This is a genomic window from Rubrobacter calidifluminis, from assembly GCF_028617075.1.
In the GTDB taxonomy this organism is placed as follows: domain Bacteria; phylum Actinomycetota; class Rubrobacteria; order Rubrobacterales; family Rubrobacteraceae; genus Rubrobacter_E; species Rubrobacter_E calidifluminis.
Genome location: NZ_JAQKGV010000014.1, coordinates 56,061 through 99,411 on the forward strand (window position 1 = coordinate 56,061; position 43,351 = coordinate 99,411).

At 65.1% G+C, this 43,351-nt stretch carries 49 protein-coding genes (1 of these 49 running past the window's edge); 19 read left to right on the forward strand and 30 right to left on the reverse strand.

Annotation, left to right across the window (positions count from 1 at the left end; all coding sequences use genetic code 11):
• The 5 genes from pgsA to PJB24_RS11975 form a co-directional block, all read right to left on the reverse strand.
• Window positions 1-301, reverse strand: the 5' portion of a protein-coding gene (pgsA, locus tag PJB24_RS11955; RefSeq protein ID WP_273846196.1) for a CDP-diacylglycerol--glycerol-3-phosphate 3-phosphatidyltransferase. The gene continues 266 nt to the left of window position 1, outside the view; only the first 301 of its 567 coding nucleotides appear in the window; the start codon lies at window positions 299-301; the stop codon falls past the left edge of the window.
• A gap of 79 nt (window positions 302-380) precedes the next feature.
• Complete coding sequence (locus PJB24_RS11960; RefSeq protein WP_273846198.1) at window positions 381-1,763, reverse strand: NAD(P)/FAD-dependent oxidoreductase; 1,383 nt, start codon at window positions 1,761-1,763, stop codon at window positions 381-383.
• Between the two features lie 89 nt (window positions 1,764-1,852).
• Window positions 1,853-2,257, reverse strand: coding sequence for a secondary thiamine-phosphate synthase enzyme YjbQ (locus tag PJB24_RS11965; protein ID WP_273846200.1), 405 nt, complete (start codon window positions 2,255-2,257; stop codon window positions 1,853-1,855).
• A 17-nt stretch (window positions 2,258-2,274) separates the two neighbouring features.
• Window positions 2,275-2,937: a DNA-3-methyladenine glycosylase family protein gene (locus PJB24_RS11970; protein WP_273846202.1), complete on the reverse strand. Its 663-nt coding sequence runs from the start codon at window positions 2,935-2,937 to the stop codon at window positions 2,275-2,277.
• 8 nt (window positions 2,938-2,945) lie between these two features.
• Window positions 2,946-3,248, reverse strand: coding sequence for a metal-sulfur cluster assembly factor (locus PJB24_RS11975; RefSeq protein WP_273846204.1), 303 nt, complete (start codon window positions 3,246-3,248; stop codon window positions 2,946-2,948).
• A gap of 125 nt (window positions 3,249-3,373) precedes the next feature.
• On the opposite strand from PJB24_RS11975, the gene PJB24_RS11980 reads away from it, so the two are divergent.
• Window positions 3,374-4,210 carry an esterase/lipase family protein gene (locus tag PJB24_RS11980; protein WP_273846206.1) on the forward strand — a complete coding sequence of 279 codons (837 nt, stop codon included), beginning with the start codon at window positions 3,374-3,376 and terminating at the stop codon, window positions 4,208-4,210.
• A 48-nt stretch (window positions 4,211-4,258) separates the two neighbouring features.
• Here the strand turns inward: PJB24_RS11980 and PJB24_RS11985 are convergent, their stop codons facing one another.
• A complete protein-coding gene (locus PJB24_RS11985; RefSeq protein WP_273846209.1) occupies window positions 4,259-5,575 on the reverse strand; it encodes an inositol-3-phosphate synthase in 1,317 nt (438 codons plus the stop codon).
• A gap of 266 nt (window positions 5,576-5,841) precedes the next feature.
• Between PJB24_RS11985 and PJB24_RS11990 the strand changes: the two genes are divergently transcribed.
• On the forward strand, window positions 5,842-7,125 hold the full coding sequence (locus tag PJB24_RS11990) for an NTP transferase domain-containing protein (protein ID WP_273846211.1): 1,284 nt from the start codon (window positions 5,842-5,844) through the stop codon (window positions 7,123-7,125).
• Window positions 7,126-7,209: 84 nt separating this feature from the next.
• Here PJB24_RS11990 and PJB24_RS11995 read toward each other — a convergent pair whose 3' ends face one another.
• Together PJB24_RS11995 and PJB24_RS12000 are read right to left on the reverse strand one after the other, a co-directional pair.
• Window positions 7,210-8,127 (reverse strand): NUDIX domain-containing protein, encoded by a 918-nt coding sequence (locus tag PJB24_RS11995; RefSeq protein WP_273846214.1) that lies wholly within the window; start codon window positions 8,125-8,127, stop codon window positions 7,210-7,212.
• Between the two features lie 105 nt (window positions 8,128-8,232).
• Window positions 8,233-8,589 (reverse strand): mechanosensitive ion channel domain-containing protein, encoded by a 357-nt coding sequence (locus PJB24_RS12000; RefSeq protein ID WP_273846215.1) that lies wholly within the window; start codon window positions 8,587-8,589, stop codon window positions 8,233-8,235.
• 667 nt (window positions 8,590-9,256) lie between these two features.
• Between PJB24_RS12000 and ppgK the strand changes: the two genes are divergently transcribed.
• Window positions 9,257-10,072 (forward strand): polyphosphate--glucose phosphotransferase, encoded by an 816-nt coding sequence (gene ppgK, locus PJB24_RS12005; protein ID WP_273846218.1) that lies wholly within the window; start codon window positions 9,257-9,259, stop codon window positions 10,070-10,072.
• On the opposite strand, the gene folE is transcribed toward ppgK, so the two are convergent.
• From folE to PJB24_RS12025, 4 genes are all read right to left on the reverse strand, one after another.
• On the reverse strand, window positions 9,990-10,589 hold the full coding sequence (folE, locus tag PJB24_RS12010; RefSeq protein ID WP_273846219.1) for a GTP cyclohydrolase I FolE: 600 nt from the start codon (window positions 10,587-10,589) through the stop codon (window positions 9,990-9,992). The two genes, ppgK and folE, sit on opposite strands and share 83 nt — an antisense overlap.
• 4 nt (window positions 10,590-10,593) lie before the next feature.
• Window positions 10,594-11,283 (reverse strand): HAD family hydrolase, encoded by a 690-nt coding sequence (locus tag PJB24_RS12015; RefSeq protein WP_273846285.1) that lies wholly within the window; start codon window positions 11,281-11,283, stop codon window positions 10,594-10,596.
• 183 nt (window positions 11,284-11,466) lie between these two features.
• Window positions 11,467-11,613 (reverse strand): hypothetical protein, encoded by a 147-nt coding sequence (locus PJB24_RS12020; protein ID WP_273846222.1) that lies wholly within the window; start codon window positions 11,611-11,613, stop codon window positions 11,467-11,469.
• A gap of 28 nt (window positions 11,614-11,641) precedes the next feature.
• The gene (locus PJB24_RS12025; protein WP_273846225.1) at window positions 11,642-12,739 is read right to left on the reverse strand and encodes an aminopeptidase; all 1,098 of its coding nucleotides are present in this window, start codon (window positions 12,737-12,739) and stop codon (window positions 11,642-11,644) included.
• An 80-nt stretch (window positions 12,740-12,819) separates the two neighbouring features.
• Between PJB24_RS12025 and PJB24_RS12030 the strand changes: the two genes are divergently transcribed.
• Window positions 12,820-14,553, forward strand: coding sequence for a serine hydrolase (locus PJB24_RS12030; protein WP_273846227.1), 1,734 nt, complete (start codon window positions 12,820-12,822; stop codon window positions 14,551-14,553).
• Between the two features lie 13 nt (window positions 14,554-14,566).
• On the opposite strand, the gene PJB24_RS12035 is transcribed toward PJB24_RS12030, so the two are convergent.
• Both PJB24_RS12035 and PJB24_RS12040 read right to left on the reverse strand, forming a co-directional pair.
• Window positions 14,567-15,352 (reverse strand): sugar phosphate isomerase/epimerase family protein, encoded by a 786-nt coding sequence (locus PJB24_RS12035; protein ID WP_273846229.1) that lies wholly within the window; start codon window positions 15,350-15,352, stop codon window positions 14,567-14,569.
• Window positions 15,352-16,161 carry a DUF72 domain-containing protein gene (locus PJB24_RS12040; RefSeq protein WP_273846231.1) on the reverse strand — a complete coding sequence of 270 codons (810 nt, stop codon included), beginning with the start codon at window positions 16,159-16,161 and terminating at the stop codon, window positions 15,352-15,354. The genes PJB24_RS12035 and PJB24_RS12040 overlap by 1 nt, the downstream gene beginning before the upstream one ends.
• Before the next feature lie 100 nt (window positions 16,162-16,261).
• Between PJB24_RS12040 and PJB24_RS12045 the strand changes: the two genes are divergently transcribed.
• From PJB24_RS12045 to PJB24_RS12065, 5 genes are all read left to right on the forward strand, one after another.
• Window positions 16,262-17,176: a histone deacetylase family protein gene (locus PJB24_RS12045; protein ID WP_273846233.1), complete on the forward strand. Its 915-nt coding sequence runs from the start codon at window positions 16,262-16,264 to the stop codon at window positions 17,174-17,176.
• A 1-nt stretch (window position 17,177) separates the two neighbouring features.
• Complete coding sequence (locus PJB24_RS12050; protein WP_273846235.1) at window positions 17,178-17,933, forward strand: SDR family NAD(P)-dependent oxidoreductase; 756 nt, start codon at window positions 17,178-17,180, stop codon at window positions 17,931-17,933.
• Window positions 17,934-18,068: 135 nt separating this feature from the next.
• Entirely contained in the window at window positions 18,069-18,416 is a 348-nt protein-coding gene (locus PJB24_RS12055) for a hypothetical protein (RefSeq protein WP_273846236.1), read from the forward strand.
• A gap of 2 nt (window positions 18,417-18,418) precedes the next feature.
• Complete coding sequence (locus tag PJB24_RS12060) at window positions 18,419-18,709, forward strand: hypothetical protein (protein WP_273846240.1); 291 nt, start codon at window positions 18,419-18,421, stop codon at window positions 18,707-18,709.
• Between the two features lie 194 nt (window positions 18,710-18,903).
• Window positions 18,904-19,908, forward strand: coding sequence for a CPBP family intramembrane glutamic endopeptidase (locus PJB24_RS12065; protein WP_273846244.1), 1,005 nt, complete (start codon window positions 18,904-18,906; stop codon window positions 19,906-19,908).
• A 326-nt stretch (window positions 19,909-20,234) separates the two neighbouring features.
• Here PJB24_RS12065 and PJB24_RS12070 read toward each other — a convergent pair whose 3' ends face one another.
• Both PJB24_RS12070 and PJB24_RS12075 read right to left on the reverse strand, forming a co-directional pair.
• Complete coding sequence (locus tag PJB24_RS12070) at window positions 20,235-20,534, reverse strand: helix-turn-helix domain-containing protein (RefSeq protein ID WP_273846246.1); 300 nt, start codon at window positions 20,532-20,534, stop codon at window positions 20,235-20,237.
• A 15-nt stretch (window positions 20,535-20,549) separates the two neighbouring features.
• On the reverse strand, window positions 20,550-21,563 hold the full coding sequence (locus PJB24_RS12075) for a deoxyribonuclease IV (protein WP_337959020.1): 1,014 nt from the start codon (window positions 21,561-21,563) through the stop codon (window positions 20,550-20,552).
• Between PJB24_RS12075 and PJB24_RS12080 the strand changes: the two genes are divergently transcribed.
• Entirely contained in the window at window positions 21,511-21,978 is a 468-nt protein-coding gene (locus PJB24_RS12080) for a hypothetical protein (protein ID WP_273846251.1), read from the forward strand. The genes PJB24_RS12075 and PJB24_RS12080 overlap by 53 nt on opposite strands.
• 116 nt (window positions 21,979-22,094) lie before the next feature.
• A complete protein-coding gene (locus PJB24_RS12085) occupies window positions 22,095-22,676 on the forward strand; it encodes a rhomboid family intramembrane serine protease (protein ID WP_273846253.1) in 582 nt (193 codons plus the stop codon).
• On the opposite strand, the gene yidD is transcribed toward PJB24_RS12085, so the two are convergent.
• Entirely contained in the window at window positions 22,669-22,887 is a 219-nt protein-coding gene (gene yidD, locus PJB24_RS12090) for a membrane protein insertion efficiency factor YidD (protein ID WP_273846256.1), read from the reverse strand. The genes PJB24_RS12085 and yidD overlap by 8 nt on opposite strands.
• Before the next feature lie 118 nt (window positions 22,888-23,005).
• On the opposite strand from yidD, the gene PJB24_RS12095 reads away from it, so the two are divergent.
• Window positions 23,006-24,925 (forward strand): LTA synthase family protein, encoded by a 1,920-nt coding sequence (locus tag PJB24_RS12095; protein WP_273846258.1) that lies wholly within the window; start codon window positions 23,006-23,008, stop codon window positions 24,923-24,925.
• Here the strand turns inward: PJB24_RS12095 and lgt are convergent.
• The 4 genes from lgt to PJB24_RS12115 form a co-directional block, all read right to left on the reverse strand.
• Window positions 24,922-25,779 (reverse strand): prolipoprotein diacylglyceryl transferase, encoded by an 858-nt coding sequence (lgt, locus tag PJB24_RS12100; RefSeq protein WP_273846260.1) that lies wholly within the window; start codon window positions 25,777-25,779, stop codon window positions 24,922-24,924. The two genes, PJB24_RS12095 and lgt, sit on opposite strands and share 4 nt — an antisense overlap.
• A 3-nt stretch (window positions 25,780-25,782) precedes the next feature.
• Window positions 25,783-27,801 carry a penicillin-binding protein 2 gene (gene mrdA / locus PJB24_RS12105; protein WP_273846263.1) on the reverse strand — a complete coding sequence of 673 codons (2,019 nt, stop codon included), beginning with the start codon at window positions 27,799-27,801 and terminating at the stop codon, window positions 25,783-25,785.
• A 150-nt stretch (window positions 27,802-27,951) separates the two neighbouring features.
• Window positions 27,952-28,491: a hypothetical protein gene (locus PJB24_RS12110; RefSeq protein ID WP_273846264.1), complete on the reverse strand. Its 540-nt coding sequence runs from the start codon at window positions 28,489-28,491 to the stop codon at window positions 27,952-27,954.
• Complete coding sequence (locus PJB24_RS12115; RefSeq protein ID WP_273846265.1) at window positions 28,488-29,018, reverse strand: CPBP family intramembrane glutamic endopeptidase; 531 nt, start codon at window positions 29,016-29,018, stop codon at window positions 28,488-28,490. Before PJB24_RS12115 ends, PJB24_RS12110 begins: the two co-directional genes overlap by 4 nt.
• A 166-nt stretch (window positions 29,019-29,184) precedes the next feature.
• Between PJB24_RS12115 and PJB24_RS12120 the strand changes: the two genes are divergently transcribed.
• Window positions 29,185-30,540 (forward strand): phosphomannomutase/phosphoglucomutase, encoded by a 1,356-nt coding sequence (locus tag PJB24_RS12120; RefSeq protein WP_273846266.1) that lies wholly within the window; start codon window positions 29,185-29,187, stop codon window positions 30,538-30,540.
• Between the two features lie 49 nt (window positions 30,541-30,589).
• On the opposite strand, the gene PJB24_RS12125 is transcribed toward PJB24_RS12120, so the two are convergent.
• The 4 genes from PJB24_RS12125 to PJB24_RS12140 all read right to left on the reverse strand — a co-directional run bounded on the left by PJB24_RS12125 (window position 30,590) and on the right by PJB24_RS12140 (window position 33,934).
• Complete coding sequence (locus tag PJB24_RS12125; RefSeq protein WP_273846286.1) at window positions 30,590-31,306, reverse strand: BON domain-containing protein; 717 nt, start codon at window positions 31,304-31,306, stop codon at window positions 30,590-30,592.
• A gap of 70 nt (window positions 31,307-31,376) precedes the next feature.
• Complete coding sequence (locus PJB24_RS12130) at window positions 31,377-32,168, reverse strand: DR2241 family protein (RefSeq protein ID WP_273846267.1); 792 nt, start codon at window positions 32,166-32,168, stop codon at window positions 31,377-31,379.
• A 7-nt stretch (window positions 32,169-32,175) separates the two neighbouring features.
• Window positions 32,176-32,943 carry a CbiX/SirB N-terminal domain-containing protein gene (locus PJB24_RS12135; RefSeq protein ID WP_273846268.1) on the reverse strand — a complete coding sequence of 256 codons (768 nt, stop codon included), beginning with the start codon at window positions 32,941-32,943 and terminating at the stop codon, window positions 32,176-32,178.
• 106 nt (window positions 32,944-33,049) lie between these two features.
• Window positions 33,050-33,934, reverse strand: coding sequence for a triphosphoribosyl-dephospho-CoA synthase (locus PJB24_RS12140; protein ID WP_273846270.1), 885 nt, complete (start codon window positions 33,932-33,934; stop codon window positions 33,050-33,052).
• A gap of 86 nt (window positions 33,935-34,020) precedes the next feature.
• Between PJB24_RS12140 and PJB24_RS12145 the strand changes: the two genes are divergently transcribed.
• Window positions 34,021-35,193 carry a carboxylate-amine ligase gene (locus PJB24_RS12145; RefSeq protein WP_273846271.1) on the forward strand — a complete coding sequence of 391 codons (1,173 nt, stop codon included), beginning with the start codon at window positions 34,021-34,023 and terminating at the stop codon, window positions 35,191-35,193.
• On the opposite strand, the gene PJB24_RS12150 is transcribed toward PJB24_RS12145, so the two are convergent.
• On the reverse strand, window positions 35,165-35,311 hold the full coding sequence (locus PJB24_RS12150) for a hypothetical protein (RefSeq protein ID WP_273846272.1): 147 nt from the start codon (window positions 35,309-35,311) through the stop codon (window positions 35,165-35,167). The genes PJB24_RS12145 and PJB24_RS12150 overlap by 29 nt on opposite strands.
• 21 nt (window positions 35,312-35,332) lie before the next feature.
• Window positions 35,333-36,139, reverse strand: a complete 807-nt coding sequence (locus tag PJB24_RS12155) for a hypothetical protein (RefSeq protein WP_273846273.1) — start codon at window positions 36,137-36,139, stop codon at window positions 35,333-35,335.
• 244 nt (window positions 36,140-36,383) lie between these two features.
• On the opposite strand from PJB24_RS12155, the gene PJB24_RS12160 reads away from it, so the two are divergent.
• The 4 genes from PJB24_RS12160 (at window position 36,384) to PJB24_RS12175 (ending at window position 39,322) form a co-directional block, all read left to right on the forward strand.
• Window positions 36,384-37,715 carry a glutamine synthetase family protein gene (locus tag PJB24_RS12160; protein WP_273846274.1) on the forward strand — a complete coding sequence of 444 codons (1,332 nt, stop codon included), beginning with the start codon at window positions 36,384-36,386 and terminating at the stop codon, window positions 37,713-37,715.
• Window positions 37,716-37,905: 190 nt separating this feature from the next.
• On the forward strand, window positions 37,906-38,550 hold the full coding sequence (locus tag PJB24_RS12165) for an MBL fold metallo-hydrolase (RefSeq protein WP_273846275.1): 645 nt from the start codon (window positions 37,906-37,908) through the stop codon (window positions 38,548-38,550).
• On the forward strand, window positions 38,547-39,062 hold the full coding sequence (locus PJB24_RS12170; RefSeq protein ID WP_273846276.1) for a MogA/MoaB family molybdenum cofactor biosynthesis protein: 516 nt from the start codon (window positions 38,547-38,549) through the stop codon (window positions 39,060-39,062). Before PJB24_RS12165 ends, PJB24_RS12170 begins: the two co-directional genes overlap by 4 nt.
• A complete protein-coding gene (locus tag PJB24_RS12175; RefSeq protein ID WP_273846277.1) occupies window positions 39,062-39,322 on the forward strand; it encodes a hypothetical protein in 261 nt (86 codons plus the stop codon). Before PJB24_RS12170 ends, PJB24_RS12175 begins: the two co-directional genes overlap by 1 nt.
• On the opposite strand, the gene argH is transcribed toward PJB24_RS12175, so the two are convergent.
• A complete protein-coding gene (gene argH, locus PJB24_RS12180; RefSeq protein ID WP_273846278.1) occupies window positions 39,319-40,716 on the reverse strand; it encodes an argininosuccinate lyase in 1,398 nt (465 codons plus the stop codon). The genes PJB24_RS12175 and argH overlap by 4 nt on opposite strands.
• 1,062 nt (window positions 40,717-41,778) lie before the next feature.
• Here argH and PJB24_RS12185 point away from each other — a divergent pair.
• Window positions 41,779-42,609: an HD-GYP domain-containing protein gene (locus PJB24_RS12185; RefSeq protein WP_273846279.1), complete on the forward strand. Its 831-nt coding sequence runs from the start codon at window positions 41,779-41,781 to the stop codon at window positions 42,607-42,609.
• A gap of 26 nt (window positions 42,610-42,635) precedes the next feature.
• Here PJB24_RS12185 and PJB24_RS12190 read toward each other — a convergent pair whose 3' ends face one another.
• Together PJB24_RS12190 and PJB24_RS12195 are read right to left on the reverse strand one after the other, a co-directional pair.
• Entirely contained in the window at window positions 42,636-43,049 is a 414-nt protein-coding gene (locus PJB24_RS12190; protein ID WP_273846280.1) for an iron-sulfur cluster assembly scaffold protein, read from the reverse strand.
• Between the two features lie 15 nt (window positions 43,050-43,064).
• Window positions 43,065-43,351 (reverse strand): sulfurtransferase (locus PJB24_RS12195; RefSeq protein WP_273846281.1); only part of this gene is annotated, 287 nt, incomplete at its 5' end.

The following is a 43,351-nucleotide window of genomic DNA, read 5'->3' on the forward strand; positions in this document are numbered from 1 at the left end:
CCGCAAACTCCCGGATGACCATCACCGCGGCCATCCAGGACTCCATGAGGCTCTTGTCGACCAGCACGAAGAACACGGAGGAGATGAGGGCCTTGTCTGCTATGGAGTCCATGAGCTTGCCGAAGCCGGTGACCTTGTTGCTCCGGCGCGCCGCGATGCCATCGAAGTAGTCGGTCAGGAGGGCTCCGACGTACAAGATCAGCGCGATGGTCCGCGCGAAGGGGAACGGCAGGTACAGAGCCACCATGACGGGCACCACCGCCACCAGTCGTGCCAGAGTGAGCTGGTTCGCAAAGGTCATCCTCTCGCTCCCTCGAAGAACCCTCCTGAAAGCTGGTGCAAACTTAGCACCTCACGGCCCGGCTCTCAAGGAGTCCTCCCTACTCCGCGGCCTGATAGTCCCGAATCTGGGCGACCGTGGGATGCGCGAAGTACTCGAGCGCCCAGTCGAAGGCCTGCCTGACCCGGCCCTGCGGGCTGTCGAGACGCACCAGGTAGGCTCCGCGCCAGAACAGCGAGGCCAGCCGGCCGCTGAACTTGACCCCGAAGACGTCATTGACGGCGAAGTGGCTCCCGAGGTCTATGAGCTGTCCCTGCGAACGATACTTGAACGGCTTGAGCTCCCGGCCGTCGATCGCGGCGAGGATGTTCTTGGCCAGGTGCTTGCCCTCCTTGACCGCCGCCTGGGCGTTCGGCGGCACGAAACCGTCGTCAGGGTTGGGGATGGTCGCGTTGTCTCCGAGCGCCCAGACGTTCCTGAACCCCTCGACCCGCAGATACTCGTCGACCTTTATACCCTTGGTTCTCTGCACCAGCGGTAGCCCGAGCCTCTCGACCAGCGAGTTCGGCCGGGCACCGGCGGTCCAGATCACGTTCTGGGTGTGTATCTCTCGCCCGTCCTTCAGACGCACACAGTCTTCGGTGACCTCCTCGGCCATGGCGTTGGTCATGACCTCTATGTTGCGGGCGGCGAGCTGGCCCCGCGCGACCCGCCGCAGCCCGGCGTCGAGCTCGGGGAGGATGTTCGGCAGCGCGTCGAGGAGCATTATCCTGAACCGGTTGGGGTTGACGTTCGGGTACTCCTGGGCGAGCACCTCGTGGATGAGGACGTGCAGCTGTGCTGCCGTCTCGACACCGGTCGCCCCAGCCCCGATGACGACGAAGGTGAGCGCGCTCTCCGGCAGCTCGTCCCCCTCGAGCACGGCCTGCTCGAAGCGCTCTATTACCCGGTTGCGGATGCGTACAGCGTCGCTTATCCCCTTCATCGGCAGAGCATGCTCCTCGACACCCGGGATCCCGAAGAAGTTGGGCTCGGCTCCGAGTGCGAAGACCAGATGGTCGTAGGGGAATTGGTGCCCGTCGGCGGTCACGGTCTTCTTCTCGAAGTTCACGTCTTCGATCTCCGCCCGGCGGAAGCTGGCCCCCAGGCGGATCAGAGTCCTCCGCAGGGGCTGTGCGATGTTTCTCACGCCGACGTCACTCGATACGACGCCGGGTACCATCGGCCAGAACGTGAGGTAGTTCTCGCGGGAGATAACCATCACGCCGATGTCGTCCCGCTTGCGGGTCAGCTCACAGATGCTCTTGGCGACGTTATATCCGCCGAAACCCCCACCCAGGATCAGAACCCGATTCTCGAAGTCTGCAAAGCGCGGCTTCTCCCATGGAGCGTAGCGAGGTTCGGAGCTCAACGCCCACTTCAGACCGCCCGCAGCCAGAGCCATACCACCCAGAGCAAGCCCTCCCTTCAAAAGGTTGTTCATAGGTCGAAACCCTCCAGATCTACTAGACGCCAAGACCACCGCTCGCGCGCGGTAGCCAATTCTAACTCCGGGAAGATTCAGCCGCAGTATCAGGCCTCACCCACAGCGACGCGCACGACCCTCTCTCTCGGGCCGTCGAACTCGGCGAGGAAAACACCCTGCCAGCGCCCGAGCTCGGGCTCGCCGCCACTGACGGTGAGATACTGGCTCGTCCCGAAGAGGCTGGTGAGAAAGTGCGAGTCGCTGTTGCCCTCTGCGTGCCGAAAGTTCACCTCAAGCGCCCCAAGCAACGCCCGGCAGGCCGCGGCGAGATCCTCGGGAACGTCGGGGTCGTAATCTTCGTTCAGCGTGACCGCGGCCGTGGTGTGCCCGGAGGAGACGATGCAGAACCCCTCCTCGACACCGGACTGCCGCACCGCCCGCCGCACCTCGTCGGTTATGGAGACGAGCTGGTAGCGGCGGCTCGTACGCACCGGGATCCTGGTCGTCTTCAAACCGAGAAACCTCCCACTTATCTCATCATCTCCTCACAGGAAGGAGGTAGAACTTCCATCTCGAGCGACTCCCAGAGGTAGAGGGAGGCGAGCGTCCTGTACGGTCGCCAGGGGTGGGCGATCTTCTCCAGCTGCGTGAGATCCGGCAGCCCCGTGAGCCCGTAGGCCCGCATCACGGCCCGGCGGATCCCCAGATCACCTACCGGCAGCACGTCGGGCCGGTGCAGGTGGAAGATCAGGAACATGTCCGCGCTCCAGCGCCCCAGGCCTTTCACCTCCGTAATGCGGGCACGCACCTCCTCGTCCGGAACCCGCTCGAGCTCCACGAAGTCCAGCCGGCCGTCGATCACTCGCCGCGCGAGATCCTTGAGATAGACGATCTTGCGTCCGGAGATCCCGCAGGCCGCCAGCTCCTCCGCCGAACGCTCGAGCACTTCTCCCGGCGTCGGTACCCGCCCCCCGAAGAGCGCGGTGACCCTGACGTAGATGCTCTTCGCCGCCCGGGTAGAGAGCTGCTGCCCGATTATGGAGCGCAGTAGAGAACCGAAGGCGTCCTCCGGACGCCCCCGCCGGCGGGCCTCCTCACCGAGCGGCCCGATGGCCCGCACCAGACGTGACATCACCGGATCCCGGAGCCCGCACAGGTGGGCGAAGCCCGGCGAGGCCGGCCCGCCTTCCAAAACCTCTCCTACCGGCCGAAGAAGAGCTTGGCGGCGGGGCTCATCATGTCCGGGTTCCAGAGGGGATCGAAGGTGAGCTGGGCGTTTACCGTCTCCACACCCTCTATGGAGAGCACCTCGTTCTCTACCTGCTCCTGGATCATGTCCCCAACCGGACACATCGGGCTCGTCAGAGAAAATACCACGTCCACGTGCCGCCCCTCGTCGTGGATCCCGATGTCGTAGACGAGCCCGAGCTCGACGAGATCCATCCCGAGCTCCGGGTCTATGACGTTCCTGAGCTGATCCCTCACACGCTCTTCGGTAAGCACCTTGCCTTCACCTCTCGATAGCCAGCTTCGCGGCTAATTGTAATGTCAGCAGGCCCCTTTTCCAGCATTACCGCATCCCGTATAATGTAATCATCGGACGATTACTTTCTGGATGGAGGAGGGAGATGCGGGGAACGAGGAATTTTTTGTGGGGTGCTCTTTCGGTAGCCTTCGCGGTTCTGGTCACGCTGTCCTTCGTGCAGGGCACGGTCTGGGCGGCAACTCCTTCCGCGGGGTTCCTCAAGCGGCAGGGGCCGGCACCGCCAGGAGCGAACGAACCTGGGTGTCACCCGAGCCCCCGGCACCCCGAGCCGGTGGTGCTCGTTCCGGGGACGTTCGAGAGCATGGCGCAGAACTGGGCGAAGCTCTCCCCGGAGCTTGCGGCGCGCGGTTACTGCGTATACTCGCTGAACTACGGGGTGACGGCGGCGGGGTACTCGACAGGGCCTATACAGCAGTCGGCGAGCGAGCTGCGGAGCTTCGTCAACCACGTGCTCCGTCTGACGGGGGCGCGCAAGGTGGACATCGTGGGGCACAGCCAGGGCGGGATGATGCCCCGCTACTACATCAAGTTCCTCGGCGGGGCGAAGAAGGTGGACGACCTGGTCGCGCTCACCCCATCGAACCACGGGACGAAGAACCCGGGAGCCTTTACCACCGGTCTGCTCGGTTGCGTAGCCTGCCGGCAGCAGATGTGGGGCTCGCCGTTCCTGCGCAGGCTCAACAGCGGGGACGAGACGCCGGGAGGTGTCTCCTACACGGTGATCACGACCAGATACGACGATGTGGTGGTTCCGTACACCTCGGCCTTTCTGAAGGGGCCGGCTTCGCGGGTCTCGAACATAACCATCCAGGACTACTACCCGCTCGACACCTCGGACCACCTCCTGATTCCCTACGACGAGAGAGCCTACACCTTCATCTTCGACGCGCTCTCCCACCCGGGACCGGCGAGGCCCTGACCAGGGGCAACCCCGGTCAGGGCCCGTATCAACGAACCACGCCGGGGCTCAGTCCTCGTAGTAGTCGAGGCCCGTGTGGTGGATGACCTCTTCGCCCATGATCGTGCGCAGGGTATTCTTCAGCTTCATGAGCTGGATGAAGAGGTCGTGCTCCGGGTAGAGCTCCGGCGGGACCATCGGGCTCTTGAAGTAGAACGAGAGCCACTCCTGGATGCCGCCCATCGAAGCCCGCTGCGCGAGGTCGAGGAAGAGTGCCAGGTCGAGCACGATCGGGGCCGCCAGGATCGAGTCGCGGGCGAGGAAGTTGATCTTTATCTGCATCGGGTAGCCGAGCCACCCGAAGATGTCTATGTTGTCCCAGCCCTCCTTCGCATCACCCCGCGGCGGGTAGTAGTTGATCTTGACCAGGTGGGAGAGTTTGCCGTAGAGCTCGGGGTAGACGTCGGGCTGAAGGATGTAGTCGAGGACCGAGAGCTTCGAGACTTCCTTGCTCTTGAGGTTCTCCGGAGCGTCGAGCACCTCCCCGTCGCGGTTGCCGAGGATGTTGGTCGAGAACCAGCCCTCCATCCCGAGCATCCTGGCCTTGATACCGGGAGCCACCACCGTCTTCATCCAGGTCTGTCCGGTCTTGTAGTCCTTCCCCGCTATCGGAACACCCCGCTCGGTGGCGAGCTGCACCAGAGCCGGAATGTCTACCGCGAGAGAGGGCGAACCATTGGCATAGGGCACCCCCTCCATGATCGCCGCGTAGGCGTAGATCATCGCCGGAGAGATGGCTGGGCTGGACTCATCGAGTCCCCTCTCGAAGGCCTCCACGGTGGTGTGGACGTCCTGCACCTGCAGGTAGGCCTCGGTCGAGGCACAGCTGATCATCACCACCCGTTCAAGCCCGTTCTCCCGCTTGAAGCGCCTTATGTCCTCCCTCACCTGCTCGGCAGCCTCCCTGAGAGAGGAGTAGCGCTTCCTGTGCGTCGCCTCAAGCCTCCCCACGTAACGCTCGTCGAAGACCGCCGGCCATGGTCTCACCCGCTTGAGCTCGTCCCGCACTGTGTTGAGATGCTCTTTCTCCAGCACCCCCGCGACCACGGCAGCCTCATAGGCGTCGTCAGGGAATGCATCCCACCCGCCGAAGACGAGATCCCCCAACTCCGCCAGCGGCACGAACTCCTTTATCTTCGGGTTCCGTTCCTCGGTGCGCTTGCCGAGCCTGATCGTGCCAAGCTGCGTCAGAGAGCCAACCGGATCACCAAACCCTTTCTTTATCAGCTCGACCCCCGCCATGAACGTCGTCGCCACCGCACCCATCCCGGGCATCAAAACTCCGAGCCTGCCCTCCGCAGGACTTATCTTCCTCGCTGCACCCATGGACCCTCCTTTCTGTATGCATACCCGACACCACAGAACCTGACGACCTCTGAGTATACCGCAAACAACTCTTTATAAGCTTTCGTTCTTTTTACGCCAACAAAGATTGTTCAGATGTAATGATTGAAAGATCACGTGTTGCGAGTTAACATTGGAGCAACTTTCTGAGCGGTGGATTGCCTGGCACCGGACCCGGCCCGGATATGTTTTTCCGGGCGGATCTCTTCTTGCGTGTCTGGCGGGCTTTTGGAGCCGGAGGTGTGAGGATGATGGTGCAGGAGACTGAAACCGGCGCGGCTGTACTCGCTGCGGGCTTCGGGGAGAGGATGCGGGACTGTGGCAGACCCAAGCCGCTCGTGCGGGTGGGTGGTCTGACGCTTCTGGAGAGGACCGTGCGCACGCTGAGGGCGGGTGGGCTCGAGGGGCCGGTGGTCGTCGTGGTGGGCTACCGGGCCGAGGAGGTTTCGCGGTTCTGCGAGGAGAGAGATCTCGCGGTGAGGGTGGTCGAGAACCCGGACTATCCGCGGGGCAACGGGACGTCGGTACTGGCTGCGATTGATCATCTACCGGAGAGGTTCGTGGTCTCCATGGTGGATCACGTACATAGTCCGGAGGCAGTGCGCAGGCTTCTCGTCCAGCGGGGGGAGTTCGTTGCGGCGGTGGACAGTCGGCCGCTGTTTGCGGATCCTGCCGAGGCCACCCGGGTAAGGCTGCGGGGCGGGGGCGTGGTCGACTTTGGTAAGGGGCTTACGCCCTACGACGCGCTGGATGCGGGGCTGTTTTTGTGCTCCCGCAGTGTACTGCAGAAGCTCTCCGGCGAGGAGGATGGACCGCTCTCCTGGAACGAGCTGAAACGGAGGTGGCTTGCACAGGGAGGACGGATAGAGGCAGTAGACCTCGACGGAGCGCCGTGGACTGACGTGGACACGCCGGCCGACATCGAGCGGGCGCTGGAAGCCATCCTGAGCTGGGCCGCATCCGGCAATGACGGCTTCGTCTCGCGACACTTCAATCGCAGGCTGAGTCGCCGGGTGACCCGCCGGCTGCTCGGCACCCCGGTAGCGCCGGATCACGTGAGCCTGGCCAGCTTCGCGCTGGCCGCGGCGGGGGCGTTCTCGATCTTGCGTGGCCGGATGAGGCTCGGGGGGGCGCTGGTACAGCTATCTTCGGTGGTGGACGGCTGCGACGGGGAACTCGCCCGGGCCCGGCTCGAGTCCTCCCCGAGAGGGGGCGTGCTCGACGCAGTCCTGGACCGCTGGTCGGATGCTCTCGTGATCTCCGCGCTCGCCGCACGCCGAAGGTCAGCGCAAATCCTCGGCTATCCGGCGCTCGCCGGAGCGTTGCTCGTACCGTACACCAGGGCCCGCTGGGAGGCGACCATCGGCAAAATACCGCGCAGTTTCACGGGCCTCGGCGCGACCCGCGACGTGCGGCTGGCGATCCTCGCTCTCGGCGCACTCCTCGGGCGTCCTGCTCCCGCCCTCGGTGCCGTCGCTCTCCTCTCCAACGTCGAAGTGGTACGCCGGCTGGCCGGACTACCGGGCTTCTGAGCTCCCGCGAACGGCGAGTTATCCACCGTCTGGCCATCTTATCCACAACATGTTGTGGATAAGATGGGCGGGCACGTCCACCCTTCAATCGGGCTTCCAGCCCAATCGGACGAGCAACCCGGCGGTCATCGCCGCCGTCGCCCCCCATATGTTGTGATCACCGACCGAGAAGACGGGAACCTCGTACTCGCGCCCGTCGCGCCGCCAGACTATCTCCCGGAAGGTCTCGGGAGCCATCAGTACCTCGAGCGGGACGGTGAACACCTCCTGGACCTCACCGGGCGAGGAGAGAGAGTACTCCGCACCTTTGGGCAACAGGCCGACGTAGGGGCTGACCAGGAAACCCGAGGCCGGGATGTACATCTTCTCCAGCCTCCCGAGAACCTCGACCCGGGAGGGGTCGAGCAACACCTCCTCGTGAGACTCGCGCAGCGCGGTCTCCATAAGAGAGGAATCCCTCGGCTCGAACCGGCCGCCCGGAAACGAGATCTGACCGGCATGGTTGCGCAGGCCCTCCTTTCGCAGGGTGTAGATGATCCTCTTCTCACCGCGGACCACCGGAATGAGCACGGCGGCCTCCCGCACGCGTGCCCCCGCGGGGGGCACCCTCGGTCGGCGCTTTCCCGTCTCGAGGTCACGCGGAGAGAACCTCTCGTACACCTCGCGCCAGTTGGGCAGCGGTCGGGATACAGCCTCGCGCAGACGCCTATCAAACCCGTCCTCCATAGGGCTAAATATAGCCCATGGGCCCTCCCAGCGGCGAAACCTGACCATCCGGGACCAACCATCGGGCACACGCAAAACCGTCGTCGGGTAGGGGATGCCAATGCCCTCATCGCGGTAGCGGGAATGCACCAGCTTGACGAACTCGTGCAGGATCAGGTACTGCCCGGCGACCTCCCGGGTCCGCAGGATCACGCTGAAATCTATGCCGTAGTCCCCTAAGTTGTTATATCGGACAGCAGGCTCGAACCCGGGCACGCCACCCTCTATCCCGGACATGAACTCGTTGGCCACCTATACGGCGGCGACACGCTCGACATGCGCGAGATCGCTCTCGTACCCCACCCCGAGAGGCACGACGATCGACATCTCCCGCTCCGGCCGTTAGTGGTTGGTTATCGTCGAGGCGCTCAGCGTGGAATTCGGCACGACGACCATGTTTTGGGGCAGCGCCCGGATGGTCGTGTTGCGCCAGTTTATATCCTCGACATATCCCTCCTCCCCGGAAGAGAGCTTTATGTACTCCCCAGGCCGGACCTGCCCAGAGGCGATGATCAGGACACCGGAGAGCAGGTTCGGGAGCGTCTGCAGCACCACGAGCATCCCTGTTGAGACGACGGCGACCTGCGCCACGCGCGGCAACAGGTATGACGACGGCAATCCCCGGACCCGTCGCGAGTAGAGGCTCACGGGCTCCCCTGTGATCCTGGCGGCGACCACAACCCCGGAGAAGATGAGCACGACAGGAAGAATCCCGTCGGCAAACTCCTCGGCCTGGCGGACGCGGCGGCGACGGGGCGCTCCCGGCCCGGCTGGGCCACGGAGAGAACCCTTCTGCGACGAGCACCAGGGAGGCATAGCATCCCCAGCAGGAGAGGCTGCACTTCACCGTCTTCGATCCGACGACCACAGATTCCACGGAGCTTCGCGAGCTGATGCGCGGGGGACCTGCCCGGTCCCCCGGTGGATAAGTATGTCCATCGAGGTCTGTAACCGTCCTCCGCTCTCAGAACAGGAGCGAATCCAGGGCGTCACCGCAGGAGCGGTGCCCCGCCCGGCAAAGAGGACGAGTTCGTCCCTGTGAGCCGGCGCCACTCCCCCAAACTCCCACGTCCACCTCGCGCACGCGGAACCCGGCGTGAAGATCCTGCATCGCGGTCACTCGTCCACCGACGGCATGGACGCGGGAACCGGCCAGCTCGGCGCCGGTCTCTTCGCCGGCAGTTCATTTCGCTGCAGCACAGGCCAGGGGTGTGGGAGCGGCTCATGGAGTACATTAACATCCGGCAGCGCCATCTTCGCCTGCCCGCCCGAGGCGCGCAGAGGCGGCTACGTCGGGAACGGGATCCTCTCCTGAAGCAGGCGACGCCGGTAGAATTACCGGATCGCGGTGGACGAGGAGGAGCCATTGGAGCTATTCGGTCTGGACATAGGTGGATCGGGGATAAAAGGCGCCCCGGTGGACGTCGGGACGGGCGAGCTTCTCTCGGAGAGGGTCCGGGTCGGCACGCCTCAGCCAGCCACACCCGGGGCCATCGTCGAGAGCGCGCTCGAGGTCCTGGCAGCCTGCGGTTGGGAAGGCCCCGTCGGGTGCGGGTTCCCGGCGGTGGTGAAGGACGGGGTCGTAAGGACCGCTGCCAACGTGGACGAGTCGAACGTGGGCTTCGACCTGCAGGACGCCCTCGAGCGTGAGACCAGACATCCGGTGCGTGTCATAAACGACGCCGACGCGGCGGGGCTCGCGGAGATGCGCTGGGGAGCCGGGCGGGGAGAGAAGGGCGTCGTGCTGATGCTGACGCTCGGCACCGGTATCGGGACCGCGCTATTTACCGGGGGAAGGCTGGTTCCGAACACCGAGCTCGGTCATATCGAGATCGCCGGCTACGACGCCGAGATGCGCGCCTCGGACGGGGCGCGCAAACGCGAGAAGCTCGGCTGGAAGAAGTGGTCTAGACGCCTTGAGGAGTACATAAGGCACATCGAAGACCTTCTCTGGCCCGACCTCATCATCATCGGCGGCGGGGTGAGCAAAAAATTCGAGAAATTCATGGCCCACGTCGACGTGAGGACAAGGGTCGTGCCGGCCAGGATGCACAACGCAGCCGGCATAGCCGGCGCCGCTCTGGCCGCGTCGGAGGTTCTCAGCCCTGCGGACGACGGGGGTTCCGGATCAGATCCAGCGCCTCCGCCCGGTAGGCGGCGTCCTCGAAGAGCACCCCCCTGAGCGCCGAGGTGACCGTGATGCTGCCTGGTTTCTGCACGCCTCTCGCCGTCATGCACAGGTGCTCGGCCTCGATCACCACGATCGAACCCTTCGCCGCGAGGCAGTTGTACAGGTCGTCGGCGATCTGCTCGGTCAACCGCTCCTGCAGCTGGGGGCGTCTGGCGTAACCCTCCACGAGACGCGCGATCTTGGAGATCCCGACGACCTTGCGGTCCGGTATGTAGCCGACGTGCGCACGTCCGATGAAGGGCACCAGATGGTGCTCGCACATGCTGTAGAGGCTTATGTCCCGCACCAGGATGAGACCGTCGTAGCCCTCGGTAAAACCGATCTCCAGGTGCTCCGCCGGGTTCTCGCGCAGGCCGGAGAAGAAGTGCTCGTAGGCTTCTGCCACGCGGGAAGGGGTGCCGATGAGCCCCTCCCGCCCGGGATCCTCGCCTATCGCCTCCAGAATCTCGCGCACCGCGTGCTCGATCTTCTGCCTGTCTATCCCCCGCTGTTTGAGCCGATCGACCAAGAAGCTACCCCCTGATCAGCCGCGGAAGCGGCCGGAGATCGGGAATCTTCGCCAGAGCCTCTGGGGACTCCAGGTCTCCCCGGCGGTCCACCAGCACCGCACCAATCCCCACCGCCGCGGCACCTCTTATGTCTGCGACCGGATCGTTCCCCACGTGCAGGGTCCTGTCGCGGACATCCTCCATCCCGCTCACCCTCAGAGCCTCCTCGAAGATCTCGCGCCCCGGTTTCTCCTCCCCCACGACCGCTGAGACCACGAGACCGTCGAAGAATTCCAGCCAGCCGAGATCCCGGAGCACCTCCTCCAGGAGCACGTCCCAGTTGGAGACCACATAGATCCTGCAGCCCATGCGCCTGAGCTCCCCGAGCACCTCCTCCGTCTCCGGGTAGGGGCGGAAGGAGATCCTGCGATCCGCTATCTCCGCCAGCACCTCCACCGGCGCCTCGACTCCTAGCATCCGGGCGGTCTTCTCGGCGTTGGCCTTCTTGAAGGCCTCGAGTTCTTCCCGGGTCGGGTATTTTATGTTCTCGGAGATGTGCGTCCTTATGCTCTCCTGGATCGGCCCGGCCGCCGCCTCGACCGTGATGGGACCGTCCTTGGCGTAGCGCCCGAGGTCCCTCACGTAGCCCTCCACGTCGAGGTCGACCCACAGAAGCGTCCCGTCAACGTCGAGGAAGACCGTATCGTAACGCACCCTCAAAACGCCTCCCCTAAAAATCCTCTAAAAACTGCAACCTCCCGCGCGCAGCGGCCGAAGACCAGTATACGCCCGTCCGGGCACCCCGCAGGGCCCTTCAGAGAATCTCGACGTCGTAGCCGTGACGGTCGGAAAGCTCTTGAGCAGGCGGCCGAAGTGCTCCGAGGACTCGTAGGAGAATTAGAAGCAGACCGAGAAGGGATAGCCCTCCCCGGACCCAAAGCGCACGTGCTCGCAAACCAGCCCAGGCTCGTCCAAGAGGTCGCGCACAGGCTCGACGTCCGTCTTCTCCTCGATACCTCCGATCCGCAGTGGCCTGTCTCCCATCTCCATATCCTCTCGCCTCCGGGTTTCCTCACAGATCAAACCCGACGAAGCGCCCGTCCTTCTGCAGGAGCTCCCCGTCGACGTAGAGCTCCCCGCCCTGCCGCAGATCGCAGATGAGGTCCCAGTGGACACTGGAGGAGTTTCTACCGCCGGTCTGGGCATAGGACTGGCCAAGCGCGAGGTGGACGGTGCCGCCCAGCTTCTCGTCGAAGAGTATGCTTCGCGTGGCGCGTGGGATCTCGTAGTTGGTGCCGATGCCGAGTTCCCCGAGGTAACGCGAGCCCTCGTCGGCGTCAAGCATGCTCGTGAGGTACTCCTCGCCCTTCTCGGCCGCAGCCTCCACCACCCTCCCCTCGTGGAAGGTGAGGTGCACCCCGGAGACGTCCCTCCCCCCCACAGTCGCCGGGACTCCGAAGTAGACGTGCCCCTCGGCGGAATCCTCGACGGGACCGGTGAAGATCTCACCACAGGGCAGGTTGTGCTGACCGGAGTCCTCGAGGAATCTGCGTCCTTCGACCGAGAGCGTCAGCTCGGTGCCCGGCCCGACGATGCGCACCTCTCTGCCCCGCTCCAGCCTCTCGGCGAGCCTTCGCTGTTCGGCGGAGCGCGCGCTCCAGAAGGCTGCCGGGTCCTCCCGGTCGAGCGCCAGGGCCGAGAAAACGAACTCCTCGTACTCGCGCAGGCCCATCTCGGACTCCTGCGCCAGGGCGTTCGTCGGATAGAGCGTCAGAATCCAGCGATCCCTTTCGATCACTAGGTCAGTCAGGTGCTTGTCTCGGAGCGCAAGCGCCCGCTGTTTCTCAGGATCTACTCCGGAGAGTGCCCGGGTGTTCTCCGGTGCCATGATCTGCACGAAGGCGTCGGCCTGTTCGTAGACGGAGCGCATTATTGAAGGGGTCTTCCGGTAGTGGGCATCCCCCGCGTGCTCGAAGAAGACCTCCTGCAGCCCCGGCACGGAGACCAGCGTCACTGGCACGGCGCCGGCATCCAACACCCGCGCGTAGACCTCCCGGATGAGGGGGGCCGCGGCGATTCCGCCGGTGATGAGCACCTGCTCCCCCTCGCGGGCTCCTATGGAGTACCGGACCATCACGTCAGCGAGCTTGGTGAGCCTCTCGTCGCGCACGACACCTCTCTTTCGATTGAAACCCGGACATAAAGAGAGGTTATCATCCGCCGGGGAACACAGGAGGCCGCGCGGGATCTGTGGCATCCTTTCTCTCCTGTGCGTTCCGCGAGAACCAGGAACGAAGCAGGGTCGACGATCTCGACGTCGGAGAGGTGCCGGTCATGCGCAGGAAGTTGGATCACAGGCTCTACCGGAGTGCCGCGGCGCTGTTCGTGGTGGCATTCTCGGTGGCGCTCGCGGCTAAAACTTTCACCGGAAGACCGGGGAATCACGAGGGGCGCTACCCGGAGGTGGCCACCCCGTCGACAGCACGCGTCGTGCAGGCCGTCTCCCCCGCCTCTTCGGTAACCGGCGCCGCCTACCTGGCGGTCGCCCCCGGTCTTCCGGGGCTGTCCCAGCGCGGGGTCCACGGCGTGCGGCAGAGCGTACTCGATCCCCGCTGGGCCTCGGTCCAGGTCTCCTCGGGCGAGCCGGGCGGTTACTATACCGTCTTCCTCCACCATCGGGACGGATTCTGGCAGCCTCGCAGGTCGGTGCTCGTGCAGCGAGACCCCGATCCTGAGAAGGGAAACCCGCGCGACATCGAAGCAGTTCTCGGGAACGTGCCGGATGACCTCAAGCGTCCCCTGCTGCCCGGCGGGTCACCCGCCACCCCCGCCCGGACCCCTCTCGGAGCGGCCGTCGCTTCCCTGGAACGGGGCGTGCCGGACGGCCACTGGAAAGCCATCTCGATTGTCGGGTCGGGCCCCTACCGCGTCGTCGAGCTGAGGGGAGAGAGGAGCCACACGACCCGGGTGTACCTGGAGCGCTCCGGGAAGACGTGGGAGGTGCGCGGCGTCGGCGAGCACCTGACCCGTGCCGATCTGCCGGACTTCCCGGCTGATCTCGTCGCTCCGGTTCCCTCTCCCTCCCCCCGACGAGCCGGGGTCGAGCCGGCGCGGGTGATCCTTAAAGACCACCCGGACAGGAAGAGGATCATGCCCGGCCTCGAGCAGGCGCTGGGCTACGTGAAGCGCTACCCCGGCATAGCCGGGTTCTACGCCATTGACCTCAATAGCGGGGCGGGCTACGGTGTCAGGCCCGACGAACCGTTCTTCAGCGCCTCGGTCATCAAGGTCGCGGTGATGGTCGCCGTCTTCCGCAGGATAGACGATGGCCAGCTCTCCTACTCAGAGAAGCTCGCTATCAAACCCGGGGATAAAGCGCCCGGATCGGGCGAGTTGCGCTGGGCGCCGGCGGGCAGGAGGCTCCCGGTCAGGGATTACCTGTGGCTCATGATCACGCGTTCGGACAACGTCGCAACCAACGTGCTCACCCGCGCCGTCGGGGGACGCGACTACGTCAACCTGGTGGCCCGCTCTCTGGGTGCCCGCCACACCGTCCTCTACCAGAAACTGAGCGACAACCGCGCGGCGGTCCCCGCCCTCGACAACCGCACCACCCCGCGCGATATGGCGAGGATTCTGGCCGAGATCTACGAGGGCCGGGCCGCGAGCCGCCGGAGCTGCAGCAGGATGATCTACCTGCTGCGGCACAACGATATGGAGTGGTGGATGGAGGCAGGCGTACCGCCGAGCGTCAAGGTCGCGAACAAGGGGGGCTGGCTGGACAGCACGTTCAACGACGCGGGCATCGTGCTCTACCGCAGAAGGCCCTACGTCCTGGCGATCTTCACCAAGTACGGCACCAACGACCTCCAGCGCGGCGGAGAGTTCCTCGCAGATGTCTCGAAGGCGATCTGGAGATCCGAGTCAGGCGAGACGCTGGCCGCCTACGAAAGATCCCACCAGCCCGCCATCACACCCCGTTAAGCCCCGTCGGCCGCTACCGCCGCAGCCAGACCCCCTCCATCCCCTCACGCACGTATTCGAGCGTGGCGCGCATCCGGTAGCGGATCTTCTCCTCCTCGGGCGCACCGAGGGCCCGGGGCCTGAGCTCCAGGCTTACGGCACCACCGTAGCCGGTGGAGCCGAGCTCGCGGAGAAAGCGCCTCAACGGGAGCTTACCCTGCCCCGGCAGCCGGTGTTCGTCCCCGCCCTCGAGCCGGGAGTCGGAGAGATGCACGTGCCGCAGCTGCCCGGTGAGCGCCGAGAGGGCCTGCAGGATGTCCACGCCGCTCGCGGCGCAGTGGCTGGTGTCAAGCGTCACCCCGCCAATATCCCGCAGGTGTTCGGGAAGGTAGCAGCCCACCCTGCGACTCCCGAACGGGAAACGCCGCTCGATCTGAGGAATCAGGTTCTCGACCGCCACGCAAACCCCCTCGGACCGGGCCCGCTCCAGTACACCATCGCGCCAGCTCTCCAGGTCACGACCCGCCGGGGGATGCGCGACGACCACCCGCGCTCCCACCCTGGCGGCGAGCGAGGCAGCACGCACCAGCGTCTCGTCGTCGTCCACCCCCCAGAGCCCGCGGCCAAGCGGCGGGTGCAGCGCGATCACGGGCAGGCCATGTTCCCGCGAGAGTAGCTCGATGTACTCCGCCTGGTGTGTGTCCCACCTGTCGTCCATCATCACCTCGACGCCATCGTAGCCGGCCTCCGCCACCCAGCGGAATATCCGGGCGAGACCGAAGGTGTGGAGCGAGCCGGTGCTGAAGATTACCGGTATCATCAATCCCTCCCGCGCAACGTGAATAGCTGGTCGACCGTGGTGGGAGAATGATTCTGGTAGTGGTTGTTGGCGTACAGGAACACTTCACGACCCTCCGCGAGAAAACGGTCTATCCGACGGGACCACCACACAAGATCCTCCGTCCGGTCGCAGCGCGGGTGGGTGTGTCTCGAGGGGAACCTCCGCCGGTCCCCCAGAAGCCTGATGTAGACGAAGCCGGCGGTCGCCACCTCCATCCGGGGCATCCCGGGAGAGTCCACGAGCACGAGCGCCACCCCGCGCCCGCGCAGCATCTCCTCAAGATCCAGATCCAGCCAGCTCCGGTGGCGCACCTCTACGGCGTAGCGCGGGCCGGCCGGCAACCCGTCGAGGAAGTCCTCCAGGCGGGAGGATGCCTTGGATTCCAGATAAGGCGGCAGCTGCAGGAGAAGCGGGCCGAGCCTGTCTCCGAGCCCGCGCATCACGTCTACGAAACGTCGTGCCAGCTCCCCGCACCCCTCGAGGAGCCGCTCGTGGGTGATCTCCCGCGGAAACTTCGCCGCGAACAGGAAACCCCGCGGCACCGCATGCCTCCAGCGGCGCACGGTAGATCCCCGCGGGATGCCGTAGAAGGTCGAGTCCACCTCCACCGTGGTGTACCTCCCGGCGTACCGCGCGAGCCTCCCGGCCGGCGCGAGTCCCGGTGGATAGAGGGTCCCCTCCCAGTCGGCGTACGACCAGCCGGAGGTACCGGCGTAGAGACCCGGCTCGGGGGGAGAGACCTCGGCATCCTCCCCCTCGAACAGGCTCTGCTGCACAGGGTAATCCAAAGGCTCCACCAGGTAGGGGATGCTACCACAGCCAGCCGGTCCCGGCGGCTATATCATCATCCCGGGGGGAACTCCTGCAAAAGCCTTCGAAGGAGGGGTCTTGAAGATATTCTACAGCGACAGCTTCGTTCTCCCCCTGCCGGAGGGCCACCGCTTCCCGATGCAGAAATACGCGATGCTGCGCAAGAGGGTTGAGGAGGCGGGCGTCTGCGCCCCCGGCGAGCTGCGCGTGCCGCGCGCGGCCACCGACGGGGAGCTAGCGCTCGTCCACACCCGCGGGTACCTGGAGAAGGTGAAGACCGGAACGCTCTCCCGCAGGGAGATCCGCCGGATAGGCTTCCCCTGGTCGGAGCAGATGGTCGAGCGCTCCCGCCGCTCCTGTGGCGCGACCCTTGAGGCAGCTGAGACGGCCCTCCTTGAGGGTTTCGCCGCCAACCTGGCGGGGGGAACCCACCATGCCTTCGCCGACCGGGGTGAGGGATACTGCGTCTTCAACGACGTCGCCGTCGCCATCAGGACGCTGCAGCGGGAAGGGGCCGTAGAGCGCGCCGTCGTCATAGACACCGACGTCCATCAGGGTAACGGAACGGCGAGGATCTTCGAGGGAGACCCCTCGGTGTTCACCTTCTCGATCCACGGGGCCAAGAACTTCCCCTTCCACAAGGAGAGGAGCGATCTCGACGCAGAACTGATGGACGGAGCGCGGGACGACATGTACCTGGAGGCTCTCGCGGAGGGCCTCAAGAGATCGCTCGAAGAATCCGAGGCGGAGATAGCCTTCTACCTGGCCGGGGCCGACGCGTTCGAGGAAGACCGCCTCGGCCGGCTCTCGGTGAGCAAGGAAGCCCTCGCCTGGCGGGACCGGATGGTGCTCGAGGCCTGCCGGAGGTGCAGCCTCCCGGTCGTCGTGACGATGGCCGGTGGATACGCACGTGAGATAGAGAACACAGTCGAGATACAGCTCGCCTCGATAATGGAAGCGCAGAGAATGTGGCGTCTCGAGAGGAGCACCTGACATGGATAAGAGCTCTCCGATCTACGTGATCACCGGAGCCACCGGTGGCATCGGAGGGGCCCTCTGCCGGCGGCTAGCGCGACGGGGGGCACGCCTGGCCCTGGCGGCGAGGGGAGAAGAGCGGCTGCAAAGGCTGGCCGGAGAGCTGGACGCCTTCTCCATCCCCCTCGACGTCTCCGCCCCCGGTGAAATGGAGCGTCTGTTCCAGGCCACAGCCGATGAGTTCGGCCGGATAGACGGGGCGGTCAACTGCGTGGGATCCTTCTTGATAAAACCGGCCCACCTCACCAGCCACGAGGAGTTCGAACAGACCTTCGCTCTCAACGCAGCCACCGCGTTCGCGATGGTCCGGGCGGCGGCAAACCACATGCAGGACGGCTCGGTGGTGCTCCTCTCCTCGGTGGCCGCCACCACGGGCCTGGCCAATCACGAGGCGATCTCAGCCGCAAAAGGTGCCGTCGCGGCGCTGACGCGCTCGGCCGCAACCTCCTACGCCCCTCGCGGCCTGAGGTTCAACGCGGTGGCCCCCGGGCTGGTCGAGACCCGGATGACCGAGAGGGTCACCCGCAGCGAGGCCTCACGAAGGGCCTCGACCGAGCTGCACCCGCTCGGTCGCCTCGGGAAGCCGGAGGACATAGCCTCCGTGATCGAGTGGCTGCTCTCGCCGGAGCAGAGCTGGATCACGGGACAGGTCATCGGGGTGGACGGCGGACTCTCCTCGCTCCACCCCATGCCACGCAGATCACCCCGCAGCTGAGGTATGAGCCAGGGTCCGTCCCCGCAGCACACCAGAAGATTTACAAGAATAAGCCTGCCTCCCATATCTGGCATCTGATAACTAAAAGTGGTACATATAGATTAGAATTTAGCCGCTACGGGAGAAGAAGGGGCCATGGGAAGCAGACGGGTAGCGCTGAAACCGCACGCGGACAAGATCCGCCGCTGGGTGGAGGAGGGGCGGGGGGACGAGTGGATCGCGCAGGAGCTGAACACGACGCCCTCGAGCGTGCAGAGTTTCCGGTCGCGCAACTCGATCTACCGACGGGACCCCGTCCGCCGGGGGGAACTCTCTGAGCACCGGGCCGTGCTGAGAGAGATCGAGGGGGGCATCCTCATAGAGACCGATGCGGCTGGTTCGGAGGTCTTCGAACAGCGGTGGAGGGAGTATCTCAAACGCAGCCCAGCAGAGGTACACCTGGTAATCACGCGGGACAGGATCTACGTGGAGAAGGCACACTAGGAGTGGGCGGGAGCAGGGTGGTCTTAGAGCTGTCGGTCGGGGACGCCAGGGAGCTGCACGCCGCGCTCGAAGAGCTGATCGAAAGTGGTCTCTCCGACGTTCGCCTGCTGCGGTTCTACCGTCTGCTCGGCTGGCGCATCCTGGCCTCCTGCGAGGGTGGCGGCGGCCTCACCGGCCGGCTCGCAGAGCTGGCGCGCCGGGCAGAGACGCTAGAGGAGTACGAGGCCACACGCGAGAGGGAACTCGGCCCGATACTCCGGGCGCTCGAAGACGCCGAGCAGCGGGACGCCTGAGCGGCGGGCAAGTTATTCAAACGTTACCGGAGGGTAATCGGCATGTAACTTACACCTGAGAGAATGCCGGCATTGGGCCAGCGATCCCCCTCCGGCCCGGAGAAATCGGCCGGTCCGCACTCACGCGGGCCGGCCGTCTCCGTGTGCTAACCTTTTCCCGGTGCGCCGAATGCCACCCGGAAGAGAGGTTGTCGGTGACAGCTGTATCCAACCTGGTCGCAGCTCTCATGGTCGGTGGGCTCGCCCTGTGGGCTCAGTGGGCCCGCAAGAGCCGGGCCGCCGAGATCTCGCTCTGGATACTCATCCTGGCCCTCTCCTTCCTCACCCTCCTGGTCGGCATCCTGCTCGTGGCGATGAGCATCTCGGGCACAGCGCCGGAGATCGTCCCGGGGCGTCTGATCCACATAGAGACGGCCGGGCTGCTGGTGGCAGGCGTGGCAGGACTCTGCCTGTGCGTACCCCCGCTGCTGAAGATACTCGGCACGAGCCGCGGGGGCAGGCTCTCCGAGCCGCCGGTCTTCTTCGCGCTGTGGCTCTTCGTCATGGTGCTGTTCACCAACAACCTGGTGGGCATCCTGGGCTTCGAGCAGGTCACGCGCCTCGGGACACATTCTCTGGGTGAGGAGGGGCGGCTCTCTCCCGCCGCCGTTCTGGGCACCGAGCTCCCGTTCGTGGTCGTCGCCGTATGCGGTGTCGGGCTGGGGGTCCGGCGCGACGTGCGCCAGACGCTCGCGCGTTTGGGGTACGGCAGGCCGACCCTCAGGGGGCTGGCTGCGGCCGCCCTGTTCGTGGTCTTGGCCCTCCTGCTGGCGCCCGTTGCCGACCACCTCTTCACCGCGCTCCAGCCCGGGCTCAGCCGCAGGGTCGGGCACCTCTCGACCAACCTGTTCGGGGCAGGTGGGCTAGGGCCTCTGCACGCCGTCCTCTTCGCCCTGCTGCTCGGGATAGGTGCCGCGCTGGGTGAGGAAACGCTCTTCCGCGGCGCGGTGCAGCCCGTTTTGGGGATCCCGCTCACCTCAGTACTCTTCGCCTCGATGCACCTGGAGTACGGCCCCTCCATAATCCTCGTCTATCTGTTCCTGATCTCGGCGGGGCTCGGGCTGCTGCGGCGCCAGGCGAACACCACGGTGAGCTTCACCGCCCACGCCGCCTACAACGTGCTGAGCGTGCTCATACCCTATTTCCTCGCCGGCTCGTAGACGTGGCATGCCTCAGGTTCGAGACCCCGGAGACCCAGGCCGAGATCGAACGTTTCATCGCGAATGAGCCGGGCTGGCGACTCGAGATCGTCCGCCGCTGGCGATGGTTCGGGGAGAGCGCGCTCCGTGGGAACCTGGACGAGATAGAACGCCTGCTGCGGGCCAGGAGGCATTACCTTGAGCCGCACCGGGGAAGGCTGGCGATACTGCCCCAGTCGGAGGGGGAGAGGAGACGCCTCGAAGAGCAGGACATCCTGGGAGATCTCTGGGAGATGGAGGACCAGCGACGCACGGCGACATGCAGCCCCCAGGCGGAAACCGCAGGCTCAGGCGGCCGCGAGGGACTCCGTAACGGGCAGCAGCGGGGCAGGCTCCAGGGCGACCGCTATGCGGACGAGCAGCTCGCTAACCTCGATTCCGAGGCCGTGGGCCACGCTCTCGAGCACGCGCGAGGAGGGGTCCTTCTCCCCGCGCTCTATCTCCGCCAGGTACGAGACGGAGATGTGGGAGCGCTCGGCGACCTGGCGCAGGGTGAGACCGCGGGCGTTGCGCTCGGCCCTCAGGGTCTCGCCTATGGCCGCGAGGAGGTCGGTTCTCTCCCGCCGGGGTTGCATCTCCACCTTCATGGGCCAATTCTAACTTTAGCCGGGCTCCTTTGGCAACTCCCCGGCGAGCCGCTTCACGAGCCGGACCTGCCCGGCATCGACCTCGGGCGTCGCATATGGCGTCTCCATCACGACCGGGACGCCGGGCAGGCCCGCGAGCAGGCCGCGCCACGCCTCCAGCGGCACCCGCCCCTCCCCTATGCGCCGGTGCCCGTCCCTATGGCTGCCGCGCTCGTTGGCCGCATCGTTGAGATGCAGGAGCGCGAGCGAATCATCGAACAACCCGCGAACCTCGCCAGCCAGGCGATCAGCCGCCGCGGCATTCGAGAGGTCGTATCCGGCGGCGAAGGCGTGCGCGGTGTCAAGGCACACCCCGACGTGTGCTCTCCGCGCGGCGAGCGCAAGCTCGGGCAGAGACGAGCAGATCTGGGTGCCCGCTCCGACAGAGTTCTCTATCGCGATGCCGGCCGGAGAGGGCGTGAGCCGCAGGGACTCCTCCCGCGCCCTCTCGAGGCCCTCCACGAGCCGCTCCAGAGCCCGTTCATTCCCCTCCCCACCATGGCTCCCGCAGTGGACCACCACCAGATCGAGCCCCAGCCCGCCGGCGGCTGACATCTCGAACGCGAGCGCCCGTATGCTGCGCTCCCGCAACGCCTCGTCACGGGAGGACAGGTTGATCAGGTACTTCGCGTGCGCCACCGCCGGACTGATCCCGAGTCGCCGCAGACCACGCACGAAATCGTCCGCCTCGGACCTCTCCACGGGTGCCGCCCAGGACTGGGGATTGGAGACGAAGATCTGCAACGCCTCGAGCTCCATCTTTTTCGCCCGCTCGAGTGTCCTCATCAGACCGCCCGACGTCGGAAGGTGACGGCCCACCCTGTTCTTCCTTCTCTCTGCAGAGTCCACGAACGAGATTGTACCGGCCTGAACATCACGCTCCGGCAGATATAATCCCATCAGGGAACTGCTGGATACCCCAAGGAGCAATCCTGAGATGGCACTCGAAGGCAAGGTCGCCAAAATACTCACCAACAACGAGATCGTCATAAACCGCGGCAGCAAGGACGGGGTCAAGCCGGGGATGCTCTTCGAGATCTTCTCACCCGGAGGCGAAGAGGTATGGGACCCGGACACCGGTGAGACGCTCGGCACCGTGGAAGACGTCAAGGCGAAGGCCGAAGTTACGGAGGTGAAAGAGCGGCTCGCCGTCGCCCGTCTGCAGGGGCCGATGACCCCATTCGGAGATCTGGGCGAGGTGCAGGAGAACCTGCAGCGCATCTTCAGCCAGATGTTCGGCGAGAACGTCCAGGTACAGGGCTTCGGTGCCAGCGCGGGCGACGAAGACGACCTCGAGTCGATGCTCGGAGGACCCCTCAAGGATCTCTCCAAGGTGCAGGTCGGTGACGCGGTGCGCGAGGTCGGGCGCAGCGGGGGGCGCAGCAGCCGTTTCCCGGGCTTCTAGAGGAGGGTGGCATCCGGCGCCTTCCCGCAACCACGGCCCTCATAGGGGCCAGCGTTATCTCCTACCTGATCGTCGCCTACCTGGGAGCCGCCCGCTACGGCTATCCCCTGGCCTCCGTGCTCGCCACCCAGCCCCCGCAGATCCTCCAGCTCGGTGAGCTGCGTCCGGCCCTGGTCGCCCGGGGACAGCTCTACAGGATGCTGACGAGCATGTTCCTGCACGCCGGGATGACGCACATCGCCCTGAACATGGTCTCGTTGTATTTCTTGGGGTCGTTCGCCGAGCCCTCCTTCGGGCGGGCACGTTACCTGGCGATGTACTTCCTGAGCGGCCTCGCGAGCGGGATAGCCTACCTCTACTTCGGTGGCTTCGATACGGCCGTGGTCGGGGCGTCCGGAGCCATCTTCGGTCTGGTCGGCGGCATCCTGGGCTATGCACTGCGGCGCGGAGCCTTCTCCTGGGAGAACCCCATAGTCCGCCAGCTCATCGTCCTCACCGCGCTCAACCTGTGGATCGGCTTCTCGATCCCCCACATAAGCAACACGGCGCACATCGGAGGTCTGGCGGGCGGGGCCCTCTACGGCTGGCTGATGGCCCCGTCCCTCTACTCGAGCAAGCCGGGCAGGGCCATAGCACCTGTAGCCACGGTCTTGGGAATCGAGCTGTTGCTGCTCGGCCTCTGGCTCTTTTCTACTTGACCGGGTCGTAGCCGCCCTTGCAGAACGGGTTGCAGCGCAGGAGGCGCCAGCCCGCCATGAGCGTACCCTTGAAGGGGCCGTACCTGCGGATCGCCTGCACGGCGTACTCCGAGCAGCTCGGGTAGAAGCGGCACGACGGCGGGAAGGCCGGGGACACGAACCGCTGGTAGAGTCTGATGGCCGCTATCAGGATGTAGGCGAGAGCTCTCATGGATTCGACCTTCGTCAAGAGTATAACCCGCCCCGTATGTTAAAAGCGTGTAAATCAGATATCATCATCGTGTTTTGTTTGGATCCGGAGGAAAAATACCAGACGGGGTATCGGCGAGGTGAGCAGAAGAGGGCAACCACTCCTGCTCGGCGGCCGGGACTGGCTGTACCTCCTCGGGCTGCTGATCCCGCTCTTCCTCTACGACCTGGTACTGAAGGGGGTACTCGTCTTCGGGCACCCGGACGTCGACGGTCTCTCCGACGCCATAGAGCTCGCCCGCTCCGACATCCTCTTCAACCTGGGGTACGCGGGCCTGTGGATCGCGCTGTTCGCCATCTTCCGTCGCGGTCTTCCACGGCGCGTCATCATGGTCCTCTTCCATGTCTCGGCCGTCTTGATCGCGGTGATAACCACGACGGCCTACGTCTACTACCAGAAGACTGGCACCACACTCGACTACGGCGTGGTCGCCTACGCGCTACCTCGCCTGGATCAGGTAAGCGGTTTGATCGGCAGCGTCGCGACACCCGTGATGTGGGCAGGACTCATTGCCGCCATCCTCTACGTTCTCTTCGGCCCCTACGCCCTGACCAGGCTCGTAGCGCACCGGGGGTTGTTCCGGTTCCCGGGCAGCCCGCGGGTTCCGCTGGCGGTACCCTGCGGGGTGCTCATGATAGCGCTCGGGCTGGTGGGTTTCTCGCTCGTAGCCAGCGGGCGAACGCGGGCCGGTGAGTCCTTCGCCCGGGACGCCGTAGTCAACCTCATCGTCTCAAAGGTGGACTACGAGGAGATGGAGCGTTCTATACCGGTCTCGAATGTCTCCGTTCCCCAGCCCCCGTTGCACGCCCGGCTCGTCCCCACCCCACACACTCGCCAGAAGAACGTGGTGTTCATACATCTGGAATCCACGCGGGCACGCTCGGTAACGCCCTACAACCCGCGCATACCCACGACCCCGTACCTGGAGAAACTCTCCAAAAAGGCGATCTTCGCCAAAAACGCCTATACGATCGTTCCTCACACGTCCAAGGCGATAACCGCTGTAAACTGCGGCATCTACCCGCACCTAACCAGCAAGATCACCGAGGCCTCTCCGGGCGGCATCCCAGCGATGTGCCTGCCACGTCTGCTCGCCGGGCAGGGGTACGATACGGTAGCTTTCCAGTCGGCGACCGGAACGTTCGAGGATCGCGGCCCCCTGGACAGAAACTTCGGCTACGAGCAGTTCTTCCCCCTGGAGAAGCTGCCGGACAAACAGAATTTCGAGAAGGTCAACTACTTCGGGCGTGAGGACGACATCATGCTCAAACCGAGCGAGCGCTGGATAGAAGAGCACCGCGGCAGACCCTTTATGATGTACTACCTCGGGGTGACCGGCCACGACAACTATCTCCCCATCCACCGCTACGGCTTCAAGCACTACACCGCCAACGCCAAGCTCAACCGTTACCTCAACGACGTAAACTACTCGGACCACTTCGTACACAACGTCATCGACCTGTACAGGCGCCTCGGCATCTACAGGAACACCATATTCGTCATCTATGGGGACCACGGCGAAGGCTTCGGCGAGCATGGCCTCTACCAACATGACGATACGATCTACCAGGAAGGCCTAAGGATACCGCTCATGATCCTCGACCCCGGTGGCCACCCGAAGGGTAGGGTTGTCACCACGCCGACGGACGAGCTGGACATCCTCCCGACGGTCGTCCAGCTGCTCGGCTACAGGATAGAAGGCGGGCGTTACCAGGGGCGCTCGATGCTCGCCCCCCCGGAACCGCACCGCACCCTCTACTTCAGCTGCTGGGACGACTACACGTGCCTCGCCAGCATAAAGGACGGCATGAAGTACATCTACTTCTTCGGCAACAAGCCCGAGGAGGTCTACGACCTCTCCACCGACCCCTACGAGCGCCACGACATCGCGGCACGCGTGGGCCGGGCCTGGCTGGATGAGAGACGAGCCCAGGTGAAGGCCTGGTTCAGCAGGATAAACGCCATGTATGAACAGAACACCCCTGCGAGCTACCGCTAACCCGACCGGTCGCTCTCCTTACCCCCGCCCGCGCTGTGGCGCAGGAACACGACCAGCGAGAACCCGATCACCAGCGCCGCGCTCACCAGCAGGTTTCCGCTTATTCCACCGATTATCGGGAACTCCGTGTCGACCCGCATCATCGTCGTGAAGAAGCGCCCGAACGAGTAGAGGACCACCCACAGGAAGAAAATGTCCCCCCGCTTGAGGTTCCACCCGGAGCGACGAGCAACCCACAGCAGAGCGAACCCCACGAAGAAGTCCCACACCGACTCGTAGAAGAAGGTCGGCTGGAAAGAGGTGTAATGCGCGTACTGCGGAGGACGGTACTGCGGGTCTATCCTGATCGCCCAGGGCAGGTTCGAGGGATGCCCGAAGAGTTCCTGGTTGAAGTAGTTGCCCCAGCGGCCTATGGACTGGGCGAAGGCGAGCCCGGGAGCCCCTGCGTCCATGAACCGCAGCAGGTCTATCTTGCGCCGCCAGCAGAAGAAAGCCAGGCCCACAAGCCCTCCGGCGACCGCCCCGTATATTCCGAGCCCTCCGTCCCAGATCTCGAAGACCCCGGGGAACGGGTGGCCCCGGTAGAGTTCGTAGTCGGTTACGACGTGGTATAGCCTCGCCCCGACCAGACCGGGGATGATTACGTAGAGCAGCGCGTCGAGCGCAGTCTCCCTGGGGTATCCGCGCCGCTCCAGCTCCTTGCCGCCGAGCCAAGTTGCAACCGCGACCCCCACGGCTATGAACAACCCGTAGTAGTGCAGGGTGAGCGGTCCGATGTGGAACACGGGAGAGGGCGGACTGGGGAAGGACAGCAAAGCGGCCGGCGTCATCGTCGCGGGATCACCCCTCTCCATCCATCAATCCTGCTGGGGAATACCGGTCTGGACGGTCTGCTGGCCGGTGGAGGAACCCTTCTGCGATATTCCGTAGTAGTACTCCAGTATGTTGCGCACCGCCACGTCCGATGTCCCCTCCCCGTTCCCGCCGTGTTCGACCATCACAAGCACGATCAGCGGCGGCCTGTTGTGCTCTCCGGCGGCCCAGCCGACGAACCAGCCGACCGGATCACCGCTGGTCTGCCCCGTCCCGGTCTTGCCAAGCACCTTCAGTGGGGAGTTGGAAAATTGCGGCCCGGCCGTCCCGTTCGACGCGGTCACCATCGCCAGTCCCTGCTTTATTGCCGCGAGATCCTGCTGGCTCACCCCCACCTTCCCGGCCGGCTTGGGATCTATCCTCTTGACGACCCTGCCGTCCTGGTTGGTTATCTCAAGCCCCACGTGGGGTCTCACGAGGGTGCCCCCGTTCTCGATCGCCGCGTAGGCCCTGATCAGCTGCAGCGGGGTCACCTGCAGGCCCCCCTGTCCTATCGCGAGGTTGATCCAGTCTGCCTCGGTCCAGGCCTCGGGGTTCTTCACCCCCACCTGCTTCTGATACTCCTTCTTCCACTGGCTCGTGGGAACGAGCCCGGCTGACTCACCGGGCAGATCGACGCCGGTCCTCTCCCCGAAACCGAACCTGTGGTAGAAGTGCGGCAGCAGGTTGACGTTGTTGGTCTGGTTCCAGATGCGGTCGGCCACCATGTAGAAGTACTTGTCGTTGGAGTCGCCGAGTGCCTGCGCGAGGTCCTGCGTCCCGTGGGTGGTGCCGGTCCCGTCGAACTCCCGCCAGCTCTGCCAGCAGCCGTTGGTCCAGCCCGTGGGGCGCCAGCAGGCCCCCGTGTCGGTATAGGTGGTCTCAGGGGTTATCGCGTGGTAGAAGAGCCCGGCCAGCCCGGTGAAGGCCTTGAAGGTCGAGGCGGCCGGGTAGGTCCCGGCTATCGCCCGGTCGGTGAAGGGGGAATTGGCCTGCGGGGACATCAGATACCTGTACTCGGCGAGCTCCTTCCTGCCCGTGATCCCGCCGGCGAAGAGCTCGGGGTTGAAGTCCGGACGGCTCGCGAGCGCGAGGATCTGACCGTTTTCGGGGTTCATCGCGATGACCGCCCCTCCCGTCCCGGCATACCCGGCTTCCTGGGCCCTCTGTATGGCTCCTTCCAGCTCCCTCTCGGCAACCTGCTGCAAACCGGTGTCGATGGTCAGCTTGAGGTTGTCGCCGGGTTTGGGCTCCTTGACCGCGACCGGGGCGGGGGAAGAGGAGGAAGAGCCGCTCGGGACAACCCTTCCCATCGCGTCTATCTTGTCCCCTTTCCCCACGATGCGTCCCTGCGCGTCGACGTTGTACTTCTCGTAGCCGGACTTGCCGCGCAGATAGTTGTCATACTGGGCCTCGACTCCGGAGAGCCCGACGATCGCGTCGTTGGGCAGCCCCTTGTACGGCCCCTTTCCGACCTCGTTCGGAGGGATCGAGCCCACGTAGCCGATAACGTGCGCCGCGAGGCTGCCGTCCGGATAGTTGCGGATGAAGTCGTCGGTGACCGAGACACCCGGGAACTCGTGAGAGTGCTCGCTGATGTAGATGACGGCATCCTTGTCCACGTCCTGCTTGACCGGAATCGGGCTGTAGATGTCGTGGATCTTCTTGGCAGCATCATACCTGGCGAGGACGTCCCTGGTGTTCGCCCCGAGCACCTCGGCGAGCTTCTTGAGGTGCCCGCGCGAGATCTTCGCCGGAACGACGGTGACGTTGAGGGCGGGTTTGTTGTTGGCGAGAACGTGGCCATTTCTGTCGTAGATGACGCCGCGTTCGGCGGGGATCTCGACCTTTCGGGTCGAGGTTATCTGCGAACGGGAGTAATACTGCTTGCCGGTGAGGACCTGCAGGTACCAGAGCCGGCCGACGAGCACCACGAAGACGAGCGCGACGACAAAGGCCAGCGAGACCACCCGCACCTGCATCCGGCCCTTGGGCACCGGCGCGGACTGCTCGCGCCCCTCCATTTTCCGACCCCATTCCCGCAAAGCCCCTGCCTCTCGCCTCCTGGAAGACGCTCAATAGGACAGCCCGAAGACCCACCTAAGCTTACCAGCGGCGGCCGGACGATCAAGCGCCACCCCCGTATACGCCCCGGCGCGTGGCACGGTTGCGCCTCAGCGTATGAGGAAGCTCTCGCACGCAGCGCCGCCAGCCGACCGCACGCGCACCTCGTAGAGGCCCTCAGGCAGCCCATCCCCGGCCCCATCGGAGACTACGAACCGCAGGACCCCCGACACCCCGTGCCGCTGCGCGTAGAGCTGCCTGTCGGGCCTGGCATAGACCTTCAGACCCCGCCCCCCACCGGGAAGGAGCCGCGTGAAGAGCGAGCCGCTCGTCTCGCGCGTGACGCTGACCGCGACTCCCTCGCCGCCAGAGGTGCGCAGATCCCTGACTACCACATAGACATAGATCCTGCGGGGCCGTCCCCGGAAGACCTGGGTGTCGGGCGGCGGGTAGGCCCGATCCTGCGTGCTCACGCTCACCGAAGCGAATCCCCCCGATACCTCCTTGGTCTTCGCCGGCAGCTGCAACCCGAACAGACGCCCGGCGAAAAACCATGCGGCCAAGACGAGCAGCGCCCCGAGCACGAAAGCCGGCCACCACCGCCCCCGCCGCGCCTTGCCCCCGGAAGCGGTCTGTGGGATCCTGCTCAAGATCCCTTGCTCCTCTGGTGCCTCCAGAGAGAGAGCATCACCCCGTTGTGCAGAGCGTGGGCGAGCATGCAGGCCAGCAGGCCGCCAGTGGAAATGTACAGCCAGCCGAAGACCAGGCCGGCGAGAGCCGCCCACAGGGCCCACAAGACGAACCGGCGGTCGGGCCCGAGATGCAACAGGCCGAAGATGACCGAAGAGCACAGCAACCCGACCTCGGGCTGCAACCCTCCCCTGAAGAAGGCCTCCTCCCCGACGCCGGAGAACAGAGAAATCGCCACGATCTCGCGCATCCTCACGCCGTCGACCAGGGCCGGTGCCAGCTCGTCGGCCAGCTCGCGCACCCCTCGGACGTACCTGTAGGAGAGCAGCGCGAACCCCACGGTCACGCCGGCGGCGAGCATCCCGAGGGGTATCGCCAGGCCCACCGCCCCGACCGGGAAAACCTCGTAGCCCCGGTAGATGCGCCACAGGAGCCCCACACCGAGGAGCGCCGCGTAGAGAACCGCGGCGCGCTCAGCGAGACGCACGCGCACAATAAGACACAAAATAAAGAACCTTGAGGAGATCCATAAACCCTCATTTTATTTCACGCGCCCGTCGGCCATCGCCCCCGTGCAGGAAGCACCCCAAGCGGGTATCGTACATCCCGCAGGCAAGCAGAGCGCGGCCGTCAGCCGGAGGTACGAAGGGAAGATGGACGAATCGATCTTCAAGGCGTATGACATCCGGGGCATCTATCCGGAGACGCTGGACGAAAACGTCGCCCGCGAGGTAGGACGGGCGTTCGTCAACCACCTGGGGCTCTCCGGAGCCCGGGTGATAGTGGCACGGGACATGAGACTCTCCGGGGAGGCGCTGGAGGGAGCCTTCATAGAGGGGGTGACCGAGGCGGGAGCGGACGTGCTGGAGCTCGGCATGGTCTCCACCGACGCGCTCTATTTCGCCGTCGGGCACCATGAGGAGCCCGGCGGGGCGATGGTCACCGCCTCGCACAACCCCAAACAGTACAACGGCTTCAAGCTGTGCCGCGAGAACGCCATCGCACTCTCCGGAGAAGAAGGGCTCTACCAGATAAGGGACCTGATCCTCTCCGGCAAGGTTCCCGGTCCTTCCGAGGTTAGGGGATCCGTCGAGCACGGCGACATCACCGAAGAGTACGCCAGGCACTGCCTGAGCTTCATCGACACCGAGGGTCTGAGGCCACTCAAGATCGTCGTGGACGCCGGCAACGGGATGGCCGGCAAGATGCTCCCCCCCATCTTCGAGCGCCTCCCGTTCGAGGTGGTGCCGATGTACTTCGAGCTCGACGGCTCGTTCCCCAACCACCCGCCGAACCCCATAGAGCCCGAAAACATGCGCGAGCTGCAGGAGCGCGTCCTCGCCGAGGGCGCAGACTTCGGGGCCGCGTTCGACGGCGACGCGGACCGCTGCTTCATCGTGGACGAGAAGGGGAAGACCATCTCCGGAGACCTCCTCGCCGCCCTAGTCGCCAAGAACGTCCTGGAGAAGGAGCCCGGTGCGACGATCATCTACAGCGCGGTCTGCTCGAAGGCACTGCCCGAGCTGGTGGAGCGGGAGGGTGGCAGGGCGATCCGCACCCGTGCCGGACATTCGATCATCAAACCGCAGATGAGAAAGTACAACGCGGCCTTCGGCGGTGAGCACTCCGGACACTTCTACTTCCGAGACAACTACTTTGCGGATTCAGGAATAATCGCGATGCTCACCGTCGCCGAGCTCGTCGCCCGGCAGGGAAAGCCGATCTCTGAGCTGCTCTCCCCCATAGACCCCTACGTCCGCTCCGGGGAGATCAACTCCGAAGTCGAAGATCAGCAGGCAGTGCTGCAGAGGGTCGAGGAGCATTACGCCGGGCAGGAGAACGCCAGGATAGACCACCTCGACGGCCTGACCGTGGACTTCGGAGACTGGTGGTTCAACCTGCGCCCCTCGAACACCGAGCCCCTCCTCAGGCTCAACGTCGAGGCCAAAGACGGTGCGGTGATGGAGCGGGAGCGCGACCGGCTGCTCAAGATGATCCGGGGAGGCTGAGGCGGAGTTTCGGTCCCCGCCTCACCTTCTCCGCCTCCGCCGGCAGGCCTCATGAAGACCGGCCGGACTCCTCTCCACCCTTCTGCCGGGTCGGAGCCTCCGGGTTCACGGTGATGAGGTTGCGCACCTCGCGCACGCCCTCTGTCGCGGCCGTAATCTCGCCCGCCGCCTCTCTGGTCTCCTCCGAGGAGGCCTCACCGCGTAGCTCGGCCACGCCCTCGTTGAACTCCACGTTGACCCGGGCCATGGCCACGGTGCGAGGGTCCTCTCCTAGCCGGGTGCGGATGCGCTGCTCGACGCTCTCGTCCCGGCCCGTCGCCGTCTCTGCCCGCGGTCGGCTTTCCTCCCCGACGAGCGGGCCCTCCCGGGGATCGGAGTAAGCCCGCCCGGCACCCGTCTGCGAGGGCTGTTCCCCGACCGGGACGCCGGTCCCCCAGCGTTCGGCGCCTGAGGACTCCGGGGCGGGGTGCCGGCCACTCCCGAAAGAAAACTCGGGCTCCGGCTCGCTCCTTCTAGAACGCAGGATGGCAACCCCAGCCACGAAACCCGCGAGTGCGACCAGCCCGAGGCGCCGGTAGTAGCCTCCCCTGCCGGCAGGGTTCCTCCTCTTCAGGGTGCCCAGGGTTCTGATCGCCCGGACGTCGGCCCTTGCGACGCGGCGGGCCACCATCGGACGCCAGGGGGCCGGTGCGAGGCGCACGACGTGAACCTGCGCCCGTCCGATACCCCGGGCGAGCCCGAGCCTACCGCGGGTTCTCTTCCTCACCAACTTTCCACCTCCGCTCTCGCTGCTTCATCCTCTCCGGGAGAGATACCCGCAGGGAAGGCGCCGGAAACTACTCTTCTGCGTCCCCGCCACGCAGCTTCGGGAGAAGCGTGAGCGCCCGGTAACGCAGCCGGCGTCTGTTCAGAGGCTTCTCGAATTCGGCCTCGCGCGCGAGCTCGAACTCCCCGCCGGCCCCGGCCTCAAGGAGGGCCGCCAGGTCTTCCCGCTCGCTCGCCGTGAGCGTCCCTTCGGTGGTCTCTTCCTCCCGCTCGAAGTAGCGGATGCGGCGGGCGAAAGAGATGAAGACGCTGCACGGCTCCGGACAGGGTATCTCGCCCCGGCCGCGGTCCATCTCGAGCGGCATCCCGTCGTCCACATCCCACAGGGTGCGCTTGAGGCAGACCTCATCCTCACAGCAGGCGCGGGCGGCGTTCTGCACCGCTTCGTCCGAGAGGTGCCGCACCCGCTCGTAGATCCCGCTCTGGCGGGCGGCGCTCCGGCGGAAGCTGGTCGTCTTCAGCCTACCCTCGCGCAGGAGGTACCAGTGCGCCACGCCGGCCGGGTAGAGATAGTTCATCGCCTGCCAGAGCTCGCGTTCGTCGTGCAGCCGGAGCACCCATCCGCGGCGCAGGTTCGGTGCGCTCTTGAGCGGCCGGTGCTCCCCGGAGGCGGTGAGCCGGGCTATCTCCCGTGCATCCCCCGGGTCCGAGAAGGCCTCCAGATCCTCGCTCTCCCGGTCGTCCACGTGGCGCACCTCGAACCCTCCCCGCGGCAGGGCCCGCACGACGACCTGCCCGAAGATCCTTCCCTGCGGCTCCTCCCTCACCCACCCGGCGAAGGCCCGGCGGGAGGAGACCGCCACGTTCTCCTCAGGATACGCCGGCAATCGTTCCCTCGCTCTCCATCTCGCGGGCGCGGGCGACTATGAGATCCGCCATCGAAGGGTGGGTGCCGACCGGCTCGCCGTAGAAGATGGTCCGATCCGGCCGGTGGGTCACCTCCCCGGTCAGCTCAAGGTCGGCGGGGATCGTCTCCCGGGTGTGCCAGCCCTCGGCGACGAAGACCGGGATCAGGATCACGTTCTCCGCCTCCACGGTGGAGACCACCCGGCCCACCTCGGGCTCCTGGTCCAGGAACGCCACCTCCACCCGGTCGTAGGCGCCACGTTCGCGGATGCGCCCGGCGTTCAGGTAGATGACGCTCGAAGACTTCTGGTTGAGGTCGGTGCCGTGCCCGAGGAGGACGAGCGCCGTGCGTCCCTTGCGCAGCTCTCTGCCGCGCATGAGGTCGTCCACCCGTTCGAGGATCACGTCGGCCATCCTCTCGAAGGTCCCGAGAGGGCCGGCGTAGTAGATCGTCTTGCCGCATCTTTCGGTAACGGTCCCGTCGAGCCCGAGCTCCCGCGGGATGACCTGCTGGGTGAAGTACCCCTCGGAGATGAACGCGGGCACGACGTAGACCTCGTCACCCTCGACGAGGTCGAAGACGTGGCGCATGGAGGGCTCCTCCTTCCAGAAGCACTCCACCACCTCGTCGAAGGCCCCCTTTCGCCTGATGCGCTCGGCGTGCTCGTACACCGGGCGGCTCGAGTCGCCGTTCAGGTGCGACCCATGCCCGACTATGACCAGCGTCTTCATCTTCAGTACAGGTCCTTCCCTTAGGTCTCTTCGTCCTGCTCCGTGCGAAGATTCTAGGATACGGTGAACCCCGGCGGCGTGTGCGCCCTCGCAGAGAAATAGAAGCCTAGCGCTGCCCCGCGGGTTGCAGCCGGTAGCTCAGCGCCTCCGGACCGTGCTCCAGGCTCACCATGAACGCGGCCGCAGCGACGAGGGACTCGGTGGCCGTCGGGGCGAGGCGCGAGTCCGCGCGCAGCGCGCCGTCGAGGTTGTTCACCGCCTGCAGGCCCCTGCGCGAGTAGACTCCCCCGCTCTTCTGGACCCCGCGGGCCATGCGCGAGACCTCCTCCGCCTCCCGCCGGTTCGCCCGGGCGGCGACGTCGAGGTCCGGGACCTCCGAGAGCACCTCCAGGTAGGTGTGCACCAGCGCCGCCCGCGCCGAATCGGCGCGGGAGAGGGCGGAGAGGAGGATGTTCCGGGCGAGCTGACCGCTGACTTCGAAGTTCCGGGCGTACTCCCGGGCGAGGGGATCACGGTCGGCGGCGAACCGCACGACCTCCCGCAGGGTGGTCTCCTCGCCGGCCTCGAGCGAGATCTGGACGGCCCCCGCGAGCGCTCCTCCGGACCCGGAGACCGAGAGAGCCCGCGCGAAGGCCAGCAGGTCCTCCCGCCCGAGGCCGCGCAGCACCGAGCGCAGCGGCTCCGCCCGCAGCGCCGCCCGGGCCAGCGGAGCGAGAAACCCTCCGGCCCTCGGGTCCGCGTACCCCGCCACCCGCCGCGAGGCGAGGACGGCCTCCAGTACGGTCTGTCCCACGCCCCGTGCCCCGGCTCCGGCCACCGCCTGGCCCACCGCGGGTGCGGAGAGCATTCTGCTCTCGTGCGCCACCCCGGCGTCCGTGTATCGGGAACCCACACCGGGCATGGGCGCGCTGTAGACGAGGGTGAGGGCGACCATCGCCCCGGCGGCGACGGCTCCCTCCGGAACCCGGCTTACGTCCTCCCGTTGCGCCAACGCCACCTCCCCTCGAGAGAGCCACACGCCATTAATTCTAACCCCGGTCCCCTCGAGCCTCCGGATAGCTTAATATACGGTCCACGATGAGAGACCAAAACAGAGAAGAGGCGCCCCTCATCCCGGAGGACGCCTTCGAGACCGGGGCACCCGAAGGAACGGTCGGGGCGGAGGAGGAGCTCTGGCTGGCCGATCCGCAGACGACGAAGCTCGCGGGAGGGGCTCAGAACATACTCGCCTCCTCCCCAGAAGGCCACTTCACGGGCGAGCTCATCGACTGCGAGATCGAGAGCAACACGGGCGTGCACCGCGAGGCTCACGGGGTGGCCCGGGATATCGTCGCCCGCCGAAAGGAGCTCTTCGACCACACCGAGAGGCTCGGGAGGATGCTCGGAGCGAGCGGGACGCACCCTCTCGGCGACTGGCGGGAGCAGGAGATCATAGACAAACCTCACTACCAGCGGCTGAACCGGCTTCTGGGGTGGCTGATCCGGCGCAACAACACCTTCGCGCTGCACATCCACTACGCCGTCTCAGGACGCGGCAAGATCGTCTACCTCTTCAACCGCCTCAGGGAGTACGTCCCCCACTTCCTCGCTCTCTCGGTGAACTCCCCCTTCTGGCAGGGTGAGAACACGGACATGCTCTCCAGCCGAATCCTTATCTTCTCGCGCTCGATGCACCGGGCCGGGTTGCCGGAGCCGCTCTCCTCGTGGGAGGAATACGTCTCCTACGTGGACTTCCTCAAGCGCTCCGGCACGATAAACGGGCTACAGGAGATCTGGTGGGACGTGCGGCCCCACCCCAGGCTCGGCACGATAGAGTTCCGCGCCCCCGACACCCAGACCGACCCCCGCCGCTCGGAGGCCCTCGTCGCGCTCGCCGCGGCGCTCTGCGACCGCCTGTGTGCCGAGTATGACTCGGGCGAGATCAGGCCCATCCGCCCGGTGCGGGAGATCGAGGAGAACAAGTGGAGCGCCCAGCGCTACGGTCCCTACGGCAGCTTCATCGACCACGACACCCACCTCCCCGTGGAGACGAAGAAGGTCCTCTACCACCTCGTCTCCGACCTGGAGCGAGACACGAGACGCGACCTCTCGGGGGCGCGGAGGCTGCTCGACGAACCGACCGAGGCCGAGCGCCAGCTCGAGGTGTGGCGTGAGAGCGGCTCGAGCGAAGAGGTGGTCAGGGACATCGCCCGTCGCACCCGCGAGGCCACCGAGAGCTACGCTACCGGCGGCGAAGACGGCGATTTATGACCCTGAGCGCGAGGTGCGTGGCGGTGCGGCGCACCCGCCGGTTTTTCGCCAGCGAGTAGACGACCTGGCGCCCGAGCGGGCTCCTCAGTATCCTTATCGCGATGCGCAGCTTGCCCATATCTCCCTATCCTCTCTCGCTTCAGCTCGTACGATCTATCTCGGCGTGGTAGCGGCTCCCGAGCCGTCCGCCCAGGAACCCGCCGAGCAAGGCTACCACGACGGCGCCGACGATGGCACCGATCCCCGGGCCACCCGCCCCCAGCAGCTCGTTGAGCCCGGGGAGCAAACGCCCCTCCAGAAGTCCCCGCAGCGCATCCCCCTCGCCCGACGGGATGAAAGCTCCCCCGGCCGCGGCGATGAAGCCCAACACCACACTCCACAGCAGGATCACCGCACCGTTTATCCCACCGTCGAAGCGGGCGAGTCGTCCCGCCACGTATCCCCCGGAGAAGAAGGCCAGGAAGATCAGGACGGCCACGACTACGACACCGGCTACAGCGGTGTTGTTCAGCGGCCAGGAGAGGTTCGCCGGAAATCCGAGCGGGCGCAGCACGAATCCCGCGATGTAGGAGAGGACCGAACCGGACACGGCGCAGAAGACGAACCCCAGGAAACTGGCCAGCCAGTCGACCCCGCCGTAGAGTTCCTTCAGGCGCTCTTCCCGCTCCTCCAGACCAAGGCGGTACGATCCCCTGGCTGGCGAGGGACGCGGGATCTCAGCGGTATCCCCCACCGTCGGCCGCATCATTCGGGTCTCGCTCTCGCTCCCGGAGGAGGTCACGGGCCTGCGGTAGGGCCTCTCCCACTCCTCCGGTTCCATCCGCCGGGTGGCCCCGGGATCCTGCGGTGGCACGCTGCGACGGGTCTTCCCCGCGTCGTCGGGCTCCTCCCCGAGCGGACCGAGCCTCCGACGCTTCTCGGAATCCCTGCCTGACCCCTCGCTCATCTCTCCCCCTTGCGCCTCAGTGATCTCTGCTGCTCTCTCATCGCCCTACGGATTCTAACCTCCCCGGGTAGCGCACCCCACTCACGAGGCAAGCGAGTTCGGAACGAAATCCCGTTTTGGACAACGGGACAAAAATCCGGCATCACCCCATCTTCCGGATTGTACGCACGGCTATATCCTCCGCCAACCGGCGCCGCATAAGATTTGTCAGTCAAACGAACGAGAGCATCTGATCGGAGGCACCATGACCGCCCAGACACGCGAAGACGTTCTGAGGATAGCAGAAGAGCGAAACGTACAGTTCATCCGGCTATGGTTCACGGACATTCTGGGAACGCTCAAGAGCTTCGCGATAACCCGCGACGAGCTCGAGGACGCCCTCGACGGGGGGATGGGCTTCGACGGCTCGTCGATCACCGGCTACCAAGACATTGAGGAGTCGGACATGATCGCGATGCCCGACATCTCGACGTTCAAGATCATTCCCTGGAGTCCACAGGACGCGCCCACAGCCCGCATGATCTGCGACATACAGACCCCGGACGGCGACCCCTACGTCGGAGATCCCCGCCACGTCCTCCGGCGGGCGCTCGAGCGGGCGAAGGAGATGGGCTTCGACCATTTCTACGTCGGTCCCGAGCTGGAGTATTTCTACTTCAAGAGTCCGGACAATCCCGAGCCGCTGGATTACGGCAGCTACTTCGACCTGACCACGCTCGACGCGGCGACCGCGCTCAGGCGCGAGACAATCTTCGCGCTGCAGAGCCTGGACATCGACGTGGAGTACTCGCACCACGAGGTGGGCATCAGCCAGCACGAGATAGACCTGCGCTTCGACGACGCTCTCAAGATGGCCGACACTGTCATGACTTACAAGACGGTGGTGAAGGAGATAGCCACCAATCAGGGAGTCTACGCCACCTTCATGCCCAAACCCCTGCGTGACTCGAACGGATCGGGGATGCACACGCATCAGAGCCTCTTCAGCGGGGACCGCAACGCCTTCTTCGATTCCAGCGACGAGTACTTCCTCTCGAAGGAGGCGAAGTCCTTCATCGCCGGCCAGCTCCGGCACGCCAGGGAGATAAGCATAATCTTCGCTCAGTACGTCAACTCGTACAAGCGGCTCGTTCCGGGCTACGAAGCCCCGGTATACATTGCCTGGAGCCGTCGCAATCGCTCGGCGCTGGTGCGGGTCCCGCTCTACCACCCGGGCAAGGAGAAGGCTACCAGGGTCGAGATCCGCTGCCCGGACCCCGCCTCCAACATCTATCTCTGCCTGGCGGCGCTCCTGCACGCCGGGCTCGAGGGGATAGAGAAGGGTTACGAGCTGCCCGAGCCGATGGAGCGGAACCTCTACCACCTCACCCCCGAGGAGCGGCAGAAGCTCGGCATCAAGAGCCTGCCGGCGGATCTCGGCGAGGCGATCCGTGAGGCGGAGAACTCGGAGCTGCTCTACAAGACGCTCGGCGACCACGTCTTCAACCGCCTCCTGAACCTGAAGCGGGAGGAGTGGGAGGACTACAGGATCCAGGTAACCCCCTACGAGTTGCAGAAGTTCCTCCCGGTACTCTAGATACTCCCCGGACATCGGGCGGGGAGGCGCGTGCTCCTCCCCGCCTTTTCGTGCGCACAGGCCGGCGGTACGCCCCGCGAAGAGGATGTCTCTTTACCATATAATCTACGCGGCCCGATGAAGGTAGAGAGATGATAGGAGGACGTTTGGTCCGCACCGCGATCGTCCGGCGGGCGCCGGGGAAGACACGATGATCCTGGAGAAGATCACCGTAGGTCCCTTCCAGGAGAACTGCTACATACTGGGAGACGAAGCTTCCGGCGAGGGGGCGATCTTCGACCCGGGAGACGAGGCGGCCCGGATAGCGCTCACCGTCGAGAAGACGAACCTCGAGATCTCCAAGATCGTGATAACCCACGCCCACATAGACCATGTGGGTGCGGTGGCCGCGATGGTAGACGAGTACGGCTGCCCGGTCCTGATGCACGAGGAGGCCGAGCCGATGCTCCAGCAGCTCCCCGCCCAGGCGGTGATGATGGGGCTCAGGTTCGGCAAGGCACCGCAGGTGGACGAACACATAGCCGACGGAGAGAAGGTCTCCGTCGGGAACCTCTCCTTCGAGGCGCTCTACACACCGGGACATGCCCCGGGGCACCTCTCCTTCTACTGCAAGCAGGAGGGCCTCGTCCTCTCGGGGGACGCGCTCTTCGCGGGCAGCGTGGGGCGGATCGACCTCCCCGGCGGCGACGGGCAGCTCTTGATGCGTTCGATCCAGGAGCGCCTGCTGACCCTCCCGGACGAGACGCGGGTCTACCCGGGGCACGGCCCGTCGACCACCATAGGGGACGAGAAGATCGGCAATCCTTTCCTGCAGGGAGGGGGGCTGCTCAGATGAGCGAGAGCGTAAGCCGCCACCGGGAGGCGGCCCCGCAGAAGGTGAGGGCCGCCGTACTCACGATAAGCGACACCCGCACGAAGGAGACCGACACCGGCGGAGACACCATAGAGGAGCTGATGCGTCAGGCGGGCCACGAGATCGTACACCGTCAGATAGTCAAAGACGAGGCGCACCAGATACGCTCGACGCTCACCAGCCTGCTCGCCCGCGCGGACGTGGACGCCGTGATCACCACGGGCGGGACCGGCATCTCGGCCCGCGACACCACCTACGAGGTCGCGAGCCGCATGATCGAGAAGAAGCTCGACGGGTTCGGAGAGATCTTCCGGATGCTCTCCTACGAGGAGGTCGGGGCGGCGGCGATCCTGAGCCGCGCCGTCGCCGGTGCCGTTGGAGCCAAATTCCTAGCCTGTCTGCCCGGCTCGCGCAACGCGGTGAGGCTCGCCACCGAGAAGCTGCTCGTACCCGAGATCGCGCACGTCGTCTTCGAGCTGAGGAGGCACACCTGATGGAGGAACGCGAACCACTCACGCCGGAGACGGAGGCCCTCTGGCGCAGGCTCTGGGAGATGTGGCAGGAAAACGACGAGGACGACGTGATCCTGGACTCCTCGCGCCTGGAGGACCTCGAGGACGAGATCCCGGAGCTCGAAGGCCGCATAAAGACGGCGCTGGCCTACCTCCAGCGTGCCCGCTACATCCAGTACCGCACCGGGGTGAGCGAAGGGGAGCTCACCCCGGTCGTCTTCGACGTTTACGAGCCGCGCTAGCGCGCGGTCTTCTGCTGCAGCAGCTCCCTGGCGCGTCCCAGCTGCTCCTCGACCGCGGTCGGGGAGGTGGATCCTCGCGAGGACTTGTTCTCGACGCTGCCACGCGGGGTGAGGAGGTGTCCGGGGAATTCCCCAAGCACTGCGTGGAAGGAAGCCAGCTCCTCAGGGGTCAGCTCCTGCAGCGAGAGGCCCCGCTCCTCGCAGCGGCGCACGATCCCGCCGACCACCCGGTGCGCCTCCCTGAAGGGAACCCCGCGAGCTGCGAGAAAGTCCGCGAGCTCGGTCGCGAGCGCGAACCCGCCGGCGGCCTCCTGCATCCGCCCGGCGTCGAAGCGCGCGGTCCGCAGCATCTCCGGCAGCACCCGCAGCATCGCGAGCACGCTGTCCACAGCGTCGAAGATGGGCTCCTTGTCCTCCTGTAGATCCTTTGAGTAGCCGAGTGGGAGCCCCTTCAGCACGACGAGCAGGGCGTTCAAATCCCCGATCAGACGCCCGGCCTTCCCGCGCATGAGCTCGTAGGCGTCGGGGTTCTTCTTCTGCGGCATGATGGAGGAGCCCGAGGAGTAGGCGTCGTCGAGCGTGGCGAAGGCGAACTCCTGGCTGGTCCAGAGCACCCACTCCTCGCCGAGGCGGGAGAGGTGCACCCCGAGCACCGCGCAGGCGTACAGCAGATCGAGGGCGAAATCCCGCTCGGAGACGGCGTCGAGGGAGTTCAAGAGCGGCTCCATCCCGAGCTCCCGGGCGGTCATCCCGGGATCGATCCGGTGCGGGGTGCCCCCGAGCGCGGCGGCCCCGAGGGGCGAACGGCCCGCCGCCTCCCGGGCGGCCTCCAGGCGCCGGAGATCCCGGGAAAACGCCCAGAAGTGCGCGAGCAGGTGGTGCGGGAGCAGAATGGGCTGGGCCCGCTGCAGGTGGGTGTAGCCGGGGAGCACGGTGTCTTTCTCCCTCTCGGCCACCTCGACGAGGGCCGCCATCGCTTCCAGCAGGCCACGGATCACCTCTTCCGCCGCATCTCGGCAGAAGAGATGCAGATCGAGGGCCACCTGGTCGTTGCGGCTGCGCCCGGTGTGCAGCTTGAGCGCGACGTCGCCCACGAGCTCCCGCAGCCTGCGCTCTACGGCGGTGTGCACGTCTTCATCCTCTATGGACCAGGAAAATTCCCCCCTCTCGAACTCGCCCATCACCTCCTTTAGACCCCGCACCAGAACCTCCGCCTCCTCCCGGTCCAGTATCCCCCTCTCGCCCAGCATCCGGGCGTGGGCTATGGAGCCCCGGATGTCGTACGGCGCGAGCCGCACGTCGAAAGGAATGGACGCGTTGATCCTCTGGAAAGCCTCAGCCGGACTCTTCCCGAACCTCCCGCTCCAAAGCGGGCTTTTCTTCTCCTCGCTCATGCGCCGCAGTTTATCCCAAAGAGCGACCACAAATGGGCCGATCAGCCCTGTATGACGCTTTGTATGCCTGTTAGCCTTCCATCTGGTCAAACCGGTAGAATAATGTTCGTAAAAGTACAAACGTGGATAGAAGGGGGTGAATCAACATGCAGAGCGTTCAGCTGCATAGGGCTTGCTGGTAGTTTCACCTTCATTAAAGGTACCCAACCGTCTTAAGAAAGGAGTTGCGGATGCTGTTCCATAGAGCTTGCTGGTAGTCTCATTCAAAGAGCTGGTTGAACGCACCTAAAGTGAGTAGGAGACAGCAATGCAGTTCCACAAAGCGTGCTGGTAAAAATATCCCGGCACGGATAAGAACAAAATAATATGAGAGCTCCCTAGACTCTGATGTTGCTCTGCTCTATTATGTGCAGAACATGAAAAAAGCATTACAGGGTGCTGGGGGAAGTTACGTTGTCTATTAACGCTTCGCGTGCTCAGGCGACCGTTGTGTACATTTGTACTCTCGCCATAGTCACCGGAGTTGGTTTAGCGCTCCAGTTGAGCTCTTACGATCTATCCTTCAACTGGCTGAGTTTGGAAGCCAGTCTCATCTTGGGGGTCATAAGCGCTCTATCCCTGCGCTTCTCCATCAGCGTCGATCTCGGCAAAACCAACTTCGATCTCATAGATGCAACCTTGGTCGCGTTGGTTCTGGCAGGACCGCAATGGGCTCTCTTGGTGGCCCTGCCTGTGATGTTGCGCAAAGAAAAACTACGGGCTCTTTTTGAAGCATCGAACCTGATCATACAAATCGTTGCTGCAGGTTTTGTATTCAGGTTGTTCTCAGAGCCACTGCTCTACACGAAAGTTTTTGATGTCTCATTTATATGCGGTGTCTTGGCTGCAGGCTCGACCTTATATGTAATAGATATGTTAATAGGACCTATTTTACTCTTCATTAAGTACAAAGTTCCTGTGACCGAGTTGCTCAGAGAAGTCGTTATTCCTCCCATTCCTTCTAATCTGATTTCGATACTTACGACTCTCGCCACCTCCTACGCGGCGATCAGGCTCGGGCCCGTGGCGGCGGTAACGCTCTTTGGCGGCGCGACGCTCTCGCTGGGGCTGATGAACTTCACCGTAAAGCGTCAGCGGAGGCTCGCGAAGCTGGAGAAGGAGAACGGTCAGCTCAGGGAGAGGACCGACGAGCTGGAACGCAGCCTCTCCGAATCACACCTGGACTTCGCGCGGCGGCTTCTCGAGAGCCTGGGACGCAGGGACGGGTACACCGCGAGGCACGCGGCGGCCGCGGCGGTGTACGCAACGGACCTCGCGGAAGAGTTCCGGATGGATGACAGGACCGTTTCCAGGCTCCGGGTGGCGGCGCTTTTGCAGGACGTGGGGATGGTCTCGGTGCCCGAGGAGGTCAGTGTCGCGCCGCCGGAGAGGCTGAACGAGCTCGGCAGAGAGAAGCTCGAATCGCACCCGGAGGAGTCGGAGAGGATCCTCTCTGGAATACCGGGGATGGATGAAGCAGCGAAATGGGTGAGGTGGCACCACGAGCGGGTGGATGGAACAGGCTACCCGGATGGGCTGCGTGGAGAATGGTTACCGCTCGAAGCCAGGATACTCGCGGTGGCCTCGCACTACGCCTCGCTGGTTCTGGAGCGCAGAAATTCTCCGGCGCTCGATCCCTCCGAGGCACGCCGGGAGATCATCGCGCTCTCCGGTCGGGCCTTCGATCCTCTGGTGGTGAGGACGCTGCTCAGGGTTCTGGATCAGAACGGCGGAGATTACGCCTCCGCCACCGGAGAGCGCTTCGCGGGTGCGCTCTCTGATACGGATGGCGGCCCCATCGAGAAACACGGGGGTCTCAGGGTGATCGGAGGTGGCAAAACCCCGGCCTCCTGAGGGGGCTGGCCGGGCCATCCCAAGCCTCAGCTCACCCGGCCGCTTCGCCTGACCTCTTCCTCCCGATACTTCCTTATGGCGGCCTTGAGGGCGCTCAGGCCTAGCGTGGCGTTGCGGGTTCTGCTCCCCACCACGTCCCGACCGATGCGGTCTATGAACTCGTCGTAGTCGAGCGCGAGCACCTGGTCCATGGTGAGGCGTTCGCGCATCACGAGGTCGAGCGCCATGCTGGTCGCGCCCATGCTGATCGTATCTCCCTCGCCGGTGAACGAGAGCGCCTCTATCCTGCCGTCGCCCCCTCCCTTGAGGTAGATGACGACCGATCCCCCGCACTCCGGGCTGCCACCGGGCACCGCGACGTCGGCGTCGGGGAGAACCCCCTTGTAACGGGGGTTCTCCCTGTGGTCGACGAGAGCTTTTATGCGGCCGTTGCGGTCCAACGCGCTCGCGCGGGGCTAACGCTCTATGGGCGCTCTGACGGCATTGCCCCACTCAGTCCAGGACCCGTCGTAGTTCCTCACCCGCTCGTAGCCGAGCAGATACTTGAGCACGAACCAAGTGTGAGAAGAGCGCTCCCCTATCCTGCAGTACGCTATCACGTCGTCTCCTGAGCTGAGGTGAGCCTCTCCCTCGTAGATCTCCCTGAGCTCCTCAGCACTCTTGAAGGTGCCATCGTCCCGCACGGCCCTCGCCCACGGTACGTTCGCCGCTCCGGGGATGTGTCCTCCCCTCAACGCTCCCT

Excerpts from the sequence above, each read along its gene's own strand:
- PJB24_RS11995 (WP_273846214.1), bottom strand. The coding sequence starts at position 8,127 with ATGTCCGGGATAGAGGGTGGCGTGCCCGGGTTCGAGCCTGCTGTCCGA.
- PJB24_RS12070 (WP_273846246.1), bottom strand. The coding sequence starts at position 20,534 with ATGAAGGTGGAGATGCAACCCCGGCGGGAGAGAACCGACCTCCTCGCG.
- PJB24_RS12055 (WP_273846236.1), top strand. The coding sequence starts at position 18,069 with ATGGGAAGCAGACGGGTAGCGCTGAAACCGCACGCGGACAAGATCCGC.
- PJB24_RS12050 (WP_273846235.1), top strand. The coding sequence starts at position 17,178 with ATGGATAAGAGCTCTCCGATCTACGTGATCACCGGAGCCACCGGTGGC.
- PJB24_RS11980 (WP_273846206.1), top strand. The coding sequence starts at position 3,374 with ATGCGGGGAACGAGGAATTTTTTGTGGGGTGCTCTTTCGGTAGCCTTC.
- PJB24_RS11960 (WP_273846198.1), bottom strand. The coding sequence starts at position 1,763 with ATGAACAACCTTTTGAAGGGAGGGCTTGCTCTGGGTGGTATGGCTCTG.
- PJB24_RS12170 (WP_273846276.1), top strand. The coding sequence starts at position 38,547 with ATGAGCGAGAGCGTAAGCCGCCACCGGGAGGCGGCCCCGCAGAAGGTG.
- PJB24_RS12160 (WP_273846274.1), top strand. The coding sequence starts at position 36,384 with ATGACCGCCCAGACACGCGAAGACGTTCTGAGGATAGCAGAAGAGCGA.
- PJB24_RS12075 (WP_337959020.1), bottom strand. The coding sequence starts at position 21,563 with ATGACGATCTCGTTGTTGGTGAGTATTTTGGCGACCTTGCCTTCGAGT.
- PJB24_RS12020 (WP_273846222.1), bottom strand. The coding sequence starts at position 11,613 with ATGGGAGACAGGCCACTGCGGATCGGAGGTATCGAGGAGAAGACGGAC.
- PJB24_RS12150 (WP_273846272.1), bottom strand. The coding sequence starts at position 35,311 with ATGGGCAAGCTGCGCATCGCGATAAGGATACTGAGGAGCCCGCTCGGG.
- PJB24_RS12155 (WP_273846273.1), bottom strand. The coding sequence starts at position 36,139 with ATGAGCGAGGGGTCAGGCAGGGATTCCGAGAAGCGTCGGAGGCTCGGT.
- lgt (WP_273846260.1), bottom strand. The coding sequence starts at position 25,779 with ATGGAGAGGGGTGATCCCGCGACGATGACGCCGGCCGCTTTGCTGTCC.
- mrdA (WP_273846263.1), bottom strand. The coding sequence starts at position 27,801 with ATGGAGGGGCGCGAGCAGTCCGCGCCGGTGCCCAAGGGCCGGATGCAG.
- PJB24_RS12175 (WP_273846277.1), top strand. The coding sequence starts at position 39,062 with ATGGAGGAACGCGAACCACTCACGCCGGAGACGGAGGCCCTCTGGCGC.
- PJB24_RS12120 (WP_273846266.1), top strand. The coding sequence starts at position 29,185 with ATGGACGAATCGATCTTCAAGGCGTATGACATCCGGGGCATCTATCCG.
- PJB24_RS12135 (WP_273846268.1), bottom strand. The coding sequence starts at position 32,943 with ATGAAGACGCTGGTCATAGTCGGGCATGGGTCGCACCTGAACGGCGAC.
- PJB24_RS12145 (WP_273846271.1), top strand. The coding sequence starts at position 34,021 with ATGAGAGACCAAAACAGAGAAGAGGCGCCCCTCATCCCGGAGGACGCC.
- argH (WP_273846278.1), bottom strand. The coding sequence starts at position 40,716 with ATGAGCGAGGAGAAGAAAAGCCCGCTTTGGAGCGGGAGGTTCGGGAAG.
- PJB24_RS11990 (WP_273846211.1), top strand. The coding sequence starts at position 5,842 with ATGATGGTGCAGGAGACTGAAACCGGCGCGGCTGTACTCGCTGCGGGC.
- PJB24_RS12165 (WP_273846275.1), top strand. The coding sequence starts at position 37,906 with ATGATCCTGGAGAAGATCACCGTAGGTCCCTTCCAGGAGAACTGCTAC.
- PJB24_RS12080 (WP_273846251.1), top strand. The coding sequence starts at position 21,511 with ATGGCACTCGAAGGCAAGGTCGCCAAAATACTCACCAACAACGAGATC.
- yidD (WP_273846256.1), bottom strand. The coding sequence starts at position 22,887 with ATGAGAGCTCTCGCCTACATCCTGATAGCGGCCATCAGACTCTACCAG.
- PJB24_RS12035 (WP_273846229.1), bottom strand. The coding sequence starts at position 15,352 with ATGATACCGGTAATCTTCAGCACCGGCTCGCTCCACACCTTCGGTCTC.
- PJB24_RS11985 (WP_273846209.1), bottom strand. The coding sequence starts at position 5,575 with ATGGGTGCAGCGAGGAAGATAAGTCCTGCGGAGGGCAGGCTCGGAGTT.